Below are 56,582 nucleotides of genomic sequence, written 5' to 3'. Positions count from 1 at the left end.
AGTATGTGCAGTCCAACTTTGTCAGGGGCATCAGCAAGATGATGGTCCGTCTCACCCCGAAATCCGACGTATGACCTTACATCGGGCCCTCGTCGTCGGGGCCAGCCATGCCGGAGCCCAACTCGCGGCCAGTCTTCGACAGGAAGGGTGGACCGGCGAGATCGTTCTCATCGGCGATGAGTCGACGTTGCCCTACCAACGCCCTCCTTTGTCGAAGGCGTACCTGGCCGGGAAGAGCACACTCGACGAGCTTGCGATCCGCAATGCCGATTTCTATAGCAAGCAGGGAATCCAAGTCCTGAATGCGACGGTGGAGGCGATCGACCGCTCGGGTGGTCATCTCTCACTGAGTACCGGCGGCGCACTAGCTTACGACCAGCTTGCGCTGTGCACTGGCGCCCGCCCTCGGCGACTCCCCACCCCGGGAGCCAACTTGGCCGGAGTCTACTACTTACGCACAGTCGCAGACGTCGAGATGATCCGAGTGGCCGCCCACGCAGGACGTCGGGCAGTGATCATCGGCGGCGGTTACATCGGACTGGAGACGGCTGCCTCGTTGCGTGCACTGGGGCTGGAGGTCACCGTGCTCGAGGCGACTGGGCGCGTCCTTGAGCGGGTCACTGCCCCCGAAGTATCAGCGTTCTTCGACCGTATTCACCGGCAGGAGGGCGTGAAAATCCGGACGGGTGTGCTGGTCGAGGTTCTGTCCGGCGAGGACAGGGTCCGTGAAGTAGTTCTGTCCGGTGGCGAGTCAATTCCCGCTGACCTCGTCATTGTCGGCATCGGCGTTGAGCCGAACACCGATCTTGCCGCCGCCGCAGGTCTGGTCATTGATAACGGCGTCGTGATCGACGACCAGGCCCGGACCAGCGACCCCGACATCGTGGCCGCCGGGGATTGCGCAAGCCACAGCATGGCTCGCTACAGCCGCCCTCTACGCCTGGAGTCTGTGCCGAGCGCGCACGAGCAAGCCAAGGTCGCTGCCGCGACGGTGTGTGGGAAGTCCAAGAAGATAGCGGCGCTTCCATGGTTCTGGTCGGATCAATATGATCTCAAGCTCCAGATCGCCGGTCTGAACACCGGTTACGACGAAGTCATCCTCAGCGGAGACCCGACCCGAGACCGCGACTTCACCTGCTTCTACCTCCGTGAGGGAGAGCTTATTGGCGCCGACTGCATCAACCGCCCCCGTGACTTCATGTTCAGCAAGCGGGTAATCACGCAGCAACTCCCCATCGACCGAACTGAACTGGCGCTTGCCAGCTCCGCCTGAGATGACGGGTCTTCGGGCGATGGGTACGAAATGGTGAGTGCGGGCTGCGTTTCGGAAAGGAACACAAGTGACGAACATTATCCATCTCCCGCTGGCGAAGGGTCGTGAGCGACTCTCGTCGGTCCTCATGGTGCCACTGCCGAGTCGGGTCGACGCGGCCCTGCTCGGGGCCAGTGACCGGTGGCCTGTCCGAGAGCTCGCCCCGCCCCCGGCGGGGTCAGGCCTCAAACCGGTCTTAGGGACCGCTGGCATGCCTCTGCTCGGTCACACCCTGGACTACATCCGGTTCGGATCTAACTTCTCCCGGGCCAGGTACCAGCGGCTAGGACCTGTGTCGTGGATGGGCGCCTTCGGCACGAAAATAGTGGCGGTTGCCGGACCGGATGCCATACAGGAGGTGCTGACCACCAAGGCGAAGTCGTTCTCCCAGGACGGGTGGACCTATCTCATCGATGCCTTTTTTCATCGGGGCCTGATGTTGATGAGCTTCGACGAACACAGGATGCATCGGCGGATCATGCAGGAGGCGTTCACCCGCGACCGACTCGCCGGCTACGTCGACCAGCTCGGCCCGACGCTGGAGGCCAGCATCCCAGGGTGGACAGCGGGACAATCCACCACGCGCATCTACCCGCTGCTGAAGGCACTAACTCTCGACGTCGCCACGAAGGTCTTCATGGCAGGTCGGGGGGGTAGCGAGGATACCGATGCCATCAACGACGCCTTCGTGGCCACCGTGCGTGCGGCCAGCTCGATCATCCGTTTCCCGTTACCGGGGACTCGTTGGCGAGCGGGAGTCCGTGGGCGCGCGCTCTTGGAGGACTACTTCACCCGGCACCTGCCGGCGGCTCGAAGTGGCCAAGGAGGCGACCTCTTTGCGGGGCTGTGCCATGCGCGCACGGCCGACGGTGAGGCGTTCACCGATGAGGACGTCGTTAGCCACATGATCTTCTTGATGATGGCGGCCCACGACACATCGACCATCACCACCACCGCTGCCGCCTACTTCCTCGCCAAGCACCCGGCCTGGCAGGAACGGGCGCGGGCCGAGTCCGACCGACTCGGTGGACGCCGCCCGGACATCGACGACCTGGACTCACTGGAGACTCTCGACCTGGTGATCAAGGAGACACTCCGTCTGGTGGCGCCCGTGCCCATCGTGATGCGCAAGACGGTCGAAGACGTGGATATCGCCGGCCACCACATCCCGGCGGACACCCTGGTGGCAGTGGCTCCGTCGGTGAACCACTTCGACGAGTCGTGCTGGACCGACCCCGACACCTTTGACCCTGACCGCTTCAGCGAACCGCGGCGTGAGGACCAGAATCACCGCCTCGGGTGGATCCCCTTCGGAGGAGGGGTACACAAGTGCATCGGTCTGCACTTCGGCACCCTCGAAGTCAAGGCGATTCTGCACCACATGCTACGCACCTACACCTGGACGGTCCCCGATCAGTATGAAGCGAGGTGGGACAACACCTCGCTCCCCATTCCGGTCGACGGGTTGCCGATAACTCTGGAGCGCAGATGAATAAGGCACCGCTGGCGCACTCGTGGGCGACCGACTTCCTCGACATCGAGCACGAGTCCGTCCGGGCGTTCACCGCCGCCGCGGTTGGGGATGCGGGCACCGACCGGGACAAGGCGAAGCGCCTCTTCGCCGCCGTCCGCGACCAGATCCGGTACGACCCCTACACGGTGTCGGACGATCCCGCCCATTATCGAGCAAGCTTCGTCCTCGAGACCGGGCGCGCCTATTGCGTCCCGAAGGCGGTGCTCTTGACCGCGGTGTGCCGTGCGGCAGGGATTCCGGCGCTACTGGGGTTTGCCGACGTCCGAAATCATTTGCAGACCGAAGCGTTGCGAGCGCTCATGGGCGGCACAGACCTGTTCGTCTATCACGGCTACAGCCATCTCTACGTCAACGGCCGGTGGATGAAGGCGACCCCGGCGTTCAACACCGAGTTGTGTGCCCGTTTCGGGGTGCCGCCGGTGGATTTCGACGGCGAGCACGACGCCCTCCTGCACGCCTTCGCCGCCGACGGAGCCCTGCACATGGAGTATGTCCGCGAGCGCGGCGTCTTCGACGACCTGCCTTTGAACACGATCTTGACCGAGCTTCGGCATACCTATGGACAGCGAATCTTTGAGCGCACCCCCGTGCTCGCTGACGCTTTCACCGACACACCCGACAGATGCACCCAGCCCGACGGGATCGCCCGCGGGCTCCACTCACTCCCGGAGGCCCGATGAGCACGGCGACCACAGCGGATGCCCTGGACGTACGCAACCCCGCCGACGGCCGGCTGGTCGCAACCGTCCCCATCGATACCCGCGAGACCGTGAACAGCATCGCGGCCGATCTCCGCCGCGCTCAGCTCGGGTGGGCTCAGGCAAGCCCGCGGCAACGCTCCCGATGGTTGCATCGCTGGCGAGACTGGATCCTGGCTCACACCGACGAACTCACCGATCTGCTGCAAGCCGAAACAGGCAAGGTGCGCCCCGACGCCCTGGTTGAGACGACAGCATCGTGCGAGTTCATCACCTACTACGCAAACCATGCCGAGAAGTTTCTCGCTGACGAGCAAGTCCGATCCGCAGGTCTGCTAAGTCTGCCGAAACGGTTGTCCAAGACCTACCACCCGTACCCGGTTGTCGGGCTCATCACACCGTGGAACTTCCCGATCACCCTCTTCCTCATGGATGCAGCTCCTGCGCTGGCTGCCGGATGCGCAGTCCTGGCGAAGTCCTCGGAAGAGACGCCACTGACCTGTGCACGAGTCGTCGAGGGCTGGCACGAGATCGGCGCCCCACCGGTTTTGGCGCATGTTGTGGGTGCTAGCGAAGCAGGTGCTGCGGTCGTGGACGCCGCTGACTTCGTTCAGTTCACGGGCTCGACAGCCACCGGGAGGACAATCGCGATCCGCTGTGCCGAGCAATTGAAGCCTGTGAGCTTGGAGTTAGGCGGTAAAGATCCGGCGATCGTGCTGGAGGACGCCGACCTTGCTCGTGCTGTGGAGGGGATCGCGTGGGGCGGTCTGTTCAACGCGGGGCAGGTCTGCATCTCAGTCGAGCGGGTGTATGTGGTCTCTGAGATCTACGACGAGTTCGTGGCCCGGCTGGCTCAACGAGTACGGTCACTTACCCAAGGTGCCGCGGCAGGTGACGACGTAGGTGCGATGGTCACGGCGAGACAGGTCGAGATAGCCGATCGCCACGTCAGCCAGGCAGTGGCGGCAGGTGCGCAGGTACTGGCCGGCGGAACCCTAAGCGCGGTCGGGAACTACTACGCTCCAACCGTTGTGGTCGGCGTCGACCACACAATGGCCTGCATGACCGAGGAGACCTTCGGCCCCACGATCCCTGTGATGCGTGTCGCGGACGAGGACGAGGCCATCCACCTGGCTAACGACTCGGCGTTCGGCTTGTCTGCCACAGTGTGGACCCGCGACCATGCTCGTGCGCGGCGTATCGCACAACGTCTGGACGCGGGTGCAGTCAACATCAACGACGTCTTCAGCAACCTCTTCGCCACCACACTGCCGCACAGTGGATGGAAGGCCTCAGGTATCGGTGCGCGACTAGGCGGCGCCTACGGACTTCACAAATACTGCCGGGTCCAGTCCGTGACCGAGCCGCGGATCCCTGTCCTGACACGAGAACTCACGTGGTACCCGTACACCTCCCGACGTACGGCCATCGCCGAAAAAGTATTGCGTGCAGCAGCCGGTCGCGGTCTACGACAACGCCTCGGCCTGAACAAGGAGCACAGCAAGTGACGACACACAATCCCCATACCGCCGCGAAAACAGTGGCGATCACCGGGGGAGCCCGCGGCATCGGCTACCAGACCGCGAAGGAGCTGATCCGACGAGGTCACCGCGTGGCCATCGGCGACATCGACGAGGCACGTGCTAAGGAGACCGCCGCCGAACTGGGGGTTAAGGTTGTCACCCGCCTCGATGTCACCGACCCTGACTCGTTCAAAGACTTTCTCGACCTAGTCGAGGGAGACCTCGGCCCCCTCGACGTGCTGATCAACAACGCGGGCATCATGCCCACCGGGCACACCCACGAGGAAGACGACGCGGTGACCCGGCGGCAGGTCGAGATCAACGTCCTGGGAGTCATCTTTGGGACCAAACTCGCCCTTCAACGGATGCTCCCTCGTCGTACTGGACACATCATCAACACCGCATCACTGGCCGGCGAGCTCGCCGTCCCCGGTCTGGCGACCTACTGCGGCACCAAATTCGCGGTCATCGGATTCACGGAGGCGGCGCGACTGGAATACCGCAAGTCAGGCGTGCGGCTGTCCACAGTGCGGCCCACGTTCACCAACACCGAACTCGTTGCTGGGACAGCAGGAGCCAAGGGACTGCGCAATGCAGAGCCCGAGGAAATCGCTCGAGTGACAGGCGAACTGATCGAGAAACCGCGGCCCTTCGTGCGCGTCACTCGCCTCGCAGGGAGCATGGTCGCAGCGATGAAGTTCGTCCCCGAACGGCTCGCCACCAGGCTCGGATCGGCCCTGGACACAGACTCTGTATTCCTCGACGACGTGGACATGGGGGCACGTCAGGCCTACCTGGACAGAATTCGGAACAACTGACCTGGTCTTCGAACCCACCACCCAGAAAAGGAAGATACATGCCCCGCAAGATCCTGATCAAGGACTACCCCCATCAGATCGGGGGGCACTGTGGTTCTGGCGCAATGCGGGATCTTCTGCACTGGCATGGACTGGGGTGGGAAGGGCCACCCGATGAAGGTCTGGTGTTCGCACTCGGCGGCTCGCTGGGGCTAGCGTACCTCCGATCGAATGACCTGGTTCCACCATTGTATTTGGTGGGACGAGGGGCCGACTTCGAAATCGATCTACCCCGCCGGCTAGGCGGACAGGTCCACGTTCTCACCACCGACGATCCCAGTGAGGGATGGTCTTGGGTTCTCGACGAGATCGACGCAGGCAGACCCAGCCTGGTGTGGGGCGACATAGCCGAGCTACCGTACCTGCAGGTCCAGTTGCAGATGAGTCGCCACGACATCGTGGTGATCGGTTACGACGAAGCTAAGGGGATTGCCTTCGTCGTAGACAATGATCGCGCCGAGGTGCAGGAAGTCCCGCTCGATTCGCTGGCTCGGGCGCGTTCCTCGACGTCCTTCCCTCAACCGACGCGCCACTGTACATACCGCATCACCTGGCCGAGCGCGCTGCCAGACATGGCAACAGTGGCGGCAGAGGCATTTCGCCAATCCGCGGCCAACATGCGCCACCCGTCACAGCCGGGGATCGTTGATCTCACGACCATGGAGGCCGGGGCCGAGGGGCTAGCTGCAGTCGAGCAGTTGGCGGCCGACCTTCGAGCCTGGGCAGACCTTCCGACAAGAGATCTTGAGATCTTCCTGTTCAGTCTGGGCGCTTTCATCGAGAAGGCGGGCACCGGCGGCGGCCTATTCCGCCGGTTGCTCGCCGATGGCTGCGCGGATGTCGCACGCCTGACCGGTGATCTAGCCACCGCCGACCTCGCCGTCGCCGCCAGCCGTTGTGCGCAGGCATGGACCGAAACTGCACGTGCCGGGACCCAACGCGACATTGATGCGCGCGCTCGCTTAGCGGCGGTGGTCACGGCGGCTAGCCGACTACCAGAACTCGAGTCGAACCTGGTCGAGTCCCTGGAATTGGCTTCAACCTCACTTACGGCTGCAGGTCTCTGACAGCCCGCTGTTAACCAGGACGCCCGGTGAATTGATCTGCGGATCGCTGTTCGTTCGCAGGCACTATCGAATGAAGGAATGGTATGCAGAGCACGATGATGAACTTTCCCTTGACAACTGCGGCGATTCTGCGCCACGGTTCGAGTGTGCATAGCTCGGCAACCGTACGGACCTTGCAGTCCGACGGGAGCGTTAAGGTCGGCACTTTCGCCGAAGTCGGACGGAGAGCCGCACAGTTGGCCAACGCATTGCGCGGTTGCGGGATCACAGGCGATGAGCGTGTTGCGACCTTTATGTGGAACAACCAGGAGCATGTTGAGGCCTACTGTGCGGTGCCCTCGATGGGCGCAGTGCTGCACACCCTGAACCTACGTCTCACCCCTGATCAACTTGTCTACATCGGCAACCACGCCGAGGATCAGGTCGTAATTCTCGATGGAAGCCTGCTGCCCTTGCTGGCCCCTGTACTGCTGCAGCTCACCAGCGTGCACACCGTCGTCGTGACCGGCGAAGTGGACCTTACCCCGCTGCACCGTGACGGGGTCAGGGTCGTGGGGTACGAGGAGTTCCTCGCCTCTCAGTCCGATACGTTCGACTGGCCTGATCTCGATGAGCAGTCCGCAGCCGCTATGTGTTATACCTCGGGTACCACCGGCAACCCCAAAGGGGTCGCCTACAGCCACCGGTCGACGTACTTGCATTCGATGGCGGCCTGCGCCGCCGACGGACTGCGAGTCAGCTGCGATGATCGGATCCTTGCCATCGTGCCGATGTTCCACGCCAACGCTTGGGGACTAGTCTATGCCGCCCTTATGTCGGGCGCCGACCTACTCATGCCTGACAGGTTCCTGCAGGCTGAGCCGCTGGTGCGGCTCATCGACGCGCAGAGGCCGACCGTCGCGGGCGCAGTTCCGACGATCTGGAATGACGTCTTAAACTTCTTGGAGGCAAACTCCAGCTATGACATCTCCTCTCTCGGTCTGGTCGCCTGCGGTGGTTCCGCAGTACCCCTTCACCTGATGGAGGCCTTCGAGGAGAGGTACGGCGTGCAGGTCGTCCAGGCATGGGGAATGACCGAAACCTCGCCGCTGGCCGCCATCGCACGCCCACCGGTATCGCTCGATGTGCAGGAGCGCTGGCGCCTGCGCGCCACCCAAGGCCGCCCGGTTGCAGGGGTGGAGCTGAGGATTGTCGACGACGAGGGCAATAAGCTCCCGCACGACGGCGAAGCGGTCGGTGAGTTGCAAGCACGCGGGCCCTGGATTACCGGCTCGTACGTCGGCGAGGAGCATGACAGTGAGAAGTTTCAGGAAGGGTGGTTACGCACCGGCGACGTCGGGCGGATCGATACACGCAATTTCGTGACGCTGACCGACCGCGCCAAGGACGTGATCAAGTCCGGCGGGGAGTGGATCTCCTCGGTCGAGCTCGAACTGCTGCTTGCCGGTCATCCAGACGTGCTCGAGGCATCTGTGATCGGAGTGCCGGACGAGAAGTGGCAAGAACGCCCCCTCGCGGTGATCGTTCCACGTGAGGGCCACGAGCCCACACCTGCTAATCTGCGCGACTTCCTCGACGGCAAGGTCGCCAAGTGGTGGCTGCCCGAGCGTTGGTGCTTCATCTCCGAGGTGCCCAAGACCTCAGTCGGCAAGTTCGACAAGAAGCGCCTACGCTCCCTGCACGCCGAAGGAGAGCTAGCTGTCATCGAAATCTAGGAAATTTTTTTCCAACCGGAGTTCTGAATAGGACGAGGCAGATGGAACGCGGGGCGGGAAGTTTTTCACGACACCGGCGTCCATCGCAGACTACGGCACTGGTGAAGGAGATGGGGTCGTGATCTCCCGTTGGGCGGGACACCTCGCCTGACCAACGTGGAGTTGAGCGAAGGGCTGCCACCGCACTCTCCGGAGTGCGCTCAGGTGTATTTGCATAACGGTCACACTCGAGACCGGCATTAAGCGCGGTTTCATCGACAGGAAGGTCGGACCATGGGCAAAGCTTCGGATGCGGTCGGGGGGTCGGTCGACCCAGACATGGAGGACTGGGTGCGCTCATTCCGGCCGCTGGAAGAATCTAGCTCGCCTGAGTTGCCACCCCACCACCCCAACTGTCTTGGGTGCGGGCCGACGAACCCGCACGGGCATTACCTGTCGGTACGGCGTTGCCGAGACGGCGTCGTTGCTCACCACCTCTTCGACCAACGTCACGTAGGGGCGCCCAGGATAGCACACGGCGGCGCGGTGGCGACCGTAATCGACGATCTTTTCGGTTTCCTGCTCTACACGGTCGGAGAACTCGGCGTGACGCGCCGTCTCGAACTCGACTACCTCGCGCCGGTTCTGCTTGCCACGCCTTACACCCTGCACGCCGATACACGGTCTCGCGATGGCCGGAAATTGAATCTCGCGGCCAGGATCGAGGATATAGAGGGTCGATCGGTCACCACGGCGACCGCCCTGTTCATCCTGGTCGACGTCGAACATTTCCTGCAGTCACAGGCGAATACTAAGAGGCAAGCATGAATGTACCGACCGAGAGGGAACTGCTCCTGGACGCCTTACTCACCGATCACGGCGCAGCCGGACCTTACGAAGCGTTCCGACGGCTGCGAGAGACGCGCCCCGTCTTGGTTACGCGATCGGGGGTGCTGGTATTGAGTCGCTACGACGATTGCGCGGCGGCGCTCCGCGACCGCAGACTCGGCAAGGCCGACGAGTCGCTGGGCTTCGGCTTGTCCGAGATCCCTGACGAGCTGCAACGTCGGGCCATGCATCGATTCCGGCGCACCATGCTGTTCCGTAACCCCCCTGACCATCACCGGCTGCGTCGACTGGTGGCCGACGTGTTCACCCCTCGACACATTGACGAGTTGCGCAGCCGCATCATCACACAGATCCATCACCTACTTAACGTCATGGAGGTACAGGTCTTCGTCGACATCATCACCGATCTGGCGCTCCCGCTGCCTGTGAATGTGATAGGCGAACTTCTGGGAGTTCCCGCGGCCGATCGGGCAGTTGCCGCGCCATTGGTGCGTGCCCTGCTCGCCTCACTGGAACCCGGAGCCAATGTTGAGGCTCTGACCGCCGCCTGTGAAGCCGAGAACCAACTTGCCATGTATTTCGCTGACCTGTTGGCGGTCAAACGCGCCCGCCCCGCCGATGACCTACTCAGCCGACTCGCCGTCGCGCACGGCGACGACATCCTGGATGACGACGAATGCGTCGGCACCGCGATTCTGTTGTTCGCCGCAGGGTTCGAAACCACCACAAACCTCATCGGCAACGGCGTCGCCGCGCTGCTCGCTCACCCCGACCAAATGCGCGAACTGGGTGCCAGGCCCGACTTGGCGAGCAATGCCGTCGAAGAATTGTTGCGTTACGACTCCCCCGTCCAGACCAACGGGCGCACGGTGCTCGAGCCGACACGGCTGGCAGGAGTCGATCTACATCCCGGTCAGATCGTATTGACCTTGCTCGGGGCGGCCAACAGAGATCCGGACCGATTTTGTGACCCGGATAAGCTCGACATCACCCGAACCGGAGTCCCACCGTTGTCGTTCGGCGCCGGCATTCACTTCTGTCTCGGCGCGCCGCTGGCCCGGCTCGAAGGATCCCTACTGTTCCCGATCCTGGTGGCTCGTTTTCCCGGTCTCCAGCTCGTCGAACAGCCTCGCTGGCGTACCGGGCTATCCTTCCGCGGGCTATCGAGTTTAAAGGTGGCAACCAGATGAGCCCTCCCCTACCCCCCACCAGAAGGGCTCAAAGTCTCGGGAGTTGAACCCGACCGAACCACCTCAATCGATCGGAGTCGCAGTGTCAGCGCAGCCTTTCCTAGGCTTCGCAGGTCGGGCGCCGACTCGCTTGCACGGCGCGACCGGAACCAGTTTGTCAGATCCATGCTCAGGGAGACGAGTTTACGGCCTGCGCGTGTGGTAGACGTGAGCGTGCGCGTGTGGTACATGTGAGCGGCTGGTGGCGGGGCCGGGAGAGAGAATACCGCAGCCCCGTGACCAGCACACCGCGACGCCCGTAACGGTCACCGATTGCTCCGGCAGGCAGCACAAGACACGCCAGCACCAGCGTGTAACCGTCGACGATCCAGGTCAACTGGGCTTGCGTCGCCCCGGTCTCGACCGCGATCTGCGGCAACGCCGAGTACAACGCCGCCATGGCCGCGACCACCAGCGCCACCGCCAGGCACGACACCGTCAGCATCCACCACTCGGCCCTGGTCCACCGGTCGATCTCAACAGCGCCCGTCCCAGGTGTGTCCACCGGCGCCTCCCAACTCAAAGACCAACAGTCTCGGTACGAGACCATTCGTATCATAGTGGTGGGGGCTCGGGATAGAGTCGACACATACGCCCAGGGCTGAACGAGACGAATCGGAGGAGCGCGCTCCCATGACCGCCCCGGACCACGCCACGACCGACTCACTCACCGCAGTCGACGAGCAGGCCGATCCGCGGCTAGCACGCTCACGCAACCGGTTACTCGATGCGGCCACCCATCTGCTGTCCACCGGTGGCGTCGAAGCGGTCACTGTCGAAGCCGTCACCCGCATGTCGAGGGTCGCGCGCGCGACTCTATACCGACACTTCGGTAGCACCAATCACCTGCTCGCGGCAACCTTCGAACGGCTACTCCCTCACGTCGACACCCCTTCCGGCACCGGACCCGTGCGCGAGCGGCTGATCGCACTGCTCACCACCGAATCCGACCTCATCGAACAGGCCCCAGTACAGATGACCACCCTGGCATGGCTGGCCATGGGGTCCCTTGGCGACGCCCACACCGACCCCGCCCGCCGCCCCGATCCGGCCGCGATCACCTCGCTACGCGCCCGCATCATAGAGCAATACCGCCAACCCTTCGACTACATCCTCACCAGCCCCGACGCCCGTGCCATGCTCGGCGAACTCGACACCACCTTCGCCCTCATCGAACTCCTCGGCCCGATCGTCTTCGCACACCTCACCGGACTGCGCACCATCGACCACGACGATTGCACCCGACTCGTCGACAACTTCCTCACCACCCACCGAATAGGCGCGGCATCAACCACTCCGGCCGAGCACAGAACGCGGTAACCGAAGACCTGGGCCAGTCGGTCAGAACAAAAAGTGTCGCGGACCCGCAGAGCCCGGTGTCGTAGCAAGCATGCTGTAGTGGACGGCGACTCAGCGCAGCCGTCCTGCGCGTTGTTGGTGTGGTGGGACCTTGATGCGTGGGTGCTGAAGGCCGAGGTTGACGAGCGCTTCGCGGCGTTCGAGGTAAGGCAGGACGGTCGTCGATGTGTCGTCGACGTCGAGGACATCGACGATCCGGCAAAGCCAGCATTGTTACGGCCACCGAGCGCCGTGACGCTTCCACAACTTCTCTTCCGGAGTCACATACGCACACCACCAACAAGAAGATCAACGATCACTTCTTATCCGAAACACGATGAGCGCCCTCCTGCCGGTTTGGGTGTTCGTTTTGACCGTCGTCATACCGGACGGTTAAGAACGGGCGTCTGGGCGCGACTGATGTCAGTTTCAGAAGACGGCTGCACTATGCCAGAAGTGGACTGCACTAGAGGGTCGACTAAGTCGACATAGCTTAAAGAGTGATGTCCACAAATCTCGCTAACGAAGCGAGCAGCCTCTCGCCGACAACGGAATCAGTGAATCGAACCGGAGTTTCCGGAGACTTCATCCTTTGGGAAAGATGGAGTCATGTCCTCAGCAACGAACAAGAGGTACCCGCCCGAACTGCGTGAGCGGGCAGTGCGGATGGTCGCAGAAGTCCAACACGAGTACCCGTCCGAGTGGGCCGCAGTCGAATCCGTCGCTGACAAACTCGGCATCGGAACAGCGCAAACGCTGCTCAACTGGGTCCGGAGAGCTCAGACCGACGCCGGCGAACGTCCCGGTGTGACGAGCGAAATGGCAGCGGAGATGCGCAAACTTCGAGCCGAGAATCGGGAACTCAAGCGCGCCAACGAGATCCTGAATTCGGCATCGGTTTTCTTCGCAGCGGAGCTCGACCGCAACAACAAGTGATCATCGACTTCATCAACCGATACAAGAGTGAGTACGGCGTCGAGCCGATGTGCAGGGTGCTCAGCGAGCATGGCTGCTCAATTGCGCCGTCCACCTACTACGACGCGCGCAATCGTTCCGCATCTCGGCGGGCTCTGCGCGACGAAGAGCTCAAAGCCGCGGTCAGCCGTGTACATGCCGAGAATTATTCGGTCTACGGAGCCCGGAAGGTGTGGCTGGAAATGCGTCGAGAAGGCATCGACGTGGCACGGTGCACGGTCGAACGGTTGATGGGTGTCCTCGGGCTCGAAGGTGCACGTCGAGGCAAGGCGAAACGGACCACTATCGCAGATCCACAAGGCCGTCGGGCGGACGATCTGGTGCAGCGAAAGTTCAACCCGGTTGCGCCAAATGTGTTGTGGGTAGCCGACTTTACCTATGTTTCGACGTGGTCGGGTTGGGTGTACGTCGCGTTCGTGATCGATGCGTATTCACGGCGGATTCTGGGTTGGAGGACTGCGACGACGATGGCGACACCGTTGGTACTCGATGCGATCGAGCACGCGATCTGGACTCGACGCCGAGAAGGGATTACCGAACTGGCCGGGCTCATTCACCACAACGACCGCGGGTCGCAAGGCGTATTCAACCGGTCGTCGCAACACCTACCCGATAGAGGTGTTCGATGAGAGCCATCGAGAGGCAGAAACGAGTCCGGGAATATCGAGGACAGATCGCTTCACCAGGGCGACCGACAATAGCCTGGCGTGAAGACCGGGTTCGCTTCTGGATCGCGATCGCCGGTGGAGCGAAAACCGTTGACGCGGGGATTACCGCCGGAGTGTCAGAGCCGGTCGCTCATCGTTGGTTCAAGCATGCTGGTGGAGTGAATCCGCAACTGCCCCCTAGTGTTTCTGGACGGTACATCTCCTCGTCCGAGCGTGAGGACATCGCGCTTTGGCGTGCGCAAGGCGAAGGAGTCCGACAAATTGCTCGCCGTCTGGGCCGCAGCCCGTCGACGATCTCGCGGGAGCTGCGCAGGAACGCGTCAACGCGAACCTACCGACTCGAGTACAAAGCATCGACAGCTCAATGGCATGCCGAGCGTCGTGCTCGCAGGCCCAGGGTCGCCAAAATGGTCATCAACGGTCGATTGCGTGAGTACGTGCAGGACAGGCTCAGCGGTGAGGTCCACACCACCACAGGGAAAGTCGTAGGTCCTGACGGTCCGTCTTGGGATGGGAAGAACAAACCCCATCGCGGAGATCGGGCGTGGGTGACGGGGTGGAGCCCCGAGCAGATCTCGAAACGGCTGCCGCTCGATTTCCCCGATGACGAATCGATGAGGATCTCAGCCGAGGCGATTTACCAGGCTCTTTACATCGAAAGCCGTGGCGGGTTGGAGCGAATGCAATCCTGGCATCTACGGCGAGGCAGGACCAAACGAATGCCCAGATCGCGTGCACGCCAGCAAACGTGGGCTCATGTCACTGCAGACACCGTGCTGGCTAAACGTCCGAAAGAGGTCGCTGATCGTAAACTCGCCGGCCACTGGGAGGGCGACTTAATCATCGGACTGAAGCGTTCTGCGGTAGCGACATTGATCGAGCGCACCTCCCGCTACGCGGTGCTCGTCCATCTCCCTCGCCAAAAAGGATACGGGATGATTCCCCCGAGGAAAAACGGCCCAGCACTGGCCGGTTACGGCGCCTTGACCATGAAAGACGCCCTGGCCAAGGCCGTCACCCCTCTACCGAAAACCCTCAGGCGGTCTTTGACATGGGATCGAGGCAAGGAACTCTCAGCTCACGCACTCTTCACCGAACAGACCGGTGTCCCAGTATATTTCGCTGATGCCAAGAGCCCATGGCAGCGAGGCAGCAATGAGCATCTCAACGGTTTGCTACGCCAGTATTTTCCGAAGGGGACCGACCTTTCCCGATGGAATTCCGCGGAGATCACCGCAGTGGCGAACGTGATCAACAACCGCCCCCGAGGAATCCTTGATTGGCGCACCCCCGCGGAGGTATTCGAAGAATTGCTACGATCTGCACAACAACACACTGTTGCGACGACCGGTTGAATACGCCCAATATACGTCAATTGCGTTCACCGACAGGCTCATTGAGGTGGGTATCGATGCCTCGATCGGGGCGACTGGGTCGAGTTACGACAATGCTCTCGCCGAGACGATCAACGGGTTGTACAAGACCGAGTTGATCAAACCTCGTGGGCCGTGGCGAACGGTCGAGCATGTGGAGATCGCGACGTTGGAGTGGGTGGACTGGTTCAACCACCGGCGACTCTACGAGCATTGTGGGGATGTGCCTCCTGCCGAACTCGAGGCGTTCTACTACGGTGAACACAGAACTACGCGAATTGCGGAGTTCTCAAATCAGTAAGTCTCCGGACTCGCCGGTGCGATTCACAGAGTGAGCGAGTGCTACGGAATCATCCGGTGACTGGGCGCGTTTACCGCCGGGGCGTGGTTCGGGTTCGTTCGGTTTTTCGCATAACTGAGCACGGGTTTCATACACCGTCACCAACGCTAGATGTGGATCACGCATAGCGTCGCCTGACGTCCGAATCCACCGAACCGGCCACGCCGTTTGGATAGGTGACGGGCCGCGAAGCAGAGGCAGCTGCGGTCGTTGTGGTCGCGCCCTTCCGCTCAATCTGACGTGGGGTCACCGCGGATGAAGGTCTCTTCGTGTTCGCGGGACAGCCGAGCGGCCCTTTCGGCATCGCCCGCACCGAGCGCTTCGAGTATTACTTGGTGCTGTTCCGTGCTGGCACCCATGTCGAATCCTGGTGCCAATACGAGTTGAGCGGTTCGACCTTCGATCGACAGATGCTCCCACGTCGACAGCAGTGTGCTGTTGCCGGAGGCCGCGACGACGAGCCGATGGAATGCCATAGCGTGCGCGACCCATGCTCGACGGTTCGCGGTGACGGCGGCGGAGCGCATACCGTCGACTTCATCGGCAATGCGGTCCACCGCCATGCCGCGACCGGCTGCCAGTCGTGCTGCTGTCTCTTCCAGTGCGGCGCGCACCACTGACACCTCATCGAGCTCGTCCTGGTCGACCCGTCTGACTCGGCACCCGCGGTGCGCTTCGAAGACCACCAGGCCCATTCCGGCCAACTGCCGAAGAGCTTCACGGACGGGACCTTGGCTCACGCCGAGCTCACGAGCGATCCGCGTCTCGATCAACCGATCTCCTGGCGGGTACGTGCCATCGGCTATTCGTTCCCACAGCAGATCTTTGATTTGTTCGGGCAGACCGGTCACCGTGACGCCCTGCCCTGTCTTTGACCGAGTATCCGTCGACTCCGAGGGGACTTTCACATGTACCATCATAGATGATCGATTATTTAGGATCTACCATTATTGAGAGGATGCACCGATGAGTATTCGATTGGGCGATACAGCTCCAGATTTCACCGCCGCTACGACCACAGGAACGATCTCCTTCCACGAATGGCTGGGAGACTCGTGGGGAATGCTGTTCTCCCACCCCGGTGACTTCACGCCCGTATGCACAACCGAACTCGGTGCGGCAGCGCGGCTGAAACCTGAGTTCGACCGACGTGGAGTCAAGCTACTCGGCCTCTCTGTGGACTCGGTGGATTCGCATCTGGCATGGGAAGGCGATGTCGGTCAAACGCAAGGCACAGCAGTGAATTTCCCGATGATCGCAGACACCGATCGCGCAGTCTCCGAGCTCTACGACATGATTCACCCGAGCGCCAGCGCGGCGGCCACCGTACGTTCGGTGTTCGTCATCGCCCCGGACAAGTCGGTACAGCTGATCCTCACTTACCCGATGTCCACCGGCCGCAACTTCACGGAAATTCTGCGCGCGATCGACAGCTTGCAACTGACCTACGGTCAGCCAGTGGCTACGCCCGCCGATTGGCAGCCGGGTCAAGACGTGATCATCGGACTGGGCGTTTCCGACGACGAGGCAACAACACGGTTCCCCGGATATCGAACCTTGAAGCCTTATCTGCGGTTGACCGCGCAGCCCTGACCAGGGCACTCGTTCGCGCTGTTACCCCCCGGGGTACAGTGCAGTGAGTCACAGCTTCGTCGACGCGTGGGGTTGTCCGACCCTGCGGTGGTCAGCGGTGGAAAGGCGTGAATCAGTGAATTCGTCGGACTGGGATGCTCGGTACAGCAGCGTCGAGCATCCGTGGGGGTCGGCCCCGGCGGCTGCCCTGTCTGCGCGGTTTGCGGAGCTGCCCCCTGGCCGGGCGGTCGATCTGGGGTGCGGGAACGGGCGCCACGCTCGATGGTTGGGCGACGCGGGGTGGACGGTGAATGCTGTCGATTTTTCTTCTGTGGCAATCGAACTCGCACGCAGCGGCGGGGAGGACCGGTCGATCGACTACACCGTTGCCGACGTGCGGGCCTGGGAGCCGCCCGGCCCGGTGGATCTGGTGGCCATCGGCTTTCCTGCATCTACCGGTCGACGAGTTGGTTGCCGTCATTGCCGGTGCAGGAAGTTGGCTCGCACCGGGTGGACGGCTGTTGTATCTCGGTCATGCGCTCGATAACTTCACTCACGGAGTCGGGGGCCCGCCGGATCCGTCGATCCTGCCCGCCATCGACGACCTCGCCCGCGCCGCGAGCGGATTGCAGGTCCACGAGCTGGAACATCTGGTCCGCCCTGTCGGCGAGGGTCGGGCCATCGATGTTCTTCTCCATGCACAGCCGTGGGGCGCCGCAGCTCACCGTGATCTGAAGAGCGGAACTTTCACGTGACCGATCATCCGACTCCCCTGCGTGTGGTGTTCGCCGTCAACACCACACCCACCGTGGTGGTGCGGGCGATCCACAACCTTCTCGATGCTGCGACCGAGCCGGTGACGATCGAAGTCGTGTGCTTCGGACCGGGTCTCGATGCGGCCCTGCGCTGTTCGGATATTTCCCTGGAGATGCGGGCGTTGATCGATTCGGCCTCCATCACGGTGAAAGCATGCCGCAACAGTCTGGAGGGCAGAGGGCTCGGTGACGACGATCTGCTGATGGGTGTCGAAGTGGTTCCCGCTGTAGTGCTCCATCTCGCTCGACGTCAGCGAGATGGGTGGTCACAGCTCTACGCCTGACATCACATCCCCGCTCCAGTGTCGTAGGCACATCGTCTCAGGGCGTTCGGTTCTCGCGTTCACCGAGCTCGGAGGACTCGGCTGCGGTGTCACGGCCTCGACCACGGACGATGCGCACCGTCAGGACTGCGATGATCATCAGCACTGCGATCAGTAGTACTGCGGTGTTCGGTACCGCGTCGGCCACATCGCTGATCCAGACCTGCAGCGAGTACTGACTGTCGACCCCCATGACGCCGCCGAGGTTCGCTGTGCCCTCCGTGAGCAGGAACAGCACTCCGATACCGATGAAAAGTACCCCCGATATCAGAGACGTGGTATGCGTCTTCAGCGGTCCTATGCTGATTTCCTTGCCGCGCAACCACGTTCGTGATCCGAGCGAGAATCGGTCCCATACCAGCGCCAGCACGAACAGGGGTATCACCATCCCCGCTGCGTAGAGTGCCATGAGCACTCCGCCGTATGCGGCCTGACCGCCGGCGACGGCAACGGTCAGGACCGCGCCGAGCAGGGGTCCCGAGCAGAACCCTGCGAGCCCGTAGACCGCGCCGAGGGCGAAGACCGATCCGGTGGAGGAGACGTCGATGCGCGCGGCTGCTCTCTGAGCGGACCCCAGCGCGAAGCCGCGACCGACGATGATCATCACTCCGAGTGCGATGATGACCACGCCGCCGATCATGGTGGTGACCTCGCGATACCGGGTGATCGCCGAGCCGATGGCACCGACTCCGGCACCGAGGGGCACCAGGACCGCTGCCAGCCCGAGGTAGAAGATCCCGGTGCGGCCGGCGAGCTTGCCGGCCCCGTCGAAGGCGTACGCGAAGAAGGAAGGGAGCAGCAGGGCCGAGCATGGACTGAGAAGTGCCAGGAGCCCGCCGAGAAATGCTCCGAGAAGTCCGATCTGCGACATCGCGGGCCGCCCTACGCGCCGGCTGCGGTGTCGATCAGATCGACGAATTCCGAGAACGGTTGTGCGCCCAGAACCGGATCACCGTTGATCGAGAACGCCGGAGTGGCCGGGATACCCAGCGACTGCGCTTCGGTGGAGTCGGCGGTGATCGCGGCATCGAATGCGGTGCCGGTGGCGTCGGCGGTGAACCGAGCCAGATCCGGTACCCCGGCCTGTTGCGCGTAGCTTTGCAGCGTCTCCAGTGTCAGGTCCGCGTGACCGGTCTCGGGTGCATCGGCGTAGACGGCGCGGGTGAACTCCCAGAACTTGCCCTGGGCGGCGGCCGCGCGTCCGGCCCGGGCAGCATCGAATGATTGTTGCCCGAAAATGGGTAGATCTCGCCATTCGATGCGCAGGGTGCCGGTATCGACGTATCGATCGATCAGCTGCGGCTCGGTTTCCCGGCTGAACTGGGCGCAGAACGGACACCGAAAGTCCGAGAAGGCGATCATCACCACCGGGGCCTCGACGTCGCCGAGGGCCATCGGATCATCGGGCTCGCGGTGCGCCAGATCGCCGAGCGGTCCCATCGCCGGCGGGCCGCTCACGCTGCTCGACCCGGCGTCCGGTGCCGCCTCCGACTGCTCGCCGTCACCTGTCGTTCCGAGCACGAGAGCTCCCACGAGCACGGCCGCCACCACCACGGCGATGGCCAGGAGCACAAGGTCGCGTCGGCGAGTGGAGCGAGATGTCGAAGTCATGCAATACCTTTCGGCAGTCGGCAATACTGGCAGCGATACCCATCTGGGTATAGCCTCACAGTGTCACCCTACTCACACAACTACAACCCGTAGGAGATCCTCGCTGATGACCGAGCCCGCCACGTCCGACCGCCTCGACGTCGAAACCGCAGGCCGTTCCGATGACGAGGTGGTTGCCCAGTTCTCTCGGTACCGGCGTTGGGGGATGCGGGCGGCACGCGGCACTGTCGCCGGTGTGATCACCGTGTTGGTGGTCGGCATTCCCACCGACATCATCGACACGCCCGTCTTCGGCCGTGAAGTGCCGGTGCGGGCATGGGAGCTTCCGGTTCTGCTGGCCACGGCCCTGTTGACCGCACTGTGGTTCGGGATCGACAAACCCGCGCGGGTCGAGCGGACCGGCACACCCGCCGCCCTCGGTGTCGCATTGACCTTCTTCGCCGTCGGATGTCCGGTGTGCAACAAGCTGGTGCTGCTTGCGCTCGGCACCTCGGGTGCCCTGGGACTATGGGCCCCGATCCAGCCGTTCCTGGCGGGGGTATCACTGACGATGTTGACCGCTGCCGTGATCGTGCGATGGCGCAAGCGTGACTGCACCGCAGCGTCCTGCGCGGCATGATCGAGTATCGGTGGACCCACGCGGACCACTGTGAGTGACCACCACCCCCATCGATCGAAAGGAACCGAACGAACTATGACCGAATTGGCCATCGGTACCCGAGTGGACATGCCGTTCGAGGAAACTGTCGATGCAACCCGTGAGGCACTCGCCGAACAGGGGTTCGGAGTGCTCACCGAGATCGACATGCAGTCGACGTTGAAGAGCAAGATCGACGCAGACATCGAACGCTACGTCATTCTCGGAGCCTGCAATCCGCAGTTGGCGAAGGCTGCGATCGACACCGATCGGCAGGTGGGGTTGCTGCTGCCGTGCAACGTGGTGGTGCGAGCCGACGGCGGCAGCACCATCGTCGAAGCGATGAACCCCCAGGTGATGGTGGGGCTCTCGGATGCAGCGGGCCTGGCCGAGGTCGCCGACCGGGCCACTGCACTGCTGCAGAGCGCAATCATGGCACTCGGCGGAGACAGCACCACCACATAGATGGGTGCGCACCGCATCGGCAGAGCGGGGGCGGTGATCGGGACCGTTGCACTGTGCGCAGTCGCGCTGGTGTCGGGGTGCAGTTCCTCGCCTGCTCGAGACGTCACGGGCACCGATCCGGCGGCGCACCCGTCGTCGCCGTCCGCGCCGCCGGCGGCTTCGGAGACACGGCCCTGTGGTCGATCCCGTTCCTGTCGCAGCCTCACATCGTCGAGGACGGGTTCGTCGGAGTCGTCGACTCCTCGGACGCATCCGGTTCGCACCGGGTGCAGGTACTCGACGACGCCGGCACACCACGATTCGGCGTGGACGTACCCGCCGATCGCGACGAGTTCGCGGTCACCAGCACACACAACCGTGAGCTGTTGATCACCGAGGACATCGATGATTCCGGTTCGGGGGCACCGGCCACGATGACCGCCCGCGATACCCGCACCGGCGACCTCGTATGGGGTCCGGTCTCCACTGCAGGCTGCCTGACCGGGGCCGGGCTGCTGATCGACGCCGACTGCTCGCAAACGGATGCGCCCGTGGCTGTCGCCGCCGTCTCGGAAACCGACGGACACCGCACCGACCTGGCGGGTGCGGTCTCCGAATCCGGTGGATACGCGGTCACCGTCGACGGCGACACAGCGCATGTCGTGACCGCCGATACCGGCAACATCGCCTGGTCCACCGACACTCTCACCCCGCCCCCCGCAGCGATCCCCGGGAGCGCACGATTCGTCGCTACCGCCGGCAATGCAGTGGTCGTGGCATGGACGATCCCGACCCGTCCCGAACCGATCCAGGCGGTCTATCGCCTCTCCGATGCCGAGATCCGATGGATCAGCGGTAGCCGCAGTCCGATGGTGGTGACCGCCGACAGCAGTAGCGGGGCGACGATGATCACCACCGCAGACCTCACCGACGACGGAATCGCTGTCCTGTTCGAGCAGTACGGCACCCGAGGTTTCACCGCCGATCAATTTCCCGGTGCCGACCGCTTCGCTCTGGTCGGCGGCATCGTCTACGGCGCGTCGGACTCGGGGGTGACCGCCATCGATGCGACCTCCGGCCGCGTCACCGGCACATCACCGAGTGCGGCGCCGACAGCAGTGACCTCGAACGGTGTCGCATTGGCCCAGAGCAACGACGGGTACACCGCGTTCAAGGTGATCCCCCATTTCTGAGCTGCCCGCCCGCGCACCCCGTTCAGGACGTCTTGGGTCGACCTCGAAGATCGACGGAGAACAACGGGCCGAGCAGACACACGTTGATCACCCCAGTCAGCACGAAGACACCGCCGATCACTCCCACCACGATGCCCCCGACACCGCCGAGCACGACGGCGACCACGATCAGAGCTATTCCCACCACGATGCGCAGTGCGCGTCCGGCAGTACTGCGCATGAATTCGACGAACGACATGATGATTCCAGTTCTGTAGAGGGACTTTCACTGTTGGACGGGCGAGAACGACGAAGTGGACCAATCCATGGCTCCTCGCGCGAACAGCCCAGCCCCGACCTCGACAGCGCGGCATACGACGAGCGCTTCGCGCGCGATCTGATCGACCAGGGCACGACTCTTCGTCGCTTCGCAGCCGCGATGACACGATCACCGGCCGATACCGACGATCTGGTGCAGGACGTCCTCGAACGCGCGTGGCGCAACCGGAGAACGTTTCGATCCGAATCGGCGCTCACGACGTGGCTGTATCGAATCGCGATCAATCGTGCCCGCGATGTGGCCGCACGCGCGGAGAATCAGCGCACCGAACCGTCGGGCACGGGCGAGATCGATGGACCGATCAGCGACCTCGAGCATCCCGAGACGGTGGCGCAGGCGCTGAGCGATCGGTCCACGGTGCGAGCGGCGCTGGCGACGTTGACCGTCGAGGATCGAATGGTCCTGGCATTACACGACGGCGAGGGCTGGACGGCGACACAGATCGGTGCGGTCGGCGCGCTCACCACCGCGGCGGTGTACAAGCGCATCCACCGCGCACGGGTGAAGCTGCTACGCGCCCTCGACGACGGTCCCGCACACCCGCGAAACGACTCCCAGGCATGCAGGCGCACACTCGCCGCGGCATCGGACTACCTGGACGGGCGTCTCGATGTCGACGCCTCGGCCCGCATCGATGCGCACCTGCGGCAGTGTCGCCGGTGCCCACCCATCGCACAGGCCCTGATCGGTATCAAGACCGCACTCGGCCTGCGGCCGTGGACCAGCGCGGTACCCGAACAGTTCGTCTACGACGTCGCCCGCTTGGGCGGACCCCTGCCCGCCGCGAGGACCGATCACCCCCGACACCCTCAATCGGATACCCCATAGGGTATATTGGGGCGTGATTCGTCGACCGAGGGAGAGACTCATGTGCAGGGCTGTCACGTGCAAGAAATGCGGAAAAACGACGTGGGCGGGATGTGGTCAACACGTCGATCAGGTGATGCGGGGCGTTCCGGCGTCCAATCGCTGCAAGGGGCACGACTCCGATCCGAAGTCACCGGGATTGTTCTCCCGCATGTTCTCCAAAAAGTAGATCGCGGTCCGCAGCCCTGGTCCTGCCAGGGCTGCGACCCGAGTCGTATTTCTTCGCGATCTCGGTTGTCACGGTCCCGGTCTTCGTGGTCTCGCCCGTCGCGGCGTCGACCGGTCGGACCGTGCATGCGCAGGTCCGCATCCTAGTGAACGAACAGTCCCCACCCGATCAGGTGCAACACCACGACCACACGTGCCATCGCCAGCAAGCTGGGGCTTCGTCGCGGGAGAATCGATGTCGCGCAGGCACACTCACGTCGATCACCAGCACAGCCAGCCGTCCGGCGGGCAACGGAGGGTGGTCGTGATCGACGTCTGCGACCGTGGAGTGGCTTTCGCCGCCGCGCGGGGTGCGGGCGAGGTTGCTCGATCAGCAACGCCCGTTCCCGGACGCATCGTCGATGCTCGGACCGACCCCGACCAAGGTCAACGACCGACGGTGCTGCGGGTCGACCCACACCGAAATGGTGGCACCGGTCCCAGTGCGCGGACGATCGACCGTTCTGCACGCACATCGCACCGGTACGTTCCGGCCCCGGGCACCGTCACTTCCAGTTCCACCCGCCGTGAATCGACGTCGGATTCCAGGACCACCGCCCACCCTTCGACGATGTCGTCCTCTCGGTCCGCCGCCGTGTCGCGGACCGGAGACACTGCTGCGGGATGCAGCGGCGTGCGGGCTGCGAACATCATCGCCGCCATCAGCAGCACCGCGAAGCCGGCCACCACGGCAGCGGTGACAGCGGTCGCTGACCCGGGAGAGAGTCGAGGGACGAGGAATGTGAACACCAGGATCAGCGCGAGCACATAGAACCCCATGGCGACCGCTATCGCGTACGACACCCGCCCCGGTACCAGGACAGCGGCACCCGTCGAGCGCAGTCTCCGCGTGCCCGTCACCGACTCTCCCCTGAGGTCCCGCTGGCGGTGCCCTCTTCGACGCCGTCGGCGATGATTTCGGACGGCGCCCGCACGTCGGCGGTGTGGCCCGTCAGCCCGACATGGGCTTCGGTGCGCATACGTTCGACCATGTGAGGGTAGTGCAGCTCGAACGCCGGCCGCTCGGAGCGGATCCGGGGTAGTTCGGTGAAATTGTGGCGGGGCGGTGGGCAGGTGGTGGCCCATTCGAGGGAATTGCCGTAGCCCCAGGGATCGTCGACGGTCGCGACCTCGCCGTATCGGTAGGACTTGAACACATTCCACACGAACGGCAGCGTGGACAGTCCGAGGATGAACGCTCCGATCGAGGAGATCAGGTTCAGGGTGGTGAATCCGTCGGAGGGCAGGTAATCGGCGTAGCGGCGCGGCATCCCTTCGTTGCCGAGCCAGTGCTGAACCAGGAACGTCATGTGGAAGCCGACGAACGTCGTCCAGAAGTGCCACTTGCCGAGGCGTTCGTCGAGCATGCGTCCGGTGATCTTGGGAAACCAGAAGTACACCCCGGCGTAGGTGGCGAAGACGATGGTCCCGAACAGCACGTAGTGGAAGTGCGCCACCACGAAGTAGGTGTCGGTGACGTGGAAATCGATCGGGGGGCTGGCCAGCAGCACACCGGTCAGTCCGCCGAACAGGAACGTGATCAGAAACCCCGATGCTGAACAGCATCGGGGTTTCCAGGGTGACCTGTCCTCGCCACATGGTGCCGATCCAGTTGAACAACTTCACCCCGGTCGGCACGGCGATGAGGAAGGACATGAACGAAAAGAACGGCAGCAGAACAGCTCCGGTGGCGTACATGTGGTGCGCCCACACCGTGATCGAGAGCGCTGCGATGCCGAGGGTGGCGAAGATCAGGCCCTTGTAGCCGAAGATGGGTTTGCGGCTGAAGACCGGGAAGATTTCGGAGACGATGCCGAAGAACGGGAGCGCGACGATGTAGACCTCGGGATGGCCGAAGAACCAGAACAGGTGCTGCCAGAGCACCGCTCCCCCGGTCGCCGGGTCGAACACGTGACCACCGAAGTGTCGATCGAAGGCCAGCCCGGCCAACGCGGCCGCGAAGGTCGGGAACGCCAGCAGTACCAGCACCGAGGTCACGAGTATGTTCCAGGTGAAGATCGGCATCCGGAACATCGTCATGCCGGGTGCGCGCAGGCACACCACGGTGGTGATGAAGTTGACCGCACCCAAGATCGTGCCCAAGCCGGACAGGATCAGACCCAGTACCCACAGGTCGGCACCGACACCGGGGGAATGCAGTGCGCTCGTCAGTGGGGTGTAGGCGGTCCATCCGAAGTCCGCGGCACCTCCCGGAGTGATGAACCCGGCGAGCACGATCAGCGACCCGAAGACATACAGCCAGTACGCGAACGCGTTGAGGCGCGGGAACGCTACGTCGGGTGCGCCGATCTGTAGCGGCAGAATGTAATTGGCGAATCCGTACGCCACCGGGACTGCGTAGAGCAACAGCATGATCGTGCCGTGCATGGTGAAGAGCTGGTTGTACTGCTCGTTGGACAGGAACTGCAATCCCGGCACAGCCAGTTCGGATCGCATCAACAACGCCATCAACCCGCCGATGAGGAACAGACCGAACGAGGTGACCAGATACATCTTGCCGATCGTCTTGTGATCGGTGGTGGTCACCAACTGCAGCAGTGTCCAGCCCTTGGGTTCACTACGCGCCGGATACGGCCTGGCCGCCTCAGGGCGGGGAATCAGTGCGGTCATCGACGATCTCCTCGATCCAGGTGTGCGATGCGCCGCATTTGCGTGCGCAGAAATAGGCTGTGATGCACAACGATGTGCGTTACAGGGCCATGGAGGCCTGGACGGTGACGTAGACGGCCACGGCGAGCAACAGGGCTGCGAAGCTACGGGTGAGTGTGGTGGCAGTGACTTTGTCGCTGATGACTTTTCCTGCGAACGAGCCTGCGATTGCCGCGAGGGTGAACGGTACGACGATCTCCCACGGGATGGTGGCACCCGTGCCGAGGCGTTCGGTGAAGGCTCCCGCGCTGGTGATGGAGATGATCACCAGTGACGTTCCGACCGCGACGGGCATCGAATAGCCCAGTGCCAGAACCAGAGCGGGGACGATGAGGAAGCCGCCGCCTACTCCCAGAAACCCGGTGAGGAAGCCGACGACGAGCGCGGACGCGACCAGCTTGACTACCTGCGACGCGGTGATCTTCACTTTCGTGGGCTTCGTGGCGACCGCGACGGCGCTCAGGCGTGTTCCCGCGGTCTCGGCCGGGTCCGGTGTCGGTAGGTCGGCATCGTGTCCGCGCCGGGTGCGGCGCAGCATCGCACCGGCGGCGACGATCATCAGTGCCGCGAACGCGAGCAGCAAGATCTGCGGGTCGACCGATCGGTTGAGGATCGACCCGCCGAAGGCGGTGACCGAGCCCAGAATTCCGAACACTGCCGCTGCCCGCCACCGAACGTGCCGTGCTCGCGCATGGCTGATGGCCGCGATGATCGAGGTGATTCCGACGATGATCAACGAGGCGCTCGTTGCCGATTGCGGTTCGACCGCAAGGAGATACACCAGGGCAGGAACAGTCAGTATCGATCCCCCACCACCGAGTGCGCCGAGGGAGAGCCCGATGAGAATCCCTGCGGCAACTGCGATCGCGAGGGTGGCGACCATGTCAGATCACTGCGCCGGGGGTGCCGTCATCACGGACCACAGGGCGGCCGTCTTCGTGCCACGCTTTCATTCCGCCCGACAGATTGTGCGCTGCGCGACCGGCATCGGTGAGGGCCGCGACAGCTGTGCTCGACCGAGCGCCCGAGCGGCACACCACGACCAATTTCTGCTCAGGAGGGTAGGCAGCAGGATCGAGATCGCCGAGGCGTACATGGACGGCGTCCGGGGCGTGGCCGGCTGCCCATTCGTCGTCCTCGCGGACATCGATCAGGATGGCTCCCGATTCGGCGATCAGTGCGTGTGCAGCGGCCGGATCGGCTTCCGGTGGTGCTCCAGTCATGAACAACGCTCCTTGGATCAGTGGGTGCTTACAGGGCGTGCAGCGGCGTGGCCGGCACGAAGCGATAGCCCTCGCTCGGTGAGAACGTGGCCGAGACGGTGAACCGATCTCCTCGAACCACTGTGTGCCGCAACTCCACCGGCCGGGAATTCATGCAACCCAAGCGGCGGATCGACAGCGCGGCGGTCTTCGAATCGAGTTCGAGTGCTGCCGCATCCTCCCGATCCGGGACGACGGCAGTGACGTCCTCGCGGCCACCGGTGAGGCGGATGCCGCAGCGTTGCTCGAGCTCGATGTACAGAGCCGTGTGAGTGAAGTCCGCATCCAGGAGGTCGCGTGCCAGATCCCCCGGCAACCAGGCATAGTCGAGCGCCAACGGCATGGCCCCTGCCATACGGATGCGCTCCAGGTAGAGCAGCGGAGCCTTGGGACCGACCTGCAGAGTGACAGCGACCGCGGGGTCGGTCCGCAGTTCGAGTGCACGCACCACGCTGTGCTGAGCAACACCCGTGGCTTCCACGGCAGCGAAGAGACTGTAGAGCGCACCGAGAGGTTGCTCGATCACCGGCGGACCGGCCAGTCGAGAAGGCCGACCGCGCTCTGCAATCAAGATTCCTTCGTTCCGCAGGTGCCGCAGGGCCTCGCGGGTGGTGTGACGGCTGACGCCGTAGCTCGTCGTCAACGCATGCTCGCCCGGGAACTCGGAGCCGGCGAATTCGTCGTCACCGATTCGGCGGACCAGATCGGCATGCAGTTGCGCCCACAGCGGCATCGCACTGGAGCGGTCGAGCGCGGCACTGCGATCTGGTTCAACCATCAGAGGCCCTCCTGTCGATCTGTGTCGGAATCCGAATTCGAGCCGCCTGCTGCTGGCCCCCTCGAGGCCACTGTACAACAAATGTACGTACATCCGTACGGGCGGGTGTGATGCTCTGTACGCGTCGAAGCGATCTTCACCGAGAACCTCGGGTGCCGCAGCTCCCCCGTCCACGACGGACCATCCGTCAGCGTCGTCGACACGCAACGAGACGACCCTCGCATCGAGAAAGTTCTCGCCGAGCGCGAACGAGCTCCTGGTGGAGATCGCGCCGAACCTGGCGAATCCGTCGGCGTAGCGACGCGGCATCACGTCGCTTCCCAGTCGGTCCCGGATCAGGCCAGTCGGTGCCGGATCGGGAGTGTCGCCCGGGGTCTGCTCTACCGCAGGTGGCGCGGCGAGCCGGCTGGGCGAGCACAGGACCGAACCGGCGGCGGACAGCACGACCGCCTCCGATTCGGGCGTGTTCGATCAGACTGTTTCGAGCTTGCGCTCGGCCCAGGCGGCGTAGCTGCCCTCGAGTTCGACGACTCGGTAGCCGGCGCGGCGCAGGGCGCTGGCTGCGACCGCGTTACGGACGCCGCTCTGGCAATAGGTCACGATCGGACCGCCCGTGGGCAGTCCGTCGAGGTTCCACAGCAATCGGCCGCCGCTGAGCTGGTCGGAGCCAGGTATGTGGCCGTCGGCGTGTTCGGTTTTGTTGCGCACGTCCAGCACCATTGCCGAGTCGAACGAATCCAGCTCGTCCGCACCGATCGTCTCGGGCGTCGTCATGGGGAGGCCTCGTAGACTTGTGACGTACCCGGTCACCGTATCGATGCCGACCCGCAGCAGGTGATCACGGAGCTCGTCGGCGACAGTGCGGTCCTCGGCGAGCACCACCAGTGGAGTGTCCTCTCGCTCGGGGTCGTAGACCCAGGCACCGAACGAGGCTGCCTTGCCGACGCCGGGGATGTTGAGCGCTCCGGGGACAGCGCCGGCGTGCACCTCATCGTGGCCGCGGGTGTCGAGGAGGACGACCTCGTCGGAATCGAGAGCGCGTGCCAATTCGGTGGAGTCGTACTCGTGCAGCGGAGAGAGTGGCCCGAGAACGACCGGGCCCTGCTTGTTCTGACGCTTCATCCGGCCGAAGTAGGCGTGTGCATCCGGTTGGCCGTCGAGCATCTCATCGACGAAGCCCTGCTCGTCGTCGCGCTCGACATACCCGGCCCACCAAGCGAAGCGACGTTCGTAGCCGACGCTGGTCGACGGGAGCGCACCGAGAGCTTTTCCGCAGGCACTGCCCGAACCGTGACCCGGAAAGACCTGGATATGGTCCGGCTGCGTGACAAATGATCGCTTCAGACTGCGGAAGATCTGTTTGGCACCCTCGAAACGGGTGTCGACACCGTCTGCAGCTTCGTCGAGTAGGTCCGGTCGGCCGAGATCGCCGGCAAAGACGAAGTCGCCCGTCAACATGTATCCCGGAGCATCGGCGAAGGCACCGTCGGTCACCAGGAACGAGAGGTGCTCCGGAGTATGACCGGGCGTGTGAACGGCTTGCACGGTGATGTTACCCAGAGCCAGCGTGTCGCCATCGTGGAGGCGTTCGGCCTCGAAGCCGTACTGCCAGTCGTCGCCGCCCTCTCCTGAGACGTAGGTGACCGCCCCGGTGGCCTTCGCAAGCTCGCGAGTGCCGGACAGGTAGTCGGCATGGATGTGGGTCTCGGTCACGGCGGTGATGGTCATGCCATGCCGAGCGGCCAGGTCCAGGTACACACCGATGTCGCGGCGGGCGTCGACCACCACTGCCTCCCCCTTGGCCTGGCAGCCGATGAAGTATCCGGCTTGGGCGAGGTCTTCGTCGTAGATGCGTTCGAGAAGCATTCAAATCTCCTTGTCGATCGTGGTGGCGTTCGTAGGGGCGTCAAAATTCATGGTACCCCGTGGGGTATTTTCAGGAGGTCCTGTGCGGCGAGGCACGGTCCCGATCTCACAAGGTGGAGGTGGAATGGGCGGCATTCCACTGGGCGACCAGGGGCATCGCAACCGACCGATCCAGCGCGGCGCAACCACTCACAGCGACACCGCAGCGGTTGCCGACCATCACGTCCTCCTCGGCCGTCCGGCACTCGCCGACTCGGGGCGGACGAGGAAATTTGATTCGTCCCGAGTGTGGCGTTTGTCGGAATCGGCGACTAGCCTTATCCATAATGTACGTACATCCGTACGATCAATCAAGGGAGAGGGCGTCCGTACACCTCGGCACGTGTCCTTGCACCACCTGCTCGAACGCCGGAATGACCTTCCAGCACGACTGCTGTGGATGCAGTGCACCTGGCCTCAATGACCACCAATGTCGTGACCACACGGCTCGCGCCCACACCGACGTCGAGCTGAACCACCCCGGCACCAACCGAAATCGAGACAGCTCACCGAGCTCGTGTCTCGAACAGGAGGACCACATGTCCGCGCACACCATCGACCACAAAGTCGCGATCATCGGCGGAGGCAACGCCGGTATTTCGCTCGCGGCACGTCTGCGGCGAGCAGGAATGACCGACATCGGCATCATCGAGCCGGCAGAGACCCACTACTACCAACCTTTGTGGACGCTCGTCGGTGGAGGCCGCGCCCCGGCCGCGGAAAGTGCGCGTAGCGAGGCGTCGGTGATGCCCCAGGGCGTCGGCTGGATCAAGGATCGCGCCGAGGGGGTCGACCCGGATGCCCAGACGGTCAGCACCTCCTCGGGAACTACGATCCATTACGACCACCTGGTGGTGTGCCCCGGCATCCAGCTCGACTGGGACTCCGTGCCCGGTATGGCCGAATCGATCGACACCCCGCAGGTCTCGAGCAACTACCGCTACGATCTCGCACCCAAGACGTGGCAGATGATTCAGAAGATGCGGTCGGGCACCGCAGTGTTCACGATGCCGTCCGGCCCCATCAAATGCGCGGGTGCCCCGCAGAAGATCGCGTACCTCGCGGCCGACTACTGGCGAGAGCAGGGCGTGCTCGACGCCATCCGAGTTGTCCTCGTCCTACCCACACCCGGAATGTTCGGGGTACCGGTGTTCGCCGAGGAGCTCGAACGAGTCGTGGCGCGCTACGGCATCGAGGTGCGCAAGAACAGCGAAGTCACCGCCGTCGACCCGGACGGCCGATCGGTGACGATCACTGATAACAGCGCAGGTACCACCGACGAGCTACCCTACGACCTGCTCCACGTCGTACCGCGCCAATCCGCACCGGACTGGATCAAGGCCAGCCCCATAGCGGACCCCGAGAATCCAGCCGGATACGTCCAGATCGACAAGAACACACTGCGGCACAGTCGATTCGACAACGTCTTCGCCCTCGGTGACGCCGGATCGTCACCGAACTCCAAGACCGGTGCCGCCATCCGCAAGCAAGCACCCGTGGTCGCCGAGAACCTGCAGGCGAGCATCGCCGGCCGTCCACTGACCGCACAGTACGGCGGGTACGCCTCCTGCCCCTTGACCACCTCTCGCAAGACGATGCTTCTGGCCGAGTTCGACTACACGATGCAGCCGGCCCCCTCGATACCGCTGATCGACACCACCCGCGAACGCCGCGACATGTGGTTCCTCAAGAGACGCGGACTGCCGGCGTTGTATTGGAATGCCATTCTCACCGGCCGAGCGTGAACGGTCGACCGCCGCACAGTTACGACCGCGAGGGCGACCTGAGCCACTACCGGTCGGTGTTCGAGGCCATAGAACGCCGCGTGATACCGGAGGTCGTGGTCACCCGGATCACGCCGTATCTGCTCGTTCTGGTGTCGGCGGCCGTGCTCGGCGTGGTGCTTCCACACACCGGCGGCGCCCATGGATACGACGTTCTTCTACGCACCGCACACGCCGACGCGGAATCAGCCGGGGTTTTGGCGACGCTGTTCACCGCATTCAGCGTCACGTTCACCGCTGCGGTGGCCTCGATCGCGCGTCTGGTTCGGCGGTTTCGATGGGCCGCTCTGGCATTGGCGGGCAATGGCGTCACCACAGTCTTCGGTGTGCTTGCGATCTGGGCGCGTCAGTCACTGGCACCGACGCAGACGTTCGCAGGCCCATCGACAGGCCTGTATCTGGGTGCGGTGGCCGCGTTGCTCTCCACTGTTCTCTGGGCACGTGTGGTGTTCACCCGCCCGGACGAGCAGCCCGGTCCAGCGCACAGGGGCTGACACGTCGCGGGCCCGATCACCCCACCTCGAACCGGCTACCCTGCCTCGCTCCGATCACCCCCGTGCATCGATGCGGGGGTGATCGGACCGTTGTCAGGCGAGGGCGAGAAAGAGCTTCTCGAGCTCGGCCTCGGTCATCTTCTCCCCTGTTTCCGCTCCGGTGATGCACTCACGGAGTCCGGTGGCGACGATCTTGAAGCCTGCCCGGTCGAGAGCCTTCGATACCGCGGCCAGTTGCGTGACGACGTCCTTGCAGTCCCGGCCGCTCTCGATCATCGAGATCACTCCTGCGAGCTGACCCTGCGCACGCCGCAAACGGTTCAATACCAATGCGATGCTTTCGGTGTCACCGGTCATGTCGTTCAGTCCTTCGTTCGATGAAACTCCAGTTTACCCCTAGGGGTAAGGGTGGTCGTGGTGGCCGAAGCCGAACGGCCTCGGCCACCACTGTGTTGCTCGAGATCGGTGACACTCAGCTGTGCGAGAAGCCGATCTTGGGCAGTACTGCTCGTAGCCACGTGGGTGACCACCATGCGGCGTGGCCGGTCAGGCGCAGGAGAACCGGCAGCAGAACCAAGCGGATGAGAATGGCGTCCAACAGTACGGCGACACCCAGAATGATGCCCATCTCCTTGGGTGGCAGTGGTTCGGCGAGCGCGAACGAGAAGAACACCGCGATCATCACCGCGGCCGCCGCGAAGATAACCCGTCCCGAGTGCGCCATTCCGTCGACCTGAGAACCGTGTGGATCACCGGTGTTCTCGTAGTGTTCCTTGACGCTCGACAGCAGAAACACCGTGTAGTCCATCGCAATTGCGAAGATCATCGCGAAGAAGAACACCGGTCCCCAGCCGTTCAGGAAGCCCTGCGGGGTGAATCCGAGCAGCGACGAGCCGTGACCGTCTTGGAAGATCAGCTTGGCCACACCGAAGGCCGCTCCGGTGGACAGCAGGCTGACCACCGTGCCGAGCAGGGCGATCAGCGGTGCCTGCAGCGCAATCAGCAGCAACAGGAATCCGAGCACGAGGATCACCGACACCACGATCGGCAGATACTCGTTCAACGCAGACTGCAGATCCAGGTTCTCCGCCGGTGCACCGCCGACGATCGCACCCTCGGGCAGCTCGGCGCGCAAGGCGTCGAGCGTGGTCTCGAGTGCGGGGTCCGACGGGTCCACGTTCGGGATCGCCTGCAGCATGACGAAGTCGGATCCGTCCATGGCGGGCATCGGCGGCGTCACCATCGATACGCCGGCCACGCTCGCTGCGATCTGCGCGGTCTGCTCCGCCTCCGCCGTGGGGGCGATGATCTGCAGCATGCCTGGTGCACCCTCACCCATCTGCGCCTGCACCAATTCGTAGCCCTGCCGGACCGGAGCATCCTCGGGCACAACCGAAATGGACGGCATGGCGACCTTCAGACCCAGCGCCGGAATCGACAGCGCCACCAGAATCAACAGCGAACCGATGGCGAACGGCCACGGATGCTTGTGCAACAACTGACCCCAGGACGCGAACTTCGGCGAGCGATGCACCTGTCGCTTCGCGTACGGGAGGGACCCGGCATTGACCTTCGGTCCGAGCTTGCCCAGAACTGCGGGAAGCAGGGTGAGTGTGGCAGCGAGCACGAACACCACCGCGAGCATGATGCCCACCGCCATCGTGCGCACAGCAGGTGCAGGTACCAGGAGTACGGCCGACAAACTGATCAACACTGTCAGTCCCGACAGCAGGACGGCTTTGCCTGCCGTATCCATGGTTTCGGCCACCGCGCGTCGTGAGTCGATTCGTCCGGCGTCGATCGTCTTCCGCAGGGCATCCCGGAATCGCACGACGAGGAACAGCGCGTAGTCGATACCGAGCGCCAGCGCGAACATCATCGCAAAGTTCATGGCCCACACCGAGATCGGCGTGATCTCGTTCAGCAGAACCAGACCACCCGCGGATGCAACCAGACCGGCCAGCGTCAACAGCAGAGGCAGGCCCGCAGCGACGAGCGAACCGAATGCGAGCACCATAATCGCCAACGTGACCGGCCAGGAGATGATTTCGGCCTTGATCATCGCGTCGTGGTTGGCCTTGTTGAAGTCACTCCACAGCGCGGAGGCTCCCGTCGGGTAGACCTCTATCGAATCCGTGGAGGCCGCGGTCAACTCGCCTTTGAGATCGTCGACCGCCTTCACCATCTCGTCGGTCGTCCCGTTCGCTCCACCGATGAGGATTCCGGTGTGCCCGTCCGGGCTGATCGACATCCCCGGTTGCGGGGCGATGACCTCGGAAATTCGCGAGTCGGCGGCCAGAATGTCGGTGACCTCGGAAATGACAGCTGCCACAGCAGGATCGGTCACCTGCTCGGTGTCCGAGTGCACGACCACCTGTATCGCGGCCGAGGAGTTCCCACCGAAATGCTCCTGGGCAAGTTCCCGAACCTGGACCGACTCCGATCCGTTGGATTGCCAGCCGGCACCGGCGAGAGAGCCGAACACCGACGGGGCAAATGCTCCCAATCCGATGATGACCACGAGCCACGCCGTCACCACCCACTTGAAATTGCCGGCCATGCGCGCACCGAAGCGCGCCAACGGCCCGCCGGTGATCCCTGGCGGCGAGCTGTCTGCAGAACTCTCGTCGGTTCGAACGTCCGTAGAACTCACATCATGTCCTTACTGGTCGGGAAGATGGAGGAACCCTAGCATGGTACCCCGGGGGGTATGCTGAATGTTGACACCTACCCCCTGGGGTATACATGTGGTGCCGCACCACACTCACAGAATCGAGGACCGAACTCATGTCATGCACCGACACCCTCACCGGCCCCGGCGGACCGAGTATCGAACGCGCAGTCCCCGCACTGGCGGGCACCATGATCCTCGCCAGCCTCGCCGCCGGTTCCCTTCACAACCGCCGCTGGCATGCCCTGACAGCATTCGTCGGTGGCAATCTGCTGCTGTATTCTGCAGTCGGATGGTGCCCGGCCAGCTTGGCAATGCGGCGACTGGGGATGCGCCAGAGCACAATGACCCCGGCCCGGTGAACCGCTACAGGACCCGCCCTACGCCGTGGCAGTGGGTCGGCTACGCCTTCGGTCGTCCTCTTCCCTCGACCATGACGGACTGGGTGGCCCACGATCTGACGGGTGATCACGCCGTCGTTCGGCACCTCATTCGCGGCCAGGTTCCGTTTCTTCCCATCTACGCCGTGTTCATGTTCTTTCCGGGTGAGCTGTGGTTGCGTGGTGCCATGGTGCTTCTCGCGGTCCTGCTCTCGGTGTTCTTCACCGCCTCGTACATGGAAGAGAATCGGCAACGCCGCCTCGTGCGGCACATGCTGCCGCACGATCTGACGAACCCCCGCAAAGCGCAGGAATCGGAACTGGTCAAGAAGCGTTATCTCGCGGCGCACCCCGAGTCCGGGGCCTCACGCACCGCCGCGGCACCCATCGCTCCCGGCCGGGAGCACTGAGCGATGGTCGTCGATCCAACGCACCGTCTCGCCCGGTGGCAGCGATTCTGGGACAAGCAAGCGGCCGGTTACGACAAGCACATGACCTTTCTCGACCGAGTCCTCTTCCGCGACACCAGGTCCTGGATCTGCAGTCGCGCCCGAGGCCAGGTTCTCGAGGTCGCAGTGGGAACTGGACTCAATCTCGAGCACTACCCGGCAGGGACGTCGTTGACCGGAATCGAGTTGAGCCCGGACATGCTCGCGCAGGCGCATACTCGGGCCGCCGGCGTCAGACCCGACGCTCGCCTAGCTCTCGGGGACGCTCACGCTCTGGATTTTCCCGATGCATCTTTCGACACCGTGGTGTGCACGTTCTCGCTCTGCGCCATCCCCGCCACGGACATCGCGCTCGCGGAAATGTCGCGAGTGCTGCGTCCAGGTGGAACGTTGCTCCTCGCCGATCACGTCGCCTCGTCGATCCGGCCGGTTCGATGGATCCAACGCCTTCTGGAACTGGTGAGCGTCCCGGTCGGTGGCGAGCACTTTCTGCGCCGGCCCTCGCTCGCGATCGCCGGTGACGAGAGCTTCTCCATCGAGGACATCGACCGGTTCACTCTCGGTCTCGTCGAGCGTCTTCACGCCCGAAAGGTGTCCTGAACGGGCAATTACGATGGCCGCGGCACGAATTGCCGGCCACGCCCCGGTACATCGGTCTCGACGAACTCGAGAAGTCGTTTTTTACAGTCCACCCACGCTTGTCGCGCGCCCACGGCGAGCGACCCAGGAAGTAGGGCCAACGAGATCAGCACACCGGTACTTCGCGACGACGCCGAGACACTGGAACGACTGTCAGTTTCAGAAGACGGCTGCACGATGTCAGAAGTGCACTGCAGTGCAACTCCGAGTTCTCGAGCACACGTCCGGCCGTATCCAGTGAGCGCTGCGATCCCTGACTGGATAGCGCATTGATGGTCAAATTTCGCATCAAGTTTTACTGGCCGTCGGTGAGCTGCGGGTCTAGCGTCGCGGCCGGCCATGGACGGCTGTTGTCGCGCGAAGTGCTCGATCGGACACTTGCGGCATGGGCGGCGAGAAAGTTGTCGACGATTTGGATGCAGTCGTCGGTGTGGATGTGGCGCAGTCCTGTGAGGCGAGCGAACACTATCGGTCCGAGGAGCTGAATGAGGGCGAAGGTGGTGTCGAGCTCGCCGAGCACATCGCGGGCGTCAGGGGCCGTCAGGATCTGATCCAGGGACTTGCGGTATTGCTCTATGACACGTGCCCGAAGTGAGACCACCGCGCCAGGATCGAGATCGCGCCGGCTGGCGTCGCCGCTGTTGACGGGTCCCATTGCCAGCCAGGCCAGCGTGGTCATCTGCACCGGAGCTTGGTCGATGAGGTCGGCTTGGGTGGTGAGCAACGAAATCAGACGTTCGCGTAGCGGACCGGTATCGATATCGGTGTCGACTGGGGGTAGTAGTCGCTCGAAGGTTGCCGCGAGCAGGTCGGTGGTACTTCCGAAGTGTCGGTACAGCGTGGCACGCGCAACCTTCGACATGCGGGTGACCGCCTCCACGGTGACCGCCTCGACACCGCCGGTGGACAGCAGCTGACCGGCAGCTTCGAGTAACCGGTTACGTGAGCGCGCCAGCCGGGGATCGGCCGGGCCCTCGGCTGCAACGAGAGGGTCGACCATGAACGGGCTCCGCTCCATTTGACTGACAAAATATCTCCTCGCATGACCATTCTGTCACACCCACAGAGTTATGATACTAATAGTCTCGTACCGAGACGACCGGTCTCGAACTGGGAGGCTGGCCATGAACGAACGTGGATCCGACTCTGCCGGCGTCGCTCGATGGAGCGGCGCCCAGTGGTGGATGTTGATTGTGTCGTGCATGGCGGTCGCGTTGGTGGTGGCCGCAATGGCGGCATTGTATTCAGCGTTGCCACAGATCGCGGTCGCGACAGGGGCGACGCAAGCTCAACTTACCTGGATAGTCGACGGTTATACGTTGGTATTGGCGTGCTTCGTTCTGCCTGCCGGTGCGATCGGTGATCGTTACGGTCGCCGGGGGGTGCTCGTGGCGGGGTTGGCGTTGTTCGCTTTCGCGTCGGCATTGCCCTTGTTTCTTGCTGACCCGGCGTGGCTGATCGCTGCTCGCGCGTTGGCTGGGGCGGGTGCGGCGCTGGTCATGCCCTCGACGCTGTCGATACTGACCGCGGGATTTCCACCGGCGCATCGCGGTCGCGCTGTAGGGGTGTGGGCCGGGGTTGCTGGATCCGGGGCGGTCCTGGGCATCCTCGGGGCTGGAGTGCTGCTCGAGCAGTGGTCGTGGACCTCGGTGTTCGTCGGGTTGACCGTCGCCGGAGCGGTTCTGGCCGGGTTGGCATGCAGTATCGCGGAGTCCCGCCAGCAGGAGCATCCACCGGTCGATTGGGTGGGCGCTGTGACCGTAGTTGTGGCAGTCGGGGCGATCGTCTTCGCTGTGATCGAGGTTCCGGCCCGTGGCTGGTCGGATTCGCTCGTCGCCATCAGCACTGCGGTGGGCTTGTTCGCAGTTGTGGTGTTCGTCGTCGTAGAACTACGTTCCTCGGCACCGCTACTCGATGTCCGGTTGTTCGCCCGCCGTGGTTTCGGTGCCGGCGCGCTGTCTGTCTGTATCCAATTTCTGGTGACCTTCGGGGTGTTCTTGCTGTTGGTGCAGTATCTGCAGTTGATTCTCGGTTATGGACCGCTCACCGCCGCGTTGGCGTTGACCCCTATGGTCGTGCCGCTCATCGTGATCTCGGTGATTGCACCCTGGCTGTCGAACATTGTTGGGCTGCGGGTGATGACCACTGTAGGTCTGCTCACCATCGCGGCGGGACTGGTGATGGTGAGCAGACTGACCGTCGCTGCGACTTACCCTGACCTGCTGTGGCCCCTGCTCATCATGAGCGCGGGTTTGGGGTTGTGTACCGCTCCTGCGACTTTCGCCATCGTCTCGGACACTCCAGAGGCCAAGCACGGGGTGGCTGCCGCGGTCAACGACGCGGCTCGCGAAATCGGTGCCGCGATTGGGATTGCGGTAGCCGGTAGCGTGCTCGCGGCCGGTTACGTTCAGCACATCCAGCCGGCTCTGCCCCAGCTACCCGAGCCAGCCCGTGGTCCGGTGGCCGATTCTCTGGCCGCCGCATTGCAGGTCGCCGACCGCGCAGGACCAGCTGGCCAGCCGCTGGCCGAGTTCGCCAAAGCCGCATTCGTACATGGAAGTGGTCAGGCGACACTGGCGTTGGCGGCCCTGACCGCCGCTGGGGCACTCGTGCTCGCCGTCGTTGCGCCAGGTAGACGCAGCCGAACGACAGCCACCGCGGGTGATGGACGTCGATGAGGTCGGCCAGGGTGTCTATTCTTCGGTGTGATTCGTGTCTGTGGCCCGGAGTTGAGCTCGGGCTTGGGACTGCATGAAGTGTTCGACCTCGACCACCACGAACAGGGCAGTAGCGGTGGCGACCGAGCGGCCCTGCGCATCGTCCATCGTGGCCGTGAGATCCAGTTTGCGCCCATCACGAGACCGAACGGCAGCACGCAACACGTAGGGAGTGCCGAGCAGAACCGGCGCTAGATAGTCGAGCTCGAGACGCCGCGTCACGGCGAGCTCACCCACTGTGTAGAGCAGGAAGCCGAACAGATCGTCGAGAACGGTCGCCACCGCGCCGCCGTGTGCTATCCCGGGTGCCCCGACATGACGTTGATCGAACACATGGTGAGCCACCACGCCGTTCTCGTCACGCTGGACCGACAGGGCGTGGCCGTGCGGGTTCTGCGGCCCACAACCAAGACAGTCGGGGTGGTGGGGCGGTAAATCAGGCGACTCGGAAGTCGTGCCCCAGAACGAGCGCACCCAGTTCTCGATAGTGGGGCCGGCCGACCCGCTGACCTCGTCCGGAATTCTCTTCATGGTCGGACCTCTCTGTCGTGAAAAAACTGTGCCGAGTCTGTCGCGTCTTCGTGCGCTCGGCCTGCACCGCTGTCAGTTTCGAAAGATAAACTGCACTATGTCAGAAGTGAACCGCACTAAAGGATCGACCAAGCCGACATAGCTTTAAAGAGAGAAGTGATCTGCCGCGAGGATTTCGGACCTGGAGATGACTATTCTGAGGCCGCGTTTGCGGACTGCCCGTAACTGAGTTCTTGTCTAGGGAACATTCCAGCCACCACGAAGGGCATCTCGCGAATGCAACTATCTCACACCCGACCTGCCTCGGCCGAATGCTGCGACGACCCCAATCTCTGCCGCTCCGCGGCGGCAGGCGAGGCCCGCGCGCCTCGCATCAAGATGACCGCGCTCTGAGGTCGATTTGTTGCGCCCAACGCTTGAAGGAGCGCGTCCAGCGCGATGTCCTCGTTATCGAATATCAAGATTGCATGGAGGTCGTCGCGGAGTGCGCAGCGGGCGCAGAAACGGGCTCGGTAGCGTTCGCCCTTCGTGGTTGCAGGCGTTCGCAGCGCAGGTCGAGCGCGATGCCGGCGCACTCTTGGCGCTGATCGCGGAGTTGAACCGTCAGATCGGCGACCTCGAAGCCGAACTGACCCGCCATTTTGGAACACACCCGGACGCTGACACGCAACGCCGCCGTCTACCTCTCCCTGCCAGGAATCGGTGTCATCCTCGCCGCCCGGGGCTCGGTGAATTCAGCGACGACGTCGACCGCTACACCAACGCCGAGTCTCGCAAGAATTACGCCGGTACGTCACCCCTACAGTTTCGTCGGGCAAGAAGCGGGCCGTACTGGCTCGACATATCCGCAACGGGCGGCTCTACGATGCCATCGACCGGTGGGCGTTCTGCGCCCTCAGCCAGAGTCCGGCCGCTCGCGCGTTCTACGACCAACACCGTGCTACCGGAGACCTCCACCACCAAGCGCTCCGCGCACTCGCCAACAGACTTGTCGGGCCACTGCACGGGTGCGTACGCCACTGCACCGAATACGACGAACACACCGCTTGGGCATACCGCACCGCGCAACAACCCGACGCAGCTTGACAAGGTACAATTCTGGGATATCTAGGGTGATTCAGTCCATTTTGTGGCGGGACGCGAAACCGGGATGGCTGAATGGCAGACTGCGTGAGAAGGCCACGCCTACGGTTGCGGCCGCGCCGTCGACGATCCCCCACGTCGTCTCTGATAGGTGTGCGGCGAAGAACGTATCGTCCACCCCTTGCTCACGACCGTTGTCGATCCACCACTGAGTCGCAGATAGACCAGAACCCAGAATGGACGCCACGGCCAAGGGAATGACCGAAGTATCTGCGTGAACACGCTGAAGACTTTCACTGAACCGATCGGCGACGACCTCCATCACCGACCTCAGTTCGTCAGCAACTCCGCCATTTCCCGATCCGGAGTACTGAAACAAGTGATTCGCCATAAGGAATCTGACGACCGTGGGATACCGCCCGACGATCGTGACGTAGCTCTGGACGGACGAGCGAACCATGTCGTCAACCGAAGCATAATCTTGGTCGGCGAGAATAGTGGCTTTCGCCGAATCCCACATCAACGCACCGAGTTTCGCCGCCACCGCCGCGTTCAAGCCCGCTTTGTCGCCAAAGTAGCGGTACAGCTTTGGTTTAGATACACGGGCCTCCGCAGCGATGTCGTCCATGCTGACGCCTGCACCATACCGTTCGATGATCCGTATGGTCGCGTCGACCAGCTGCGCGCGTACCTCGACTCTATGCTCATCCCAGCGGGTGCTACGGGCATCGGTAACTCGACGCTGCACCTGAGATGGAGTAAATGAAACGCGGCGGACGAATGACATTGTGGGGTTAACAATACCCTGAAGGGTCCTCTCAAGCGAGTCGGGCTGGAGAGCCGTTCGCTGAAACCTCTCGGTTCGCTCGCAGCGGTTCGGCACCCTCCCTCAAGCAGCCGATCGGCCGCCGGATCGCACCGTGTCGATCACATACACCGGCGGCACGACCGGAAAGCCGAAGGGAGCCATCGGAGGCTTCGGCATTGTTCACGATGACGCAGATTCAACTCTCCGGAGTGAGAATGGCCGGGTACCCTAAATTCTCGTTGTGCACCCCGCTGTCGCATGCTGGGGCTGCGTTCTTCGTGCCGACCCTGACGAAAGGCGGCCCGATGATGGTGCTGCCGAAGTTTTATCCGCCGAGGTGCTGCGCACCATCGACGCAAAAAAGATCACCGTGGCGATGCCATCGATGCTGTACGCCTCGATGGACCCCTCCCAACTCGGACACGCGCGGCCTGTCGACGATCGTGGCCGTCTCACGAGCTCATGTGTGTCCGGTCGACGGTTCAAAAGCCATCGCCTACCGTGGCTGCGTCCAATCGGGCCGCTGCTTCGTTGAAATAGTTTGGTGCCTCCATGTTGATCATGTGACCGATCTGTGGCAACGCCACGAACTCATGCAACCGGCGGCGCTGCTGCAGTCGGTCGGCGAGATCAATGGAATGAACCGCGGGTGTCAACTTGTCGGCCGAGCCCACGATCACGGTCGTCGGAACCGTAAGTGAGTCGATTCCTTTGCTTACATCGATGGTGGCCAGGACCCTGCCCCACATTCCCCGAACCGCAGGGGGGCACCGCAGTACTATGTCGGAACACTCAGCCACAACGTCTGCTGGCGCGTGTGGACCCATCGTCCCGTATTTCACCAACCGTCGGTTGAAGCGAGTGTCAAGCATCTCCGGTCCCGCGGTGGCGAGCCCGGCTGCGAATGCCCGCTCCAGTGAGGCGCGGAATCGACGTGGCGACCCAATTAGCGTCGATTTACTCACCAACTGCGAGGGGCCGGTACTCGCCAAGACGGCACCGCGGGATAAGACGGGCACCGACTCCGGGTGCTCGGCAGCCCAACCCATGATGGACATCCCGCCCATACTGTGACCGGTCACCAATGCCTTACGATTAGACGTGACAACAGCGCGCAAGACAGCCTCGAGATCGTCGCCGAGCACCGACGAAGAGAAGGGCGCGCGACCCCGGTCGCTCCAGCCATGCCCTCGTTGGTCATACACCACCACACGGTGTGTGGTGGCGAAGTGCTCGATCTGAGGTCTCCAGAACCGACCTTGGCAAGCCCACCCGTGGCTGAACACCAGCAGCGGCGCATCATCACCGAGCCCGTACTCCTCGACAAACAGCCTCGTGCCGTCACTGGAGAGAACCTCCCGCGACCGCCGCGACAATAGGCCAGCTTTCGAGGAGTCAGAGGTCATCGAAACTCACCGTCACAGCGTCGGTGAGCGGAAGTGCCTGGCACGCGAGTCGCTCGCCGTCCTCAATGTCGTCGTCTACGAGGATGTTGTTCTGCACCATCTCGACATCGCCATCGATGAGCTTGCACACACACGCGCTGCATGCGCCCTCTCGGCACGAGTACGGGGCATTGTGCCCTCGCGAGAGCAGCACATCGAGCAGAGGCGTGTTACGTGGCCACTCCGTGGTGATGCACTCTCCGTTCAGGTAAACCGTGGCCGTAGCTACACCCTCGTCGTCACTGAGTCGACGCAGTGTTGCGGTGTCGAACGGGTCACCCGTCAGCGACTGGAATACCTCTCGATGTACATCCGAATGATCCACTCCGCATGCGGCGGCAGAGCTTTCCACAAGATCCATGAAAGGGGAGGGCCCGCAGGTGAAAATTGCCGATCCCTTGTGTTCACGAATAATCTTTTCTACAGCCTCTGATGTGGGAATCCCGTTCTCCGACTCAAGCCAGTCAACCAAAGTGAACCGCTCGGCGAATTCAGATCTAATCTGCTCAAGCCGGCACTCGTACATGATCGAATCGGAGTCACGGTTTGCGTAGAACAGGACAACTTCCCCACTGCCCGACACCAGAGCCGACTGCACCAGCGACAGAACCGGAGTGATGCCGCTTCCGCCAGCGAAGAAGAGCAAGTCGACGTCGAGGCTCTTAGCGGTAAACTTTCCCGATGGCGTGAGGACGGTCACCTCCATGCCGATGGAAACGTTGTCACACAACCAATTCGACGCATACCCCCCAGCGGTGCGCTTCACCCCGATCTCGAGGCGGAAGTCATCGACATGAGGCGAACTGCTCAGCGAGTAGCATCGTGCGACGTGGCCCGTCTGGTCGGACGGGATCTTCAACGTAATGAACTGCCCGGGTAGATGCTTGAAATCGTCGACGATCTCGTCAGGCACTTCGAAGGCGATGCTCACGGAGTCCTTGGTCTCCTGCACGACCTCCGACACGGTCAGCGTTCGCGATCGCGCGGTGGTGCCCGGCCGATTCTCCTGTTCGAGGGTCATTTGATGATCCCCCGCTTACGAGCCAAGGCGTAGCCCGCGCGTGTGACAGGCGCAGAGATGTCCTGGTAGCGCGGACCGACAACGCGTGCGACAAAGTCGAAGCCACGTGCGTCTGCGCCGATCAGCACTCGGGGCTTCTTCTTGTCCATTCCCTTGAGGATGGCGCACGCAGCTTTCTCCGGAGTGGTCCTGGCGATGTTGTTGAACATCGAGGCAATGGTGGCGGTATCTGCCCCCATACCGGATACACCACGAGCGTTGTTGACGATATTAGTCTTGACGCCGCCGGGGTGAACGCATGTCACCGTGACCGGATGCCGACTGATTTTCATCTCTTGCCGAAGCGCTTCGGTGAAGCCACGCACACCGAACTTCGCGGCGTTGTAAGCGCTTTGACTGGGGATCCCGACCAGACCGAAGACGCTGGAGGTGTTTACCAGATGACCATCACCAGAGGCGATCAGATAAGGCAGGAACGCCTTGGTCCCGTTGACGACACCACCGAAGTTGATGCCCATCAGCCAGTCGAAATCCTCCCAGGACATGTCGACAACGTCGGCGCCGAGGGCGACGCCGGCATTGTTGAACACCATGTTGACGCGCCCGAAAGACGACTGCACGCTCTCTGCGTAAACCTGGAACGCAGCACGATCTGCCACGTCCAACACCGCGGTCTCCACGGTCGCACGATGCGCGGTACGGCACATGTCCGCCGTCTCCTCGAGATGCACTTCGTCGACGTCGGACAAGGCAAGGCTGGCCCCGCGTTCGGCCAGTTGGAGGGCAAGGGACCGACCGATCCCTGAGGCGGCTCCCGTGACGACTGCGACCTGGGTCGCGTAATTGCCTGCTGTCGAACTACTCACTGTCGGATACTCACTTCTCGATGACCTACGGTTGGATTGTCAGGCGATCTCGTACTCGGCGGGCTCGAAGTCTTTCGTCGCTCGCCAGTACTGCCAGGTGAACCCGGGCCACACCGTACGGTTGACACCTTGCGAGTCCAGATACCAACTCGTACATCCGCCGTTGGTCCACACGCCCTTGGCGAGCTTGTGTTGGATGCTCTTGTTGAAGTGTTCTTGAACCTCGGCCCGCACATCAACACGCTCCGCACCTCGACTGTCGACGGCGTCGATGGCCTTCATGATGTACTTGATCTGCTGCTCGATCATGAACACGACAGAGTTGTGCCCAAGACCCGTGTTAGGTCCGAGCAGGAAGAACAGGTTCGGGAAGCCCTCGGTGGTGATGCCGAGGTGGGTATTGATGCCCGTCCGGTGCCAGTGCGACGGCAAGTCCTCGCCCCGAGCGCCCTTGAGCGCGAGTTGATCGAACCCGTCCGTGACATGGAACCCTGTGGCGTAAATGATCACATCCACAGGGTGTGACACGCCGTCAGGGGTGACGATCGAATCGGCAGTGATCTTTTCGATCCGATCGCTGATCACTGTCGTGTTGGGGGCGGCGAGCGCAGGGTAGTAGTCGTTCGATCCCAGGATGCGCTTGCATCCGATGCGGTAGGACGGCATCAGCTTCCGGCGGAGCTCGGGGTCGGTGATAGAACGCTCGATGTTCCATTTCGCCACCTTTTCGATCGGTCGCATAAGGTTGGAGTGGCCGTTAAGCCCGAAGGCCAGGCTCTCTGCGCCCCAGTAGACCGACCACCGAGCGAGGCGGCGAGTAATAGGGATCTTGCTGAGCAGCGTCCGAAGTACCGGCGGCACCGCGAAGTTCTTGCGTGGAAGTACCCAAGCCGGGGTTCGCTGGAAGACCGTGAGTGTGCCGGCGTCCTTCTGCACGAACGGCACGAACTGAATCGCGCTGGCACCGGTGCCAATGACGGCCACCCGCTTGCCCTGGAGATCCACCGTGTGGTCCCACTGTGCCGAATGGAACGCCTGACCGGCGAACTCGTCGATTCCGGGGATATTCGGAAAATTCGGGATGTGCAGAGCGCCGACACCGGACACGATGTACTGCGCGACGTACTCCCGGCCCGACTCGGTACGCAGGTGCCACCGAGATTCGGACTCGCTCCAGTATCCGGAGACCAACTTCTGCCCGAAGTGGATCTTCTGAGTGACACCACGCTTGTTGGAGATATCTTTCAGGTACTGCTCGATTTCGGGCTGCGAGGACCACACCTTCGACCAGCTACCGCGACTCTCGAACGAGTAGGAGTACATCAGTGACGGTACGTCGCACGCGCATCCCGGATAGGTGTTGTCGCGCCACGTCCCACCGACGGAGTCGGCCTTTTCTAGAACGATGAAATCACTGTACCCGCGTCGGCGGAGCTGGACGGCCATACCGAGGCCAGAGAAGCCGCTGCCGATGATGAGAACTTTGGTAGTGATGGGCTCGGTTATTCCCGGGTCTGTCGCCGTGGCGGCGGACTTGGCGTTGGAGGACGGCATTGTGAAAATCTCCTGATCGAATGCAGAAAACGGACCCGCACGGCGCGCCGTGACGCGTGGCAGGTGTGGGAATGTCATCCGCCCAAGCCCACGAACCGAGGAATCCGGTCGTGGGGTCGAGGAATGGGCTGTGGGACGCGCGGACCGGGCCGGGCGTGTTAGCGCAGATCGTCGGGCAGGCTGCGCGTTGCGCGCCACATCGCCATCGTGAACTTCCCCTCCATCATTCCGGCCTCGTGGAAGAATCGGATCATCGGCTCGGACATGAACTGCAAGTTGACGCGATAGTTCGGGCTCGTCTGCTGCGCCCACAGGCCGCGCAGACGGCTGATTCCGACATCGGGATATACCTTCGGATTGATGAGCAACGGGTATGCAAAGTTCGCAATGGCCGCCAACGTGCCTCTATGCCAGGCGCGCGAGATGCGTCCGCGACGCTGCATCCCTTCCACCATTTCCAGCCGCGCGAACGTGATGTGACGGGCCTCTTCGAGAACGTGGATCTTCATGAGCTGGCGCAGCTGCGGCTGCATTTTCGGGTCATTCATCGCCTCGCGCTGAGCGCGGTCGAGGATCTCCTCGATGAGCAGAGTCGCGCCGGACACGGACGGGCCGAGAGGCACAAAGTGCAAGATCTTCGCGATGCTCAAGAACCCCTTCGGCAACTTGTACGGTGCCAGGCCCGTCTTGTTGATCAGTCGGGCGAACATCGTCGAGTGACGTGCCTCGTCGCCGATCTCGTTAAGGGCGTAGAGGGACCTTTGATCTGTCAGGGCGCCTTTGGCGGATGTTCGGAGCAGCGCCGAGCTGAGCAGATTCTCCGCGTAGATACCGAAGCTGAGGATGCTGACGATTTCGTGGCGCCCGAGTTCCGCCTTTTGCTCATCGCTCATTCTCTCCCACAGCTTGGTGCCGTAGAGCGAGACCCGATGCTCTGGCAGGTAGTACTTTCCTTCCTCCCAGGGTGAGTCCCAATCGATGTCGATCTCCGCGTCATAGAATTTTTCGGCCGCCGCCCGCAGCAGTCGGCCGGCAGATCTCTGCATGTCGACGGGCTTGCGGGCGCTGACACGCGCAGCGCCTTCCGTTGAGACGTCGGGCTTGGTCTCCACATTTTGAACGGTCATGTGACACCTCCGTTGCGTTCCGGGCCGAGCTGAGTCTCGACTTCATACCCGTACTCCGGGTACCAGATACTGATAGTGTCTGCGCCAATGCGTTCTTTTGTCAATGTTCGAAGTGAAGAAAGTGAGCCTTGCGTGTCTGACGACCACGATCTCGACTACTCCGGCGAGGGCACCTTGGTGTGCCGTGGCAAGGAGATTGCTGTCGGGGTGAAGATCAAAGGCTATTTCCAGCCCCTCAACGGCTTATACACCTGGTACGGCAGGATCGACAAGAATGATGCGCTCCACGCCGCCCTCTCGGGAAGGCGCACGGTTGCCGTCTTTGCGACACCAGAGGGACGCGCCGAGTGTGTCGTGGGCGACCCTGATTTCTGGGACCGCTATCGCATCTCGGGCACGAGCAGACCGCCGTACCACATCCCCACCACGCTCGAGGAAGTTGAGTCGATAGCAGAGAGTGAACATCAGGGTTGACCGACCCGCTTTGCGCCCTGGGGCGTTCCCCAGCATCCAGTCCGATAGCGCCCAGGCGGGTGAAGCAACGCCACCAGACGGCGCGCCGTGTCAGTGAACCGTCCCGGGTTTCTTGCCGCTCCTACGCTTGCAACATCTCCGGGCGGAGAGCCGATTCTTGACTGTGGTAGGCCTTCTCGAATTCGTCTGGTGTGAGGTAGTCGAGGGTGCTGTGGGAGGCGGCGTTGGTTGAACCAGTCGACCCATCCCATCGTGGCGAACTCGACATCGTCGATGGTCTTGAGCGGGCCGTTCAGGAACGGGCTTCTCTTCGATACTGCCTCGGTCTTGAACAACCCAATTGTGCTCTCGGCCAACGCATTGTCGTACGCATCCCGACACAGCGGATCGATGCCGCAATCCCCTCGCAACGCTGCCACCCGCGACGGCAAGCTCGAGTACCGCACATCAGTGGCGCAATGGAAAGCCGATCTTGCGGCAAGGCGACCCAAGGTAGCCAAACTCGTTGAACACGAACCTCTTCGAGAGTACGTGCAGGAAGTGCTCTCGGGCGTGATCCGCGACGAAAAGGGTGAGGTCTGATCATCGGGCTGGGCAGGTCCGCAGTGGGTACGCTTGTCGAACGCACCAGCAGATTCACCACGTTGCTGCATCTGCCACGTAAGGATGGGTACGGGGATGCGCCCCCGGTGAAGAACGGGCCGGCGTTGTCCGGTTACGGATCGGAGTCGGTCCGCGATGCACTCCAGGCTGCGATGACACCGCTGCCGGAGCACCTGCGCAGATCGGTGACCTGGGACCGCGGCGGAGCTTGCACGTCATGCGGAGTTGACCGCAGAAACCGGGATCCGTGTGTACTTCTGCGACCCGTACAGCCCCTGGCCGCGAGGAACGAACGAAAACACCAATGCATTGCTGCGACAATACTTTCCGAAGGGAACCGATCTCGCTCGATACCGTCGAAGTGACGTTCAGGCCGTGACGGATGCACTCAACAACCGCCCGCGCAAAACACATGGGTGGCGAACCCCAGCGGAAGTGCTTGCAGAGCAGATACGCTCGGCTTCACGGCACTGTGTTGCGACGACAGGTTGAATCCGCCCTGACGGCCGGCATCGCTGTGATGGATGAGCCCTGAGCCGACGCGGCGTCCACCGTGATCTCGTCGCCACAACGCCATCTTCAGCGCCGTGGTGACCATCGCTGTGTCTTTGACCGTCGGCACGGCGAGGAGGCCTGCAAAATCCCGACATTCCCGATTATGTCGGTGTTCGACCACTCGCAAACTGACCCGATCGAGGGGCACCCGCAACCCGAAGAGATCACCCAACTCCTCACCGGCGTCGACCCCGCCGACATCTCCGACATCTGCGACCGCGTCGAAGAATGAGTACCGTCCTGCATCTTGCTCTTCGTGGAACTCCTTCTGCGGAGCAGCCGTCTCATTCAGCTGGGCTATAGTCCTGAATTTGCCAGCCCTGGGCGGTTTTCGTTACGACCACCTTCAACAATGTCGGCAGTTCACTCGGTTGTGGATTCTGCACGTTCTGCGTCTTCTGGCTCGCGAAGACCATCACCGTGTATTCTCCGTCGGCGTCACCGGTGTCACCGGTGTCACCGGTGACGCTGGTGGCCAAAACGCGTCCCGACGCCTGCACCTGGGCCTGCTGGATGATCTGGGTCAGCGTCGGCCGAACCTCGTCGTACCGCTTGACTAGAGCCTCACCCGCGTCCTCTTTGACTGCCGCGAAAAAGGCGTCGGTGTTCTGGTAGCTGTAGGTCAGGGATCTGGTCGTGTAATCCGAGGCGGCCTTCGCCGCGGCGGCCCGTTGCGCGGCGTCGTTTTCCAATACCGACTTCGCTTCGTCGGCCTCGAGGTAGAGGTAGGCGAACACGCCGGCCAGCACAGCGAGCACCACGATCACGGCCGAAACCACCACGGCACGTGATCGCGGCGATGCTGACCAGCGGTGCCCACCTGGCGAGGGGGGGTCGACGTCGCTGTGTCCAGCCCTAGCCGTGGCTACGGCGGACGCGGCTGGGGCGTTTTCGTCCATCAGTAGATCGCCATCCGGCGTCGCTGCTGCCGCGCTGTCCTCGACCTCAGTGGGCTCGGGGTGCGGTTTCGTTCGGTCGTCATTTGTCATGTGGGACCTTCTGTGTACTTACGGTGACAGTCGCTTGCGGACGGGGCGTCACCGTAGTGGCGGCGACACGGTGACGGGGACCTCGGCGCGACCTGGTCGCGACGCCGGGAAAGTTCGGCCGAGGAGGTCGCCGATCGACCCGAAGTCGACGTATGTGTCGGCGACTTTCTCGGTCGCCGGTTTCACCGCCCGGGTGATCGTCAGCAGATCCGGCTGCAGGATCTGAATATAGCCGTTGAGCTTTTCCACAAGCTTCAACACGGGAGGCCACTTGTCGTACGAGGTGGTTGTGAACCTGATGAACGCCCGTTGAATCCGCGCCAGCCCGTTCACGGCGTCAGGGGTGCGTACAGATGCCGTACTGAGGACGTCCCCGGCATTGGACAAGAGGCCGAGCAGGAACTCGGCGTTGTCCGCGGTCACCCGGACGGACCCATCTTTGCCGACGAAATCGACTACACGGTGCATCATGTCGCCGATCGTGTCGAGGTCGTCCTGCCGTCCGGCGACGGCCTCGGCGACGGTCTTGTTGATGGACTCGATCGATTCCGGGTCGAGCCCATCTGCCACTGCAGCCAACTTTGGCAACACCTGGGGAACCGATTGCGACACGTGCACCGCGTCCGCGGGCACCACGTCTCCGTTATCGAAGTACCCACCGGTTGCCGTGCCCGCGGGCACGAAGTTGATGTACTGTTCCCCCGCGAGCGACAGATTCTGGATAGACATCTCGCTGTCCTGGGGGATCTTGTGGTCGGAATCGATCGTCATCTCGACCTTAATTGCCGAATCCGCGACGTTGATCGAGGACACCTTTCCGACGGGTACCCCCCGCACCATCACCGGCGATGTGTCCAGCAGACCGCCTGAGCTGTCGATGATGGCGGTTAACGAGTACTCGGAGCGGGTGGGGTTGATGTGTGCCACGCCGACGACGAGGTAGCCGAGCCCTACGACGAACACGACGGCGAGAGCCAGTATCGATATGAGCGTGCTGCTGCGGTTCACGGCATCATTCCGATTGATCTCAACACGGTTATGAAGGATTCGGCGTCACGCCGCGCTAGGTCCCGACCATCGATGGAGATGTCCGAGAGGTTAATGTCGGGCGACCGCACGAATGGAATGAGTTTGTCGCGGATGACGCTCGTTGCCTGCTCCGTGACGGACTTCGAGTAGATGTCGGAGTTGGCGATCGAATCGATCACCGGGGCGATCCCGGCCACTGACTCCTTGATCCGTAAGTACTCCGGATCCACGATCCTGCCCGCGGACACAGCGAAATCACGCAAGTTGGCGATGAGTAACGCGACCTCGATCAGGGAGTAGCCGAGGCCAGAAAAGTTGCGTCCGCCCTTGGTCAGCATCCGGTCGATTCCCGACGGATCGTCCAAGATCACTTTCAGAGTCTGATCAGCCGACCTCAACACTACGTCGAGTTTGTCGGTATTCGAGGAGACCTCCGAGACGGTCTCCAGCGTTGTCTGATACAGGGCGTCGAATTGCTGCAAGTCCTTGGGGAACGTGGTGTTCAATGTCGAGATCGCGGTGTGGATCTTGTCGAGCTCACCGCCGCCGAGGACATTCGACATCCCGCGCATGACGTCCTCGACATTTGCTGCCGGCTCGGTCCGTGCCAACGGGATCACCGAACCCGACCGCAGCAAGGCACCCGTCGACGGCTCGGCTGGGGGAAGGATGGCAACGTAGATCTCACCAAGGAGAGTGTCCTGACGTAGCTCAGCCCGCGATTCGCCCGGCAGCTGAGTCGTGTTGTCGATGCGAGCTTTCACGACCGCATGCCCGTTCTCGTACGTGACATCTTCGACGAACCCGACGCTGATTCCCCCCGAGAGAACTTTTGCGAGGGCAGGCAAGTTGAGTGCGCTGGTGAACTCCATCTGGATGTCGTAACCGTCCGCGTCGGAGGTCGCTATCGTCGGCGGATTGTCGGCGTTGATCCCACACGATGTTACGAAAACTATCGTTGCTATCAGTGCGACCACCATGGGTCCGAGGCATGCGCGATTTACCGAGATCATCAGGCCCCTCCCCCCATCATCCCTGCGATCGTCCTCGATACATCGCTGGACCCGCAGACTCCGTTTGCCACCGGCGCGGCGCAGCCACCGACCAGGCTTCGCAAAGGCAGCGACACTGCGAACGCCTGCACAATTGACTTGGCATCTGGGTGTTTCACGATGAGGTCTGCCGTGCGGGCTGCGATCGCTACCACTATGTCCGGCTGCTCTCCCATGTCGGCGATGAGCGGAACGGCAGCATCACCGATCGCGAATATCGGGGGACCGAAATCTGTTGCGAACCTCGAGAGGATCGGAACGAACGTCCCCGCGTACTCGACTGCCGCGCCGAAGGTCTGGCCGAACGCGATGATGACCTCGATGGCACCTACGAAGTTGTCGAAGAGGGCGGTCACCTCTTTGTCGTTCTCGGTTGCCACCCCCGTCAGTGCGGCGAGGTTCCCGACGATGCTGCGAATCTGCATATCCCGCTTTGCCGGGTCGTTGATGAGCGTGGCTGAGTCCTTGATGATCCCGGCCACGTCACCCTGCGTTCCTTCTAGATTGCGGGAGACGAGCTCGAGGGACTGCAAGATCGCGTCGGTGTTCCTGCCGTTGTCCTTGACCAGGTCCTCGGACAAGTTGCTGATCGAGTCGAGCGTCTGACTGATTCCCAGCGGGGTTCGCGTCTTACTCAACGGAATGCACTGATCCGTCTCGTATCGGGCTCCATCAGAGTACGGCTTGGTGAACTCGATTTGACGTTCGGTCACGATGGATGTCGACACCAGAGTCGCGCCGACGTCGGCGGGCAGCGGAACGCTCTTGTCGATCCGCATGTCGATCCTTACACCGGACTGATCACTATTCTGGTGCACCCCGACGACGCTGCCTATCTTCTTGCCGAGCATGGCTACTGTGTTGCCTTCGAAGAGGCCCGATGCGTCGGTGAACTCGGCACACAGGGAGCGCGTGTCGTCGGACACCCTTCCCCCGATTTCCACACTAGCGACCACCACAACCACCACGGCGATCAGGAGCAACAGTCTTCGGATCCATGTAGTCAACATTTGTCGTCACCACTCGGAATGCACACACGAACCTCTGGTTCTGTGGTAGTCGACGCACCGACCGGCGCCTGGAGGAGGACGCCGAGGCGCTGAGTGATCTGATCAACCTGGGCCAGGGCATCGGAGTAGCCTGGCAGCTCTGACGACACCTTGTCGAGGAGCGTCTTGTATTGTTGGACAGACGGTTCGATTCCATCGCTGTAAGCCACGAGCGGCCTCGTGAGAAGTTTGAACAGACGACTGAGAAGGTCGAACCCGCCGCGGACGTTCTCGATATCAGGTCCCAGCGTACTGGCAAGGAAGCTGAGTTGACGGAGAAAGTCGACCAGCACCTGCTTTTGATCGGCGAAAGCGTTGACGTATTCATCGGATAGAGCGACCGCTTTGTCGAGCTGACCGTACTGTCGCTCTAAGAGTTCCATCAAACTGCTGGTGTTCCTCAGTGCGTCGGGAATGTTTGTGTTGCCGTCGGAGAACGCATTCTGCAGCAGCGACGCAGTCTGACGGAGATCGACGCCCTTTACATCGCGGAACACCGGCGTCGTCGTCTCGAGCGTGTCCGAAATGTCGTAAGTACTCGATGTCTGAACAAGGGGGATCGCCCCCGACAGCGAGGTCGGTCCTGACCCTGGGTCCAGATCGAGAACTCGCCCGCCGATCGGCGTGATCAGGCGAACCGCTGCGGTGGCATCCGAACGGACTGGCACTGAGTCGTCGAGTCGAAATTCGACTGTGATAAACGTTCCCGCGAGGTCCACCGACGACACCGTTCCCTGTCTTATCCCCGCTATACGCACCTGATCACCCGACTCCAGCCCTCCGGTGTTGACCAGTTGAGCCGAGTACACCTTTTGGCCGGGCGGTGCGATATACACGGTCCCGGCGATTACCAGACCGACCACCACGGTCACCACCACCACAGCGGCGACGATGAGGTCGCGTCTGCGTTCGGACTGGTGATGCGGTCGATTTCGACTGAACAACCTCACTTACACACCACCAATCGTTGCCCCATAAGCGCAATCGTAGCTGTATCCGGCAGGGGCAGAAGGCCTTTCGAACATCGTGCCTCAGTCGGCGTGGAATTCGTCGAAGCGTTCAGCGAGTCCATAAGGGGCTTGAGCAGTACCGCGCCATTCAGTAGCCCCTCCAACTCCCCGGGTTCTCGCGCCAGACGCTGATAGATCGTCGCGAAACTCTGGTCGTACGTTGAGTCAAGTTGCTCCCCGGCGATGACAGTTTTCTCCATGGACCGGTTGACCTCGCCTAGCGACTCCCGCAACCGGTCACTCACGCGGCTGAAGGCGTCGACGATCGATCCCAGCTGGTCGACGAGTTCGACCAGCTGCGCCGAGCGGCCTTCGAGTTGGTCGGAGACCTGGCCGAGGCTCGTCACAATATTCGTGATGATCTCAGACCGCTGGTCCCCGTAGGCGGTGATGTTGGCGACCTGCTCCAGAACAGGCGATATACCCCTCCCATCACCTTGAGCAACGCGCAACAAGTTGGACTGCAGTTCATTGATCTCGTCGGCGTTAAGCGTGTCGAACACCGGCTTGAACCCGTTGAACAAGGTGGACACATCAAATGAGGGAACGGTCTTGTCGAGCGCCACCTGTGTAAGCGCCGCCCCCTGTGTCTTTCCCTGTGCCGCACCGATCAATTCGACATATCGCTGTCCGAGAAGATTCTGATAACGCACGGCGGCGGTGGTGCTCGACGTGATCGCGACGTCGTTGTTCAGGTGGAAATGAACGACCGCGGTGGGCCCTTTCAGGCCGATCGCCGTCACATAACCGACCTTTACTCCCGCCAAACGCACACCGTCGCGAGGCTTGAGCCCAGATGCATCGGAGAAGACCGCAGACCGTTCAGAACTCGCTCCGTCCGAGCTGGGTTCGAGGATGGCGATGATCACGTAGGTGAGAACGCCGATGACTGCGGCGAACGCGACGATCTTGACGATGGTGGGAATTAACGACTTGAGCTTCATCTTCTTGGTCCTCCTGCTGCAAGCGCGCTCTGCAGCGCAGGTGACGTCTGCACTACCAGGGCGACCTGAAGTTGTACTCGCTCGCCGACTTGCGGCGTGGCGTTGTCGATGCTGTCCAGGATCTGCGGGATGGTGTAAATGGTCTGCGCGAGTCCCGATGCCGATCTGGCGACCGGCCTCGCCAGATCGAGGCCGACGTCCAGTACCGAACTCAACGCCGGGTAGTTTTCGCTCAACAGTCCTCCCAGTCCCCCGAACAGAACCTCGCCGGTGCTGTTGAGGTTGCCTGTGGCCTGTTTGATGGCCTCGTCGGTGGCGAAGAAGTCAGCGACGTCGACGTTTATGAGGATGCCCGGAACGAACGGCGTCATGAAGTCGGCAACGCCCTGGGACAGGTCTGCCGCGATCGCCAAATCCTGGCCCACTGGCCGCTGTTGAACGTCCCGAGTGAGCTGCGCGATCTGGAACATGAGCTGGCCGGCATCGGCAAACGTTTGGGAATCGTCGACGACAAACTTCACCACAGAATTGAACGCCGGCTGATCGAGAGCATCGACCAGCTTCGAGAGTTTTCGAATCAGGGTCGATACCGAAGTGTGTTCGGACTGCAGCTTGCTCACATAGACGCTGCCGCCATCACGGATGAGGACTCCCCGCCCGGGGTCGACAATCTCCAGTGCCGTCGGCCCCAGCGCGCTGGCGGACGTGTAATTCACGGCCATGCCCTGACGCAACCGGATGTCGTCGTTCACTCCGGTGAGCTCGATTTTCACATTTACACTTTGGTCGCGCCCCGACACCGAGGACACCTTGCCCACCGTGAAGCCCCGATACTTCACCTCCGATCCGCCCTTCAACCCGTCACCAACCGCGTCGGTGGTGATCGTCACTGTCGTGTTGTCTTCATATTTTCCGGTCGCGTTGCCCGCCAGAAGATAGCCGGCAACCGTCACTACGACGAGAACCCCGATCCCGCGCAGGGTCAAGTTCGCCAGTGAGGGCGCGCGTCCTGATGGATCTTGAAATACAGCCACTTGAAACTCCTAGCCCGAAATCTGGACGCCCGAATCGAAACCCCACATCAACAGGGTTAAGATCATGTCCTCCACGACGATGATGATGAGACTGCTGCGGATCGCTCGACCAGACGCGCGGCCGACGCCTTCTGCTCCGCCGCTGGCGTAGTAACCCTGGTAGCTGTGGATGATGACGACCGACACCACGAAAACGAGGACCTTGATGACTGAA

At 62.6% G+C, this 56,582-nt stretch carries 57 protein-coding genes, 8 pseudogenes and 1 other annotated feature (2 of these 66 running past the window's edge); of the genes and pseudogenes, 34 read left to right on the top strand and 31 right to left on the bottom strand.

The genetic code is table 11. The annotated features are described in order from the left end of the window. From ACSW29_RS30765 to ACSW29_RS30720, 10 genes are all read left to right on the top strand, one after another. Positions 1–74, top strand: partial view of a cytochrome P450 gene (locus tag ACSW29_RS30765; RefSeq protein ID WP_003942426.1) — the 3' portion only. The gene continues 1,315 nt to the left of window position 1, outside the view; only the last 74 of its 1,389 coding nucleotides appear in the window; its start codon lies off the left edge, out of view; its stop codon occupies positions 72–74. Next, positions 71–1,273 (top strand): NAD(P)/FAD-dependent oxidoreductase, encoded by a 1,203-nt coding sequence (locus ACSW29_RS30760; protein ID WP_003942429.1) that lies wholly within the window; start codon positions 71–73, stop codon positions 1,271–1,273. Before ACSW29_RS30765 ends, ACSW29_RS30760 begins: the two co-directional genes overlap by 4 nt. A 67-nt stretch (positions 1,274–1,340) precedes the next feature. Then, positions 1,341–2,804, top strand: coding sequence for a cytochrome P450 (locus tag ACSW29_RS30755; RefSeq protein ID WP_019750067.1), 1,464 nt, complete (start codon positions 1,341–1,343; stop codon positions 2,802–2,804). Continuing rightward, positions 2,801–3,526 carry a transglutaminase-like domain-containing protein gene (locus ACSW29_RS30750; protein ID WP_064074906.1) on the top strand — a complete coding sequence of 242 codons (726 nt, stop codon included), beginning with the start codon at positions 2,801–2,803 and terminating at the stop codon, positions 3,524–3,526. The genes ACSW29_RS30755 and ACSW29_RS30750 overlap by 4 nt, the downstream gene beginning before the upstream one ends. Beyond that, positions 3,523–5,052 (top strand): aldehyde dehydrogenase family protein, encoded by a 1,530-nt coding sequence (locus ACSW29_RS30745; protein WP_003942430.1) that lies wholly within the window; start codon positions 3,523–3,525, stop codon positions 5,050–5,052. Before ACSW29_RS30750 ends, ACSW29_RS30745 begins: the two co-directional genes overlap by 4 nt. Continuing rightward, on the top strand, positions 5,049–5,885 hold the full coding sequence (locus ACSW29_RS30740) for an SDR family oxidoreductase (RefSeq protein WP_003942425.1): 837 nt from the start codon (positions 5,049–5,051) through the stop codon (positions 5,883–5,885). The genes ACSW29_RS30745 and ACSW29_RS30740 overlap by 4 nt, the downstream gene beginning before the upstream one ends. A gap of 38 nt (positions 5,886–5,923) precedes the next feature. Beyond that, on the top strand, positions 5,924–6,991 hold the full coding sequence (locus ACSW29_RS30735; protein WP_003942427.1) for a BtrH N-terminal domain-containing protein: 1,068 nt from the start codon (positions 5,924–5,926) through the stop codon (positions 6,989–6,991). Positions 6,992–7,074: 83 nt separating this feature from the next. After that, the gene (locus ACSW29_RS30730; protein ID WP_448278979.1) at positions 7,075–8,706 is read left to right on the top strand and encodes a fatty acid--CoA ligase; all 1,632 of its coding nucleotides are present in this window, start codon (positions 7,075–7,077) and stop codon (positions 8,704–8,706) included. Positions 8,707–8,979: 273 nt separating this feature from the next. After that, positions 8,980–9,513, top strand: a complete 534-nt coding sequence (locus tag ACSW29_RS30725; RefSeq protein ID WP_003942418.1) for a PaaI family thioesterase — start codon at positions 8,980–8,982, stop codon at positions 9,511–9,513. Further along, positions 9,510–10,724, top strand: coding sequence for a cytochrome P450 (locus tag ACSW29_RS30720; protein ID WP_003942419.1), 1,215 nt, complete (start codon positions 9,510–9,512; stop codon positions 10,722–10,724). Before ACSW29_RS30725 ends, ACSW29_RS30720 begins: the two co-directional genes overlap by 4 nt. 268 nt (positions 10,725–10,992) lie before the next feature. On the opposite strand, the pseudogene ACSW29_RS30715 reads toward ACSW29_RS30720, so the two are convergent. Continuing rightward, a pseudogene (locus tag ACSW29_RS30715) lies at positions 10,993–11,268 on the bottom strand (MFS transporter); the annotation flags it as partial. 128 nt (positions 11,269–11,396) lie between these two features. Between ACSW29_RS30715 and ACSW29_RS30710 the strand changes: the two are divergent. The 4 genes and pseudogenes from ACSW29_RS30710 to ACSW29_RS30695 form a co-directional block, all read left to right on the top strand. Further along, a complete protein-coding gene (locus tag ACSW29_RS30710) occupies positions 11,397–12,083 on the top strand; it encodes a TetR/AcrR family transcriptional regulator (protein ID WP_042926433.1) in 687 nt (228 codons plus the stop codon). A 627-nt stretch (positions 12,084–12,710) separates the two neighbouring features. Next, positions 12,711–13,702: pseudogene (locus tag ACSW29_RS30705) on the top strand (IS3 family transposase); the annotation flags it as partial. Further along, positions 12,998–13,126, top strand: a sequence feature (AL1L pseudoknot). (Overlaps the previous pseudogene by 129 nt.) Next, on the top strand, positions 13,702–15,099 hold the full coding sequence (locus ACSW29_RS30700) for an IS30 family transposase (RefSeq protein ID WP_051649791.1): 1,398 nt from the start codon (positions 13,702–13,704) through the stop codon (positions 15,097–15,099). The pseudogene ACSW29_RS30705 and the gene ACSW29_RS30700, both read left to right, overlap by 1 nt. A 4-nt stretch (positions 15,100–15,103) precedes the next feature. Then, positions 15,104–15,418: pseudogene (locus ACSW29_RS30695) on the top strand (integrase core domain-containing protein); the annotation flags it as partial. A gap of 269 nt (positions 15,419–15,687) precedes the next feature. Here ACSW29_RS30695 and ACSW29_RS30690 read toward each other — a convergent pair. Then, positions 15,688–16,365: a GntR family transcriptional regulator gene (locus tag ACSW29_RS30690; RefSeq protein ID WP_167349920.1), complete on the bottom strand. Its 678-nt coding sequence runs from the start codon at positions 16,363–16,365 to the stop codon at positions 15,688–15,690. A 58-nt stretch (positions 16,366–16,423) separates the two neighbouring features. On the opposite strand from ACSW29_RS30690, the gene ACSW29_RS30685 reads away from it, so the two are divergent. The 4 genes from ACSW29_RS30685 to ACSW29_RS30670 are packed head-to-tail and all read left to right on the top strand — an operon-like array spanning position 16,424 to position 18,128. Further along, the gene (locus tag ACSW29_RS30685) at positions 16,424–17,050 is read left to right on the top strand and encodes a peroxiredoxin (protein ID WP_042926436.1); all 627 of its coding nucleotides are present in this window, start codon (positions 16,424–16,426) and stop codon (positions 17,048–17,050) included. A 43-nt stretch (positions 17,051–17,093) separates the two neighbouring features. After that, positions 17,094–17,576, top strand: coding sequence for a class I SAM-dependent methyltransferase (locus ACSW29_RS30680; RefSeq protein WP_306670235.1), 483 nt, complete (start codon positions 17,094–17,096; stop codon positions 17,574–17,576). Next, positions 17,551–17,784 (top strand): hypothetical protein, encoded by a 234-nt coding sequence (locus tag ACSW29_RS30675; RefSeq protein WP_306670234.1) that lies wholly within the window; start codon positions 17,551–17,553, stop codon positions 17,782–17,784. The genes ACSW29_RS30680 and ACSW29_RS30675 overlap by 26 nt, the downstream gene beginning before the upstream one ends. Further along, positions 17,781–18,128: a DsrE family protein gene (locus ACSW29_RS30670; protein WP_042925967.1), complete on the top strand. Its 348-nt coding sequence runs from the start codon at positions 17,781–17,783 to the stop codon at positions 18,126–18,128. Before ACSW29_RS30675 ends, ACSW29_RS30670 begins: the two co-directional genes overlap by 4 nt. 37 nt (positions 18,129–18,165) lie before the next feature. On the opposite strand, the gene ACSW29_RS30665 is transcribed toward ACSW29_RS30670, so the two are convergent. Continuing rightward, positions 18,166–19,038, bottom strand: a complete 873-nt coding sequence (locus ACSW29_RS30665) for a cytochrome c biogenesis CcdA family protein (RefSeq protein WP_042925969.1) — start codon at positions 19,036–19,038, stop codon at positions 18,166–18,168. Positions 19,039–19,049: 11 nt separating this feature from the next. Further along, on the bottom strand, positions 19,050–19,778 hold the full coding sequence (locus ACSW29_RS30660) for a DsbA family protein (RefSeq protein WP_042925970.1): 729 nt from the start codon (positions 19,776–19,778) through the stop codon (positions 19,050–19,052). Positions 19,779–19,884: 106 nt separating this feature from the next. On the opposite strand from ACSW29_RS30660, the gene ACSW29_RS30655 reads away from it, so the two are divergent. The 3 genes from ACSW29_RS30655 (at position 19,885) to ACSW29_RS30645 (ending at position 22,052) form a co-directional block, all read left to right on the top strand. Then, on the top strand, positions 19,885–20,397 hold the full coding sequence (locus ACSW29_RS30655) for a hypothetical protein (protein WP_042925971.1): 513 nt from the start codon (positions 19,885–19,887) through the stop codon (positions 20,395–20,397). A gap of 75 nt (positions 20,398–20,472) precedes the next feature. Beyond that, complete coding sequence (locus tag ACSW29_RS30650; RefSeq protein ID WP_042925972.1) at positions 20,473–20,880, top strand: DUF302 domain-containing protein; 408 nt, start codon at positions 20,473–20,475, stop codon at positions 20,878–20,880. Between the two features lie 53 nt (positions 20,881–20,933). Continuing rightward, positions 20,934–22,052, top strand: coding sequence for a hypothetical protein (locus tag ACSW29_RS30645; protein WP_231917489.1), 1,119 nt, complete (start codon positions 20,934–20,936; stop codon positions 22,050–22,052). A gap of 22 nt (positions 22,053–22,074) precedes the next feature. On the opposite strand, the gene ACSW29_RS30640 is transcribed toward ACSW29_RS30645, so the two are convergent. Continuing rightward, positions 22,075–22,290: a YgaP-like transmembrane domain gene (locus ACSW29_RS30640; RefSeq protein ID WP_006898201.1), complete on the bottom strand. Its 216-nt coding sequence runs from the start codon at positions 22,288–22,290 to the stop codon at positions 22,075–22,077. Between the two features lie 33 nt (positions 22,291–22,323). On the opposite strand from ACSW29_RS30640, the gene ACSW29_RS30635 reads away from it, so the two are divergent. Next, entirely contained in the window at positions 22,324–23,199 is an 876-nt protein-coding gene (locus ACSW29_RS30635; protein ID WP_074447159.1) for a sigma-70 family RNA polymerase sigma factor, read from the top strand. Positions 23,200–23,832: 633 nt separating this feature from the next. On the opposite strand, the gene ACSW29_RS30630 is transcribed toward ACSW29_RS30635, so the two are convergent. From ACSW29_RS30630 to ACSW29_RS30605, 6 genes and pseudogenes are all read right to left on the bottom strand, one after another. Continuing rightward, positions 23,833–24,306: a hypothetical protein gene (locus tag ACSW29_RS30630; RefSeq protein ID WP_058228376.1), complete on the bottom strand. Its 474-nt coding sequence runs from the start codon at positions 24,304–24,306 to the stop codon at positions 23,833–23,835. Then, positions 24,303–26,076: pseudogene (gene ctaD, locus ACSW29_RS30625) on the bottom strand (aa3-type cytochrome oxidase subunit I). The gene ACSW29_RS30630 and the pseudogene ctaD overlap by 4 nt, the downstream one beginning before the upstream one ends. Before the next feature lie 79 nt (positions 26,077–26,155). Continuing rightward, positions 26,156–26,998, bottom strand: coding sequence for a sulfite exporter TauE/SafE family protein (locus tag ACSW29_RS30620; protein ID WP_042925974.1), 843 nt, complete (start codon positions 26,996–26,998; stop codon positions 26,156–26,158). Between the two features lies 1 nt (position 26,999). After that, positions 27,000–27,338: a rhodanese-like domain-containing protein gene (locus ACSW29_RS30615; RefSeq protein WP_042925975.1), complete on the bottom strand. Its 339-nt coding sequence runs from the start codon at positions 27,336–27,338 to the stop codon at positions 27,000–27,002. Between the two features lie 28 nt (positions 27,339–27,366). Then, entirely contained in the window at positions 27,367–28,599 is a 1,233-nt protein-coding gene (locus ACSW29_RS30610; RefSeq protein ID WP_231915860.1) for a GntR family transcriptional regulator, read from the bottom strand. A gap of 27 nt (positions 28,600–28,626) precedes the next feature. Further along, positions 28,627–30,021, bottom strand: a complete 1,395-nt coding sequence (locus ACSW29_RS30605; RefSeq protein WP_042925976.1) for an MBL fold metallo-hydrolase — start codon at positions 30,019–30,021, stop codon at positions 28,627–28,629. A 578-nt stretch (positions 30,022–30,599) separates the two neighbouring features. On the opposite strand from ACSW29_RS30605, the gene ACSW29_RS30600 reads away from it, so the two are divergent. Further along, the gene (locus ACSW29_RS30600) at positions 30,600–31,805 is read left to right on the top strand and encodes an NAD(P)/FAD-dependent oxidoreductase (protein WP_054186660.1); all 1,206 of its coding nucleotides are present in this window, start codon (positions 30,600–30,602) and stop codon (positions 31,803–31,805) included. Beyond that, positions 31,802–32,338, top strand: a complete 537-nt coding sequence (locus tag ACSW29_RS30595) for an Rv2732c family membrane protein (protein WP_042925977.1) — start codon at positions 31,802–31,804, stop codon at positions 32,336–32,338. Before ACSW29_RS30600 ends, ACSW29_RS30595 begins: the two co-directional genes overlap by 4 nt. Positions 32,339–32,431: 93 nt before the next feature. Here ACSW29_RS30595 and ACSW29_RS30590 read toward each other — a convergent pair whose 3' ends face one another. Then, positions 32,432–32,695, bottom strand: coding sequence for a metal-sensitive transcriptional regulator (locus tag ACSW29_RS30590; RefSeq protein WP_042925979.1), 264 nt, complete (start codon positions 32,693–32,695; stop codon positions 32,432–32,434). A gap of 115 nt (positions 32,696–32,810) precedes the next feature. Then, entirely contained in the window at positions 32,811–34,991 is a 2,181-nt protein-coding gene (locus ACSW29_RS30585; protein ID WP_054186659.1) for an MMPL family transporter, read from the bottom strand. 134 nt (positions 34,992–35,125) lie between these two features. On the opposite strand from ACSW29_RS30585, the gene ACSW29_RS30580 reads away from it, so the two are divergent. The 3 genes from ACSW29_RS30580 to ACSW29_RS30570 are packed head-to-tail and all read left to right on the top strand — an operon-like array spanning position 35,126 to position 36,438. After that, positions 35,126–35,371, top strand: a complete 246-nt coding sequence (locus tag ACSW29_RS30580) for a YgaP family membrane protein (protein ID WP_042926020.1) — start codon at positions 35,126–35,128, stop codon at positions 35,369–35,371. After that, on the top strand, positions 35,368–35,799 hold the full coding sequence (locus ACSW29_RS30575) for a DUF5313 family protein (RefSeq protein WP_042925988.1): 432 nt from the start codon (positions 35,368–35,370) through the stop codon (positions 35,797–35,799). The genes ACSW29_RS30580 and ACSW29_RS30575 overlap by 4 nt, the downstream gene beginning before the upstream one ends. Before the next feature lie 3 nt (positions 35,800–35,802). Then, a complete protein-coding gene (locus tag ACSW29_RS30570; protein ID WP_042925990.1) occupies positions 35,803–36,438 on the top strand; it encodes a class I SAM-dependent methyltransferase in 636 nt (211 codons plus the stop codon). A gap of 334 nt (positions 36,439–36,772) precedes the next feature. Here the strand turns inward: ACSW29_RS30570 and ACSW29_RS30565 are convergent, their stop codons facing one another. Further along, positions 36,773–37,477: a TetR/AcrR family transcriptional regulator gene (locus ACSW29_RS30565; RefSeq protein WP_448278978.1), complete on the bottom strand. Its 705-nt coding sequence runs from the start codon at positions 37,475–37,477 to the stop codon at positions 36,773–36,775. Between the two features lie 124 nt (positions 37,478–37,601). Here ACSW29_RS30565 and ACSW29_RS30560 point away from each other — a divergent pair, with 124 nt between their 5' ends. Beyond that, on the top strand, positions 37,602–39,155 hold the full coding sequence (locus ACSW29_RS30560; protein WP_054827582.1) for an MFS transporter: 1,554 nt from the start codon (positions 37,602–37,604) through the stop codon (positions 39,153–39,155). A gap of 15 nt (positions 39,156–39,170) precedes the next feature. Here the strand turns inward: ACSW29_RS30560 and ACSW29_RS30555 are convergent, their stop codons facing one another. Beyond that, positions 39,171–39,725: a PaaI family thioesterase gene (locus ACSW29_RS30555; RefSeq protein ID WP_115304718.1), complete on the bottom strand. Its 555-nt coding sequence runs from the start codon at positions 39,723–39,725 to the stop codon at positions 39,171–39,173. Positions 39,726–40,296: 571 nt separating this feature from the next. Between ACSW29_RS30555 and ACSW29_RS30550 the strand changes: the two are divergent. After that, positions 40,297–40,811, top strand: a pseudogene (locus tag ACSW29_RS30550) (transposase); the annotation flags it as partial. 31 nt (positions 40,812–40,842) lie between these two features. Here ACSW29_RS30550 and ACSW29_RS30545 read toward each other — a convergent pair. Continuing rightward, positions 40,843–41,595 carry a TetR/AcrR family transcriptional regulator gene (locus ACSW29_RS30545; RefSeq protein ID WP_054827597.1) on the bottom strand — a complete coding sequence of 251 codons (753 nt, stop codon included), beginning with the start codon at positions 41,593–41,595 and terminating at the stop codon, positions 40,843–40,845. A 106-nt stretch (positions 41,596–41,701) separates the two neighbouring features. Between ACSW29_RS30545 and ACSW29_RS30540 the strand changes: the two are divergent. After that, positions 41,702–42,068, top strand: a pseudogene (locus ACSW29_RS30540) (AMP-binding protein); the annotation flags it as partial. 30 nt (positions 42,069–42,098) lie between these two features. Here the strand turns inward: ACSW29_RS30540 and ACSW29_RS30535 are convergent. From ACSW29_RS30535 to ACSW29_RS30515, 5 genes are all read right to left on the bottom strand, one after another. After that, complete coding sequence (locus ACSW29_RS30535; RefSeq protein ID WP_027498239.1) at positions 42,099–43,022, bottom strand: alpha/beta fold hydrolase; 924 nt, start codon at positions 43,020–43,022, stop codon at positions 42,099–42,101. After that, positions 43,012–44,082, bottom strand: a complete 1,071-nt coding sequence (locus ACSW29_RS30530) for a ferredoxin--NADP reductase (protein ID WP_115304719.1) — start codon at positions 44,080–44,082, stop codon at positions 43,012–43,014. Before ACSW29_RS30530 ends, ACSW29_RS30535 begins: the two co-directional genes overlap by 11 nt. Continuing rightward, positions 44,079–44,948, bottom strand: a complete 870-nt coding sequence (locus ACSW29_RS30525) for an SDR family NAD(P)-dependent oxidoreductase (protein ID WP_115304720.1) — start codon at positions 44,946–44,948, stop codon at positions 44,079–44,081. Before ACSW29_RS30525 ends, ACSW29_RS30530 begins: the two co-directional genes overlap by 4 nt. Positions 44,949–44,987: 39 nt before the next feature. Next, positions 44,988–46,502, bottom strand: coding sequence for a flavin-containing monooxygenase (locus ACSW29_RS30520; RefSeq protein ID WP_027498242.1), 1,515 nt, complete (start codon positions 46,500–46,502; stop codon positions 44,988–44,990). A 158-nt stretch (positions 46,503–46,660) separates the two neighbouring features. Next, positions 46,661–47,629: an AurF N-oxygenase family protein gene (locus ACSW29_RS30515; protein WP_027498243.1), complete on the bottom strand. Its 969-nt coding sequence runs from the start codon at positions 47,627–47,629 to the stop codon at positions 46,661–46,663. A 132-nt stretch (positions 47,630–47,761) separates the two neighbouring features. Here ACSW29_RS30515 and ACSW29_RS30510 point away from each other — a divergent pair, with 132 nt between their 5' ends. After that, positions 47,762–48,103: a DUF4873 domain-containing protein gene (locus tag ACSW29_RS30510; RefSeq protein WP_027498244.1), complete on the top strand. Its 342-nt coding sequence runs from the start codon at positions 47,762–47,764 to the stop codon at positions 48,101–48,103. Between the two features lie 121 nt (positions 48,104–48,224). On the opposite strand, the pseudogene ACSW29_RS30505 reads toward ACSW29_RS30510, so the two are convergent. Next, a pseudogene (locus ACSW29_RS30505) lies at positions 48,225–48,477 on the bottom strand (integrase core domain-containing protein); the annotation flags it as partial. Between ACSW29_RS30505 and ACSW29_RS30500 the strand changes: the two are divergent. Both ACSW29_RS30500 and ACSW29_RS30495 read left to right on the top strand, forming a co-directional pair. Continuing rightward, the gene (locus ACSW29_RS30500; RefSeq protein ID WP_448278980.1) at positions 48,431–48,685 is read left to right on the top strand and encodes a hypothetical protein; all 255 of its coding nucleotides are present in this window, start codon (positions 48,431–48,433) and stop codon (positions 48,683–48,685) included. The pseudogene ACSW29_RS30505 and the gene ACSW29_RS30500 overlap by 47 nt on opposite strands. Then, positions 48,682–49,198: pseudogene (locus ACSW29_RS30495) on the top strand (IS30 family transposase); the annotation flags it as partial. The gene ACSW29_RS30500 and the pseudogene ACSW29_RS30495, both read left to right, overlap by 4 nt. On the opposite strand, the gene ACSW29_RS30490 reads toward ACSW29_RS30495, so the two are convergent. Further along, on the bottom strand, positions 49,095–49,328 hold the full coding sequence (locus ACSW29_RS30490; protein ID WP_054827579.1) for a hypothetical protein: 234 nt from the start codon (positions 49,326–49,328) through the stop codon (positions 49,095–49,097). The pseudogene ACSW29_RS30495 and the gene ACSW29_RS30490 overlap by 104 nt on opposite strands. A 36-nt stretch (positions 49,329–49,364) precedes the next feature. Here ACSW29_RS30490 and ACSW29_RS30485 point away from each other — a divergent pair, with 36 nt between their 5' ends. Beyond that, complete coding sequence (locus tag ACSW29_RS30485) at positions 49,365–49,493, top strand: hypothetical protein (protein ID WP_257216444.1); 129 nt, start codon at positions 49,365–49,367, stop codon at positions 49,491–49,493. A 52-nt stretch (positions 49,494–49,545) separates the two neighbouring features. On the opposite strand, the gene ACSW29_RS30480 is transcribed toward ACSW29_RS30485, so the two are convergent. From ACSW29_RS30480 to ACSW29_RS30445, 8 genes are all read right to left on the bottom strand, one after another. After that, positions 49,546–50,028 (bottom strand): hypothetical protein, encoded by a 483-nt coding sequence (locus tag ACSW29_RS30480; protein WP_448278977.1) that lies wholly within the window; start codon positions 50,026–50,028, stop codon positions 49,546–49,548. Positions 50,029–50,298: 270 nt separating this feature from the next. Next, positions 50,299–51,258: an MlaD family protein gene (locus ACSW29_RS30475; protein WP_235172425.1), complete on the bottom strand. Its 960-nt coding sequence runs from the start codon at positions 51,256–51,258 to the stop codon at positions 50,299–50,301. After that, on the bottom strand, positions 51,255–52,292 hold the full coding sequence (locus ACSW29_RS30470; RefSeq protein ID WP_054827577.1) for an MlaD family protein: 1,038 nt from the start codon (positions 52,290–52,292) through the stop codon (positions 51,255–51,257). The genes ACSW29_RS30475 and ACSW29_RS30470 overlap by 4 nt, the downstream gene beginning before the upstream one ends. After that, on the bottom strand, positions 52,292–53,341 hold the full coding sequence (locus ACSW29_RS30465) for an MlaD family protein (RefSeq protein ID WP_054827576.1): 1,050 nt from the start codon (positions 53,339–53,341) through the stop codon (positions 52,292–52,294). The genes ACSW29_RS30470 and ACSW29_RS30465 overlap by 1 nt, the downstream gene beginning before the upstream one ends. After that, positions 53,335–54,330, bottom strand: a complete 996-nt coding sequence (locus ACSW29_RS30460; RefSeq protein WP_032370848.1) for an MlaD family protein — start codon at positions 54,328–54,330, stop codon at positions 53,335–53,337. Before ACSW29_RS30460 ends, ACSW29_RS30465 begins: the two co-directional genes overlap by 7 nt. Continuing rightward, entirely contained in the window at positions 54,327–55,334 is a 1,008-nt protein-coding gene (locus ACSW29_RS30455; RefSeq protein ID WP_115304722.1) for an MlaD family protein, read from the bottom strand. Before ACSW29_RS30455 ends, ACSW29_RS30460 begins: the two co-directional genes overlap by 4 nt. Then, on the bottom strand, positions 55,331–56,368 hold the full coding sequence (locus ACSW29_RS30450; protein WP_032370846.1) for an MlaD family protein: 1,038 nt from the start codon (positions 56,366–56,368) through the stop codon (positions 55,331–55,333). Before ACSW29_RS30450 ends, ACSW29_RS30455 begins: the two co-directional genes overlap by 4 nt. Positions 56,369–56,377: 9 nt before the next feature. Then, positions 56,378–56,582, bottom strand: partial view of an ABC transporter permease gene (locus ACSW29_RS30445; protein WP_054827575.1) — the 3' portion only. It continues 659 nt past the right edge of the window; 205 of the gene's 864 nt are visible here — the last part of the coding sequence; its start codon lies off the right edge, out of view; it ends in the stop codon at positions 56,378–56,380.

The organism is Rhodococcus sp. GB-02, assembly GCF_053470465.1.
The sequence above is the reverse complement of the archived record's forward strand: the minus strand, read 5'-3'. Positions and strand labels throughout refer to the sequence as shown.

Coding starts and splice junctions, on each gene's coding strand:
- ACSW29_RS30760 (WP_003942429.1), top strand. CDS start 71: ATGACCTTACATCGGGCCCTCGTCGTCGGGGCCAGCCATGCCGGAGCC.
- ACSW29_RS30750 (WP_064074906.1), top strand. CDS start 2,801: ATGAATAAGGCACCGCTGGCGCACTCGTGGGCGACCGACTTCCTCGAC.
- ACSW29_RS30745 (WP_003942430.1), top strand. CDS start 3,523: ATGAGCACGGCGACCACAGCGGATGCCCTGGACGTACGCAACCCCGCC.
- ACSW29_RS30735 (WP_003942427.1), top strand. CDS start 5,924: ATGCCCCGCAAGATCCTGATCAAGGACTACCCCCATCAGATCGGGGGG.
- ACSW29_RS30730 (WP_448278979.1), top strand. CDS start 7,075: ATGCAGAGCACGATGATGAACTTTCCCTTGACAACTGCGGCGATTCTG.
- ACSW29_RS30725 (WP_003942418.1), top strand. CDS start 8,980: ATGGGCAAAGCTTCGGATGCGGTCGGGGGGTCGGTCGACCCAGACATG.
- ACSW29_RS30720 (WP_003942419.1), top strand. CDS start 9,510: ATGAATGTACCGACCGAGAGGGAACTGCTCCTGGACGCCTTACTCACC.
- ACSW29_RS30710 (WP_042926433.1), top strand. CDS start 11,397: ATGACCGCCCCGGACCACGCCACGACCGACTCACTCACCGCAGTCGAC.
- ACSW29_RS30700 (WP_051649791.1), top strand. CDS start 13,702: ATGAGAGCCATCGAGAGGCAGAAACGAGTCCGGGAATATCGAGGACAG.
- ACSW29_RS30685 (WP_042926436.1), top strand. CDS start 16,424: ATGAGTATTCGATTGGGCGATACAGCTCCAGATTTCACCGCCGCTACG.
- ACSW29_RS30665 (WP_042925969.1), bottom strand. CDS start 19,038: ATGTCGCAGATCGGACTTCTCGGAGCATTTCTCGGCGGGCTCCTGGCA.
- ACSW29_RS30660 (WP_042925970.1), bottom strand. CDS start 19,778: ATGACTTCGACATCTCGCTCCACTCGCCGACGCGACCTTGTGCTCCTG.
- ACSW29_RS30655 (WP_042925971.1), top strand. CDS start 19,885: ATGACCGAGCCCGCCACGTCCGACCGCCTCGACGTCGAAACCGCAGGC.
- ACSW29_RS30650 (WP_042925972.1), top strand. CDS start 20,473: ATGACCGAATTGGCCATCGGTACCCGAGTGGACATGCCGTTCGAGGAA.
- ACSW29_RS30640 (WP_006898201.1), bottom strand. CDS start 22,290: ATGTCGTTCGTCGAATTCATGCGCAGTACTGCCGGACGCGCACTGCGC.
- ACSW29_RS30620 (WP_042925974.1), bottom strand. CDS start 26,998: ATGGTCGCCACCCTCGCGATCGCAGTTGCCGCAGGGATTCTCATCGGG.
- ACSW29_RS30615 (WP_042925975.1), bottom strand. CDS start 27,338: ATGACTGGAGCACCACCGGAAGCCGATCCGGCCGCTGCACACGCACTG.
- ACSW29_RS30605 (WP_042925976.1), bottom strand. CDS start 30,021: ATGCTTCTCGAACGCATCTACGACGAAGACCTCGCCCAAGCCGGATAC.
- ACSW29_RS30600 (WP_054186660.1), top strand. CDS start 30,600: ATGTCCGCGCACACCATCGACCACAAAGTCGCGATCATCGGCGGAGGC.
- ACSW29_RS30590 (WP_042925979.1), bottom strand. CDS start 32,695: ATGACCGGTGACACCGAAAGCATCGCATTGGTATTGAACCGTTTGCGG.
- ACSW29_RS30580 (WP_042926020.1), top strand. CDS start 35,126: ATGTCATGCACCGACACCCTCACCGGCCCCGGCGGACCGAGTATCGAA.
- ACSW29_RS30570 (WP_042925990.1), top strand. CDS start 35,803: ATGGTCGTCGATCCAACGCACCGTCTCGCCCGGTGGCAGCGATTCTGG.
- ACSW29_RS30565 (WP_448278978.1), bottom strand. CDS start 37,477: ATGGTCGACCCTCTCGTTGCAGCCGAGGGCCCGGCCGATCCCCGGCTG.
- ACSW29_RS30560 (WP_054827582.1), top strand. CDS start 37,602: ATGAACGAACGTGGATCCGACTCTGCCGGCGTCGCTCGATGGAGCGGC.
- ACSW29_RS30555 (WP_115304718.1), bottom strand. CDS start 39,725: ATGAAGAGAATTCCGGACGAGGTCAGCGGGTCGGCCGGCCCCACTATC.
- ACSW29_RS30545 (WP_054827597.1), bottom strand. CDS start 41,595: ATGTCATTCGTCCGCCGCGTTTCATTTACTCCATCTCAGGTGCAGCGT.
- ACSW29_RS30535 (WP_027498239.1), bottom strand. CDS start 43,022: ATGACCTCTGACTCCTCGAAAGCTGGCCTATTGTCGCGGCGGTCGCGG.
- ACSW29_RS30530 (WP_115304719.1), bottom strand. CDS start 44,082: ATGACCCTCGAACAGGAGAATCGGCCGGGCACCACCGCGCGATCGCGA.
- ACSW29_RS30520 (WP_027498242.1), bottom strand. CDS start 46,502: ATGCCGTCCTCCAACGCCAAGTCCGCCGCCACGGCGACAGACCCGGGA.
- ACSW29_RS30515 (WP_027498243.1), bottom strand. CDS start 47,629: ATGACCGTTCAAAATGTGGAGACCAAGCCCGACGTCTCAACGGAAGGC.
- ACSW29_RS30485 (WP_257216444.1), top strand. CDS start 49,365: ATGTCGGTGTTCGACCACTCGCAAACTGACCCGATCGAGGGGCACCCG.
- ACSW29_RS30470 (WP_054827577.1), bottom strand. CDS start 52,292: ATGATCTCGGTAAATCGCGCATGCCTCGGACCCATGGTGGTCGCACTG.
- ACSW29_RS30465 (WP_054827576.1), bottom strand. CDS start 53,341: ATGTTGACTACATGGATCCGAAGACTGTTGCTCCTGATCGCCGTGGTG.
- ACSW29_RS30455 (WP_115304722.1), bottom strand. CDS start 55,334: ATGAAGCTCAAGTCGTTAATTCCCACCATCGTCAAGATCGTCGCGTTC.